The organism is Rothia sp. HMSC066H02 (genome assembly GCF_001814995.1).
GTDB lineage: Bacteria > Actinomycetota > Actinomycetes > Actinomycetales > Micrococcaceae > Rothia > Rothia mucilaginosa.
On record NZ_KV818688.1, the window covers coordinates 350,198 to 402,023 of the forward strand.

General features: G+C 60.2%; 38 protein-coding genes and 1 tRNA gene. 7 read left to right on the top strand and 32 right to left on the bottom strand.

Annotated elements, in window-relative coordinates:
• From HMPREF2999_RS08655 to HMPREF2999_RS08680, 6 genes are all read right to left on the bottom strand, one after another.
• Positions 1 to 1,492 (bottom strand): transcriptional initiation protein Tat (locus HMPREF2999_RS08655; RefSeq protein WP_070697765.1); only part of this gene is annotated, 1,492 nt, incomplete at its 3' end.
• A 598-nt stretch (positions 1,493 to 2,090) separates the two neighbouring features.
• A complete protein-coding gene (locus tag HMPREF2999_RS08660; protein ID WP_012903747.1) occupies positions 2,091 to 3,878 on the bottom strand; it encodes a DEAD/DEAH box helicase in 1,788 nt (595 codons plus the stop codon).
• Between the two features lie 330 nt (positions 3,879 to 4,208).
• A complete protein-coding gene (locus HMPREF2999_RS08665; protein WP_005506434.1) occupies positions 4,209 to 4,508 on the bottom strand; it encodes a DUF3039 domain-containing protein in 300 nt (99 codons plus the stop codon).
• A gap of 295 nt (positions 4,509 to 4,803) precedes the next feature.
• A complete protein-coding gene (locus HMPREF2999_RS08670; protein WP_070675095.1) occupies positions 4,804 to 6,480 on the bottom strand; it encodes a transporter in 1,677 nt (558 codons plus the stop codon).
• The gene (locus HMPREF2999_RS08675; protein WP_070675092.1) at positions 6,456 to 7,418 is read right to left on the bottom strand and encodes an ABC transporter ATP-binding protein; all 963 of its coding nucleotides are present in this window, start codon (positions 7,416 to 7,418) and stop codon (positions 6,456 to 6,458) included. Before HMPREF2999_RS08675 ends, HMPREF2999_RS08670 begins: the two co-directional genes overlap by 25 nt.
• A gap of 311 nt (positions 7,419 to 7,729) precedes the next feature.
• On the bottom strand, positions 7,730 to 8,761 hold the full coding sequence (locus HMPREF2999_RS08680; RefSeq protein ID WP_070675089.1) for a co-chaperone YbbN: 1,032 nt from the start codon (positions 8,759 to 8,761) through the stop codon (positions 7,730 to 7,732).
• 295 nt (positions 8,762 to 9,056) lie between these two features.
• Between HMPREF2999_RS08680 and HMPREF2999_RS08685 the strand changes: the two genes are divergently transcribed.
• On the top strand, positions 9,057 to 10,343 hold the full coding sequence (locus tag HMPREF2999_RS08685; RefSeq protein ID WP_070675085.1) for an AI-2E family transporter: 1,287 nt from the start codon (positions 9,057 to 9,059) through the stop codon (positions 10,341 to 10,343).
• A gap of 123 nt (positions 10,344 to 10,466) precedes the next feature.
• Here the strand turns inward: HMPREF2999_RS08685 and HMPREF2999_RS08690 are convergent, their stop codons facing one another.
• Together HMPREF2999_RS08690 and HMPREF2999_RS09330 are read right to left on the bottom strand one after the other, a co-directional pair.
• Positions 10,467 to 11,285 carry an alpha/beta hydrolase gene (locus HMPREF2999_RS08690; RefSeq protein WP_070675082.1) on the bottom strand — a complete coding sequence of 273 codons (819 nt, stop codon included), beginning with the start codon at positions 11,283 to 11,285 and terminating at the stop codon, positions 10,467 to 10,469.
• A gap of 101 nt (positions 11,286 to 11,386) precedes the next feature.
• Positions 11,387 to 11,713 carry an ATP/GTP-binding protein gene (locus tag HMPREF2999_RS09330; RefSeq protein ID WP_080562540.1) on the bottom strand — a complete coding sequence of 109 codons (327 nt, stop codon included), beginning with the start codon at positions 11,711 to 11,713 and terminating at the stop codon, positions 11,387 to 11,389.
• Positions 11,714 to 11,960: 247 nt separating this feature from the next.
• On the opposite strand from HMPREF2999_RS09330, the gene nucS reads away from it, so the two are divergent.
• Positions 11,961 to 12,674 (top strand): endonuclease NucS, encoded by a 714-nt coding sequence (gene nucS / locus HMPREF2999_RS08695; RefSeq protein ID WP_005506450.1) that lies wholly within the window; start codon positions 11,961 to 11,963, stop codon positions 12,672 to 12,674.
• 247 nt (positions 12,675 to 12,921) lie between these two features.
• Here nucS and HMPREF2999_RS08700 read toward each other — a convergent pair whose 3' ends face one another.
• From HMPREF2999_RS08700 to HMPREF2999_RS08760, 13 genes are all read right to left on the bottom strand, one after another.
• On the bottom strand, positions 12,922 to 13,179 hold the full coding sequence (locus HMPREF2999_RS08700; protein ID WP_070616529.1) for a F0F1 ATP synthase subunit epsilon: 258 nt from the start codon (positions 13,177 to 13,179) through the stop codon (positions 12,922 to 12,924).
• Between the two features lie 2 nt (positions 13,180 to 13,181).
• Entirely contained in the window at positions 13,182 to 14,645 is a 1,464-nt protein-coding gene (gene atpD, locus HMPREF2999_RS08705; RefSeq protein ID WP_005507810.1) for a F0F1 ATP synthase subunit beta, read from the bottom strand.
• A 56-nt stretch (positions 14,646 to 14,701) separates the two neighbouring features.
• Positions 14,702 to 15,643 carry a F0F1 ATP synthase subunit gamma gene (locus HMPREF2999_RS08710; RefSeq protein WP_070506648.1) on the bottom strand — a complete coding sequence of 314 codons (942 nt, stop codon included), beginning with the start codon at positions 15,641 to 15,643 and terminating at the stop codon, positions 14,702 to 14,704.
• Positions 15,644 to 15,718: 75 nt separating this feature from the next.
• The gene (gene atpA / locus HMPREF2999_RS08715; RefSeq protein ID WP_070629493.1) at positions 15,719 to 17,344 is read right to left on the bottom strand and encodes a F0F1 ATP synthase subunit alpha; all 1,626 of its coding nucleotides are present in this window, start codon (positions 17,342 to 17,344) and stop codon (positions 15,719 to 15,721) included.
• 187 nt (positions 17,345 to 17,531) lie between these two features.
• Positions 17,532 to 18,344: a F0F1 ATP synthase subunit delta gene (locus tag HMPREF2999_RS08720; RefSeq protein ID WP_070675079.1), complete on the bottom strand. Its 813-nt coding sequence runs from the start codon at positions 18,342 to 18,344 to the stop codon at positions 17,532 to 17,534.
• A complete protein-coding gene (locus HMPREF2999_RS08725; RefSeq protein WP_005506460.1) occupies positions 18,344 to 18,901 on the bottom strand; it encodes a F0F1 ATP synthase subunit B in 558 nt (185 codons plus the stop codon). Before HMPREF2999_RS08725 ends, HMPREF2999_RS08720 begins: the two co-directional genes overlap by 1 nt.
• Positions 18,902 to 18,952: 51 nt before the next feature.
• Positions 18,953 to 19,156 carry an ATP synthase F0 subunit C gene (gene atpE / locus HMPREF2999_RS08730; RefSeq protein ID WP_005506461.1) on the bottom strand — a complete coding sequence of 68 codons (204 nt, stop codon included), beginning with the start codon at positions 19,154 to 19,156 and terminating at the stop codon, positions 18,953 to 18,955.
• A 143-nt stretch (positions 19,157 to 19,299) separates the two neighbouring features.
• Positions 19,300 to 20,091, bottom strand: coding sequence for a F0F1 ATP synthase subunit A (gene atpB, locus HMPREF2999_RS08735; protein WP_005507804.1), 792 nt, complete (start codon positions 20,089 to 20,091; stop codon positions 19,300 to 19,302).
• 112 nt (positions 20,092 to 20,203) lie between these two features.
• Positions 20,204 to 20,464 carry a hypothetical protein gene (locus HMPREF2999_RS08740; protein WP_005506464.1) on the bottom strand — a complete coding sequence of 87 codons (261 nt, stop codon included), beginning with the start codon at positions 20,462 to 20,464 and terminating at the stop codon, positions 20,204 to 20,206.
• Positions 20,465 to 20,492: 28 nt separating this feature from the next.
• Positions 20,493 to 21,065 carry a hypothetical protein gene (locus HMPREF2999_RS08745; protein WP_070675076.1) on the bottom strand — a complete coding sequence of 191 codons (573 nt, stop codon included), beginning with the start codon at positions 21,063 to 21,065 and terminating at the stop codon, positions 20,493 to 20,495.
• Positions 21,065 to 22,351 (bottom strand): MraY family glycosyltransferase, encoded by a 1,287-nt coding sequence (locus HMPREF2999_RS08750; RefSeq protein ID WP_070675073.1) that lies wholly within the window; start codon positions 22,349 to 22,351, stop codon positions 21,065 to 21,067. The genes HMPREF2999_RS08745 and HMPREF2999_RS08750 overlap by 1 nt, the downstream gene beginning before the upstream one ends.
• A gap of 252 nt (positions 22,352 to 22,603) precedes the next feature.
• Positions 22,604 to 24,562 (bottom strand): polysaccharide biosynthesis protein, encoded by a 1,959-nt coding sequence (locus tag HMPREF2999_RS08755; RefSeq protein WP_070675070.1) that lies wholly within the window; start codon positions 24,560 to 24,562, stop codon positions 22,604 to 22,606.
• Positions 24,562 to 26,529 (bottom strand): glycosyltransferase family 2 protein, encoded by a 1,968-nt coding sequence (locus HMPREF2999_RS08760; RefSeq protein ID WP_070675067.1) that lies wholly within the window; start codon positions 26,527 to 26,529, stop codon positions 24,562 to 24,564. Before HMPREF2999_RS08760 ends, HMPREF2999_RS08755 begins: the two co-directional genes overlap by 1 nt.
• A gap of 429 nt (positions 26,530 to 26,958) precedes the next feature.
• Between HMPREF2999_RS08760 and HMPREF2999_RS08765 the strand changes: the two genes are divergently transcribed.
• Positions 26,959 to 27,960 (top strand): NAD-dependent epimerase/dehydratase family protein, encoded by a 1,002-nt coding sequence (locus tag HMPREF2999_RS08765; RefSeq protein WP_012903767.1) that lies wholly within the window; start codon positions 26,959 to 26,961, stop codon positions 27,958 to 27,960.
• Between the two features lie 147 nt (positions 27,961 to 28,107).
• Here HMPREF2999_RS08765 and HMPREF2999_RS08770 read toward each other — a convergent pair whose 3' ends face one another.
• From HMPREF2999_RS08770 to argS, 9 genes are all read right to left on the bottom strand, one after another.
• The gene (locus HMPREF2999_RS08770; RefSeq protein ID WP_070675065.1) at positions 28,108 to 29,325 is read right to left on the bottom strand and encodes an L-threonylcarbamoyladenylate synthase; all 1,218 of its coding nucleotides are present in this window, start codon (positions 29,323 to 29,325) and stop codon (positions 28,108 to 28,110) included.
• Between the two features lie 169 nt (positions 29,326 to 29,494).
• A complete protein-coding gene (gene prmC, locus HMPREF2999_RS08775; RefSeq protein WP_070675061.1) occupies positions 29,495 to 30,403 on the bottom strand; it encodes a peptide chain release factor N(5)-glutamine methyltransferase in 909 nt (302 codons plus the stop codon).
• 134 nt (positions 30,404 to 30,537) lie between these two features.
• Positions 30,538 to 31,620, bottom strand: coding sequence for a peptide chain release factor 1 (prfA, locus tag HMPREF2999_RS08780; protein ID WP_005507792.1), 1,083 nt, complete (start codon positions 31,618 to 31,620; stop codon positions 30,538 to 30,540).
• Positions 31,621 to 31,759: 139 nt separating this feature from the next.
• Positions 31,760 to 33,946, bottom strand: coding sequence for a transcription termination factor Rho (rho, locus tag HMPREF2999_RS08785; protein WP_070675058.1), 2,187 nt, complete (start codon positions 33,944 to 33,946; stop codon positions 31,760 to 31,762).
• A gap of 512 nt (positions 33,947 to 34,458) precedes the next feature.
• On the bottom strand, positions 34,459 to 35,427 hold the full coding sequence (thrB, locus tag HMPREF2999_RS08790; RefSeq protein ID WP_070675055.1) for a homoserine kinase: 969 nt from the start codon (positions 35,425 to 35,427) through the stop codon (positions 34,459 to 34,461).
• Between the two features lie 122 nt (positions 35,428 to 35,549).
• Positions 35,550 to 36,650 carry a threonine synthase gene (gene thrC / locus HMPREF2999_RS08795; protein WP_070604619.1) on the bottom strand — a complete coding sequence of 367 codons (1,101 nt, stop codon included), beginning with the start codon at positions 36,648 to 36,650 and terminating at the stop codon, positions 35,550 to 35,552.
• Between the two features lie 173 nt (positions 36,651 to 36,823).
• The gene (locus HMPREF2999_RS08800) at positions 36,824 to 38,113 is read right to left on the bottom strand and encodes a homoserine dehydrogenase (protein WP_070675053.1); all 1,290 of its coding nucleotides are present in this window, start codon (positions 38,111 to 38,113) and stop codon (positions 36,824 to 36,826) included.
• A gap of 316 nt (positions 38,114 to 38,429) precedes the next feature.
• Positions 38,430 to 39,950 carry a diaminopimelate decarboxylase family protein gene (locus tag HMPREF2999_RS08805; protein ID WP_070675050.1) on the bottom strand — a complete coding sequence of 507 codons (1,521 nt, stop codon included), beginning with the start codon at positions 39,948 to 39,950 and terminating at the stop codon, positions 38,430 to 38,432.
• An 83-nt stretch (positions 39,951 to 40,033) separates the two neighbouring features.
• Complete coding sequence (argS, locus tag HMPREF2999_RS08810) at positions 40,034 to 41,698, bottom strand: arginine--tRNA ligase (RefSeq protein WP_070675046.1); 1,665 nt, start codon at positions 41,696 to 41,698, stop codon at positions 40,034 to 40,036.
• A 74-nt stretch (positions 41,699 to 41,772) separates the two neighbouring features.
• Here argS and HMPREF2999_RS08815 point away from each other — a divergent pair.
• The 3 genes from HMPREF2999_RS08815 to HMPREF2999_RS08825 all read left to right on the top strand — a co-directional run bounded on the left by HMPREF2999_RS08815 (position 41,773) and on the right by HMPREF2999_RS08825 (position 44,277).
• A tRNA-Arg gene (locus HMPREF2999_RS08815) sits at positions 41,773 to 41,846 on the top strand.
• Between the two features lie 251 nt (positions 41,847 to 42,097).
• Complete coding sequence (locus HMPREF2999_RS08820) at positions 42,098 to 43,045, top strand: NADP-dependent oxidoreductase (RefSeq protein WP_070675044.1); 948 nt, start codon at positions 42,098 to 42,100, stop codon at positions 43,043 to 43,045.
• Between the two features lie 14 nt (positions 43,046 to 43,059).
• The gene (locus tag HMPREF2999_RS08825; RefSeq protein ID WP_070675034.1) at positions 43,060 to 44,277 is read left to right on the top strand and encodes an alpha/beta hydrolase; all 1,218 of its coding nucleotides are present in this window, start codon (positions 43,060 to 43,062) and stop codon (positions 44,275 to 44,277) included.
• 45 nt (positions 44,278 to 44,322) lie between these two features.
• Here the strand turns inward: HMPREF2999_RS08825 and HMPREF2999_RS08830 are convergent, their stop codons facing one another.
• Positions 44,323 to 44,784 (bottom strand): helix-turn-helix domain-containing protein, encoded by a 462-nt coding sequence (locus HMPREF2999_RS08830; RefSeq protein ID WP_005506503.1) that lies wholly within the window; start codon positions 44,782 to 44,784, stop codon positions 44,323 to 44,325.
• Between the two features lie 285 nt (positions 44,785 to 45,069).
• Between HMPREF2999_RS08830 and hrpA the strand changes: the two genes are divergently transcribed.
• The gene (gene hrpA, locus HMPREF2999_RS08835; RefSeq protein WP_070675031.1) at positions 45,070 to 49,578 is read left to right on the top strand and encodes an ATP-dependent RNA helicase HrpA; all 4,509 of its coding nucleotides are present in this window, start codon (positions 45,070 to 45,072) and stop codon (positions 49,576 to 49,578) included.
• Between the two features lie 375 nt (positions 49,579 to 49,953).
• Here the strand turns inward: hrpA and HMPREF2999_RS08840 are convergent, their stop codons facing one another.
• A complete protein-coding gene (locus tag HMPREF2999_RS08840) occupies positions 49,954 to 51,321 on the bottom strand; it encodes a hypothetical protein (RefSeq protein WP_070697767.1) in 1,368 nt (455 codons plus the stop codon).
• Positions 51,322 to 51,826 lie beyond the last annotated feature (505 nt).

The window sequence follows — 51,826 nt, forward strand, 5'->3', positions numbered from 1 at the left end:
GAACGCCGGATTCCTTCGCAGCGTTGTTAGCGGAGGAGATAGAGCCTCCAGCAACAGAGGGAGCAACGTAGGAGCCACCTGCACCACCTGCACCAGCCTGGAGCAGTGCACCAACATTCTGGCGAACACCGCCCTTAGCAGCAGTGTTACCGTTCCACTTTTCACCGGTCAGAATCGAGGAGAGTGCACGAGCAGCACCGGAGCCACCGCCACCGTAACCTGCGCCACCACCTGCGGAGACAACGCCCTGGTAACCGTTAAAGCTCTTCTTTGCAGAATCAACCTCAAGGCCGCCCTTCTCATCGCCCTTAACCACGCCTGCATCGATAGCCTTCTGGTTAGTAACGGGGATAGACTCCTTCGGCAGATCGGGGTGGTTATCCAGCTGGTAGGAATATGCGGAGACGCCGTCAGCACCCTTACCATCGAAGCCGTTACCACCGGTGTCACCAGCGGTGGAGGAGCTGAAGATTTCCTGGTTATTGGTGGACACGAAGCCCATCACACCGAAGACGTTAGCCAGAGCGTACAGGCGAGGCTTCTCACCACCAGTGCCACCGGTGCCGTTGCCACCACCCTTACCGCCAGCAACTTCCATTGCGGAGGTGGGGGTACGCTTACCGGATGCGTCCTTCAGGTGGGTGTACCAGGAGACGGAGGTCTCTGCAGTGTCACCGACAGCAGCGGATGCGCTTGCACCTGCAGGCAGAACGGTGGTGTTCGAGGTGTCGCTCAGACTGGTAGTACTGGTGTCCTTCGCCTTGGAGTTGAAGTAGGGGTTAGGCTCAGTACCGATAACGTTACCTGCAGAATCCTTCTTCTCACGGGTTTCATTCAGAACATTGTTGGTAGCCGGCTGAGTACGAATACCCGCACCGCCACCGCCGCCAGCGAGGGCAACCACGGTGCCATCGATGACCAGAGCGGAGGAGCCACCACCGGAACCACCGTGGACGTAACGCTTCATATCGGAGCCGCCGGGCCACTTAGCATCAACGCGAGACTGTGCGTCCGAGGGGACGGTGTAAACATTCACGTCACCACCATTACCATAGCCCTGGCCACCGGTTGCCGGACGGGTGCCCCAAATCTTGTAACGCTTCTCTTCCGGAGTATCAGGAGCGTTCTCCGCACCATCCACGCGCTCCAGGTAAGCTACACCACCGGCAGCTGCAACCAGCTCGATAACCTGGCCTTCCTTGACGGGGATTTCACCCACAACGAGAGCGCCGGAACCACCAGCAATAGACGAGGAACCGCCACCTGCACCACCGGCAACCTCGAAGCGAATCTTGTCAACCTTAGCGGGAACGGTGAACTTCTGAGTGTTCTTAGCACCGGAAGGCTGGCCGGAGATGTTGAACTTGGGAGCGGATGCGTACGCACACTCAGTAGAAGATGCGAAAGCGGGAACCGCAGCGGATGCTGCGACAACCGGAGCAGCCCACGCTGCGCCGGCAACAACCTTGCGGCGAGAAATGTTAGTAGACATGTATGTCCTTCGAGAGTGATATCTTGGGCACTCACTCCCACCAAGAACGCGGCCGATAAATCCACGCAGGGCAGACGCACACACAAAAGTGAAGATAGCGTGCAGAAGAGAGTGAATGCATGATGTTTCTATACAAGCGTCAGCCCCTGCACACCCAGAAGATCAAAAACACAAAGGTCAGCTTCAAAAGCACAGGGAAACCCAACACTTGGAGAAAGCATCCCCCCCCCCGTATTAAAATTTCAAGCGAAAAACGCACACAATCTTCCATAAACCCACTTTGACATGCAGTATTCAACCAGTACTTGAACTTTTATTCACACACATTTCTCCCCTAAATCCCTCTGACACATCTCCTTTAAACAACCTTCAGACGATGTTTTTCTCAAATTAGGGGGCAAAAACCAACATTAAGTTTCTCAAGAACCACCTATTCCCACTATCTAACCGACTTATTTTCTCCGCGTATGTGCTTTTAAGCACCTCAAAAAACCTTCAGGTAAAAATCACTCAAAGAGCCACAACTGCCCCACAAACACAAGAAGCCCCGCGAGCGCATACACACTCGCGGGGCTTTTCTCTACGTTCTATCCATGCTCTAGCGTCGACCCACAAACCAATCCGACAGCTTATCGATACGCGCCTGAATCTGCTCAGCAGAAGCCTGCGCGACCGCCGGGCCACCACAAATCTTACGCAGCTCATTGTGAATCACGCCGTGCGGCTGACCCGAACGAATCGACCACGCCGCCACATTCTTCGCCAACTTATTGCGTAGCTCCTTCAACTGGCGGTGATCCACCACCGAAGGCGCCGCAGTCGCCGGGCGGCGCGCCGCATGCTCACGCTGATGCGCTCGCAACAGCGTACCGACCTGTTCGGCATCCAGCAGGCCCGGAATACCCAGGAAGTCCTGCTCCTCCTCACTGCCCACGGCAAGGTTGCCGGAGGCGAACTCGGCGCCGTCGAACAGCACACCGTGGAAGGACGCCTCGGAGCCGAGCGCCTCGAACTTGCCGCGTGCCAGCTGCTCGGAGGCGCGCTCCTCGCGGTTTGCTTCTTCGAGCAGGTGGTCGTCCAGGCCCTCAACCATGGGGTCGATTTCCTGGGGTGCGCCGCGGTCGAGGGCGTGGTCGCGCTCGACCTCCATGTCATTGGCGAGCATCATCAGCTGCGGCACCGACGGCAGGAACACGGATGCGGTTTCGCCGCGCTTGCGGGCACGCACGAAACGTCCGATAGCCTGGGCGAAGAACAGCGGGGTGCTGGTGCTGGTGGCGTACACGCCCACGGCGAGGCGGGGCACGTCCACACCTTCGGACACCATGCGCACGGCGACCATCCAGCGCTGCATGCCCTCACGGAACTCATCAATTTTCGCGGAGGCTTCGCGGTCGTCTGAGAGGATCACGGCGGGGTATTCGCCGGTAATCTTCTGCAGCTGCTCGGCGTAGGCTTTGGCGTCCGCGTGGTCGGTGGCAATGACGAGCGCACCGGCGTCGGGCACGGTGCGGCGCACCTCGGTCAGACGCTTGTCGGCGGCGGCGAGCACGGTCGGAATCCATTCGCCGTTGGGGTCCAGCGCGGTGCGCCATGCCTGGGAGGTGATGTCCTTGGTGAATCCCTCACCCAGGTTTGCCGCCATTTCCTCACCGGCGGAGGTACGCCAACGCATCTGACCCGAGTACGCCATGAAGATGACCGGGCGCACCACGTGGTCCTTCAGCGCGGGACCGTAGCCGTACGAGTAGTCAGCCTTGGAGCGGCGAATACCGTCATTGTCGACCTCGTAGGTGACGAACGGAATCGGGGAGGTGTCCGAACGGAACGGGGTACCCGTGAGCGCCACGCGGCGGGTCGCGTCGTCGAACGCTTCACGCAGGCCGTCACCCCAGGAAAGCGAATCACCAGCGTGGTGAATCTCGTCAAAAATCACGAGGGTTTTCGTTTCCTCGGTGTTGCGGGCGTGCAGCTGCGGCTTATTCGCCACCTGCGCGTAGGTCAGCGCCACACCCTTGTAGTGGCGGCTGATGGTCACATCCGCGTTCTTGAAGTTCGGGTCAATGGGAATACCGACCTTCGCAGCGGCGTCTGCCCACTGCTTTTTCAGGTGGTCGGTCGGCGCCACAACAATGAGCTGGCGGACCGTGCCACGGTTGAATAGTTCCTTGGCGAGGGTCAGCGCAAACGTGGTTTTACCCGCGCCGGGGGTTGCCACAGCCATGAAGTCACGAGGGTTGGTTTCGAAGTACTTCTGCATGGCTTCTGCCTGCCAGGCGCGCAGGCTGACGGAAGTACCCCAGGGGGCGCGGTCGGGGTATGCCGGGGAGAGCTTCGGCTTCACCATACTGTCGAATAGGGTGGGTTCCTCTGCGGGTGCGCTCATTCTCTCCTTCTTCCTCGTCTACCTCTACTGATTCCTCCCGCCGACTCAGCGCAGGGGCGCTCCTCCCCCGTATGGAGGTGGTGGGCACTCTGCTGCTTCAGGTGCGCTGGTGTTCCTAGTGCTCTGGCGGTCCGGGCACAGCGAGGTTAAATTCTAGCACCACATCCGCGGGTTGGGCCGGGCTGTGGTGCAAGAATTTGGTGCTCGTCAGCAAAGTCTCATGAGCGGTGTTGGACCGTTGAGTCTTGCTGTTGCGGCGTGTTATTTATTCGTATTTATTCAGGCGTATCGCCCAGGTTGTGTTGTCTGAGGCGTGTCGCCTGGCGCGTATTATTCGCCGGAGCCGTTGTCGCCGTCGTTGCCGGGTGCAAGGCCTTCGTAGATTTCCTTGCACTGGGGGCAGACGGGGAACTTCTGCGGGTCGCGGCCGGGTACCCACATTTTGCCGCAGAGGGCGCGTACGGGTTCACCGGTCAGCGCCGATTCGAGAATCTTTTCCTTGCGTACGTAGTGGGAGAAGCGCTCGTGGTCGCCGGGCTCAGAAAGCTGGGTTTCTTCGCGTTCGAGCAGGGCGGTGCCGCCTGCGGTTCCGGGGCCAAAGGGGTCTTCGATGCCTTCGATCGAGCTCATGTTTCTCCTTGATGATGAGGTGGGATACATAGGGTGAGGGGTGCCGCTGCACGGTTGGGTGATTGGCGCCTTCTCTATTTTAGTAGCAGTTGGGAGGTGCTGAGCCCCCGGGCGGTCAATATGGAGGCAGGCCACAGCTCCACCATAGACTCTTAGGTATTGCGGTGAGCTTCTTTCCGCTAGAAGTTCGGGGCTAGAAATTCGTGCGGCACAGAAAAGGGGTTCCGCGTCAGGCTTAGTACCTAACACGGAACCCTTCTCGTTTATTCCTTATACGCTGGCGCTTCGACTCTCGTTAGTTCGCTTGGAAGCGTGCCACGCGTTCCAGCATCTTGGAGCTGACCTTGTCGTAGCGGTGGCCGCCCCACGCCACGCCGCCCACTAGTAGTGCGGCACCAATCAGCAGCTGAATCAAGCCGCCGTATACGAGGGTCAGCACATCCTGCGTGCGGAAAATGTACACGACAACGGAGATACCGCCGGGCAGCGCGCTGAGCATCACCAAAACTATAGAGAGCATCAGCAGCAGTTGCTTAGCAAAGCCGTCAGTGTTCTTCGGGTTCTTGAACGGGTTAGCCCCGGGAGGCGCCACGGGCGGACTGATGAAGGTATCCAGTACGCATCCAATACCTGCAGCCGCAGCGAACACGCCCAGCTGGTGCATCAGCACGATGGGGAAAAGCTCCAGGTGTCCATTTGCCGCTGAGGCGACGAACACCATCACCACTACGATCGGAACCATCAGGATGCTGTAACCCCAAAGCCTGCCGATGCGGTCGTCAATACCGCGTAGCGGGGAGAGCACATGCAGGCTGAATGCGGTGTTGTCGTAGGAGACGAGGTAGCACATGTAGTAGCCGGTGAAAACGGTGCAGAAGTACATCCAGAATCCGAAGAGTTGCATGACGCCGCTATTGATAATCTGGTTGGCTTCAGCCGCGTTGATGCCATTAAAATCAACATGAGTTTTAACGGACCCTACAGAGCTCAGGAACAGCGGCATACCCACCGTTAGTATCAGGTAAAGCATGGCGGTGCTTGCGGTCAGCAGCTGCAGACGGTTGTCTTTCAGGAATGAGTGCAGGGTTCGTGCCGCTACGGCGCCACGCGGGGTTGCGGGGAACCGTGCAAACAGGCCCAAATCACCCGCGGCGACTTCGGCAGCGCTGGCGTGGTGGGCGCTACCGCCCACATTCGCCATGGAGCGTACCAGGTTCTTACCCCACAGCAACCAACCGCCAGCCAGGTAGACGAGGGTCAGAGCCAGGCAGCCAAGGGCAACACCCATATTGCCGGTCGCCATAAAGTAGGGCACAGCAAACGCGGAACCGAAGGGCGTCACGCCCAGCCACGGCAGGTAGGGCAGCACCTCTTCCCAGTGCTTGGTCAGGTAGGTTATCGTTCCACCGAAGATAAAGCCGGCGCTCATCATCAGTAGCATGGCAACGATCATCAGGGTGTTGGCGATGCGCGGGTTATCGTTCAGCGCCATGCCCAGGCGGTTGGCGAGGCGCGCCCACACCATGAGGTTCGCAAGGCCGAGCACGCAGCAGATGAGGTACACGACCAGCGCGAGCGGTTGCGATATAAACGCGATCGCACCCAGTAGCACGGCAATGATGCTGGCAATGCCGGGGATACCCACGAACCCGCCGAGGAACTGGCCCTTCTGCAGGGTGGAGGGCTTGATGGGGAAGAGCACGAATCGGCTCTCGTCCAGGGTGCCGTCCAGTCCGCTAAAGAAAATGGGGACAATAGCCCAGGCGAGCGCAATAACCGCGCCTACCAGGAGGGTTCCGAGCTGACCGTATTCGGGTACCTCCGAGTTAGCGATAAAGTATGCGGAGCCGAGGCCGAAGAGCATACCGCCCGCGTAGAGCGCCGCAAAAATCAGGCCGATGAGCGCCCAGATGCTTCGGCGGAAGGAAGCGAGCACATACTGCCACTTTAGTGAGACGAGGTGCCCAACCATGACAATCCTTCCGAGGAGGTGCGGCCGCCGACCAGCTGCACGAATCGTTCTTCAAGGCTCATGCCGGCGCGTACTTCATCGACCGTTCCGGCGGCGAGAATACGGCCGGAGTCCATGACGGCTACGTGGTCGCACAGGCGCTGGACAAGGTCCATCACGTGCGAGGAGATAATGACAGTTCCGCCGGAGGCAACGAAGCCGCGCAGAATGTCCTGAATATTAGCGGCGGAAACCGGGTCGACCGCTTCGAAGGGCTCGTCCAGAATCAGCACGGAGGGTGCGTGGACGAGCGCGGCGGCGAGCGCAATCTTCTTGGTCATACCGGCGGAGTAGTCGGCGACGGCACGGCCCGCAGCGTCGGTCAGGTCCATGGCCGCGAGCAGGTCCTTGACGCGGGAGGCGACGGTTTCCTTATCGATTCCGTGCAGGTAGCCGGAGTAGGTGATGAGCTGTTCACCGGTGAGCTTGTCGAAGAGGTGCACGCCGTCGGGCAGCACACCCAGGTGCGCTTTGGCTTTGAGCGGGTCGGCCCACATGTCGATGCCGCGCACGTATGCGGTGCCTTCATTGGGCTTGAGCATGCCGGTGACCATGGAGATGGTGGTGGTTTTACCGGCACCGTTGCGGCCGACCAGTCCGTAGAAGGATCCGGAGGGGATATCCAGGTTGATGCGGTCGACGGCGACCTTCTGACCGAATGCCTTGGTGAGGCCGCGAATTTCGATGGCGGGTCGAGCGCCTGCCGCCGGTGCGGTCTGCGGGGTGACGGGTAGCTGAGGTGCTACCGACGCGGGAACTACAGCTTCAGGAGCTTCTGGGGCTACAGATTCGGAGGCTACAGCCTGGGGTGCTGCCTCTACTGCGGTCTCTAGTGCCGGGTTCTGCGGTGAACCTGGTTCTTGCGGGTTCGGGTCCTGGGGAAAGTGACTAGTGTTCATATTTTCACCCTATCACTCCCCATTGAGGTCTAACAGGTTTGGCGATAAAACCTGCAATATTACGTACTCACAACGCATAATATGGACATTCCTGGGTGCTATAGATGCCATCCAACCGCGCTATCAGACAGGTTGAGTCGTCTGCTCTCCCCCGCCTCAAAACCACTTCAAACCCGCGAACGCAGAACGGGCTACCGTCTACCCCACAGCCGAGTGTAGGGGTGACGATAGCCCGTCCGTATTCAAAGTTCCAGATTCAACGTTTCAGTCGGTTAGATCGGCTCATGACGTTTCCCGGGTGACAGCTGTTTTTAGAACAGCGCCATGGTCAGTGCCGCACGCGCCTTGACGGTGCGCGGGTCAGATGCACCCACCACGTCAAAGAGCTGCACGAGGCGCTCGCGCACACGCGCCTTATCGTCGGGACCTACCGCGCTGAACAGGCGCAGCAGACGGTTGTACGCGTCCTCCACGTGACCGCCCACCAGGTCCAGGTCGGCTACGTTGAACGCGGCGTCAATGTTCATGGGGTCTGCCGCGGCCGCCGCACGTTCGGTTGCCATGTCCAGGTCCTTCACGCGGGCGAGCAGTTCAACCTGTTCCAGGCCGAGCTTCGCTTCCTTATCGCCGGGGTTCTCGCTAATTGCCTTGCGGTATGCGGCGCGGGCACCCTCCAGGTCGCCGCGGTCGAGGGCGGCGACAGCTTCTGCGTGCAGGGGCGGCAGGGGCTTTTCATCTTCGGGAACGACCGGGTCGAAGCCGCCGGGCAGCTGGTACTGTGCCGCGAGCTGCAGAACCTGGGAGAGCACATCGCCGAGGTCTTCTGCGCTGACCGGGCCGGTGTAAATCGGTGCCGGGCGGCCCGCCAGAACGGCAACGCCCGCGGGCACGCCGCTCACGCCGAATGCCTGGGCAGCTTCGGGGAGCTTGGTGACGTCCACGGCGGCGCAAATCATGGTGCCTGCGGCGGAGTCAACGAGCTTCTGCACGCCTTCGAGCATCTGCAGGGAGGAGGGCGAGTGCGGCGCGTAGAGCGCAAAAATCACGGCACCCTGGCTGGAGAGCTGAACGAACTTCTGGAACTCTTCGGGGGTGTTGACCTCGTAGCGCCAGGTGGGAGCGGAGGGGGTCTGCTCGCCACCCTGTTCGCCAGCAGACTGTGCCGCTGCGTTCTGTGCCCCGGCGTTGGGGTTCAGTTCCATGGCGTTGCGTACGGAGGCGGGAATCTCCTGCGCTACCCCGTTCTGCACAGCCCCGTTCTGTGCTGCACCACCCTGTGCGACATTACCCTGTGCCGCGTTCTGGGATGCGCCGCGGTCTGCCGGATCAAAAATAATGCTCATCCTGGGCTCCTTTACGTTCTGTATCTATTGTTGCGTGCGGGCTAGATCCTTCACGCGTTCCTTCCTCTATTATCCCCACAACGCACCGTTGCCAGCGCCCGTTCTCTATCGCCTACGCTCTGAGCTCATGCCGGGGATAGCGTTTGGGCTATTGCCTGAAACCGCCCCGCAAATATCTCTCCCACATGCGCTCCCCTGCCCTTGGGATTCACCGTGGACGCCGTAACAAAGTAAACCAGCCGGTAGAATGACACAGTAGAGAAAAAATACCCGGAATGATCCGGAAAGGAAGAGCATGAGCGAGAAGAAAGCCTCAGCAGCTCACGAAGAGACAACATCGTCCGACGAGCCACGCAAGAAGGAATCCCTCACCGACCAGATAACGGAGACCTTCAGCGAGATAACCGAAAGCATTAGCCAGGTGCGTTCCAACCGCCGCCGCGCTTCCATGCCTCCTACGGATACTATTCCGGTGGTCCCCGCCGCTTCTGAGGATGCGCCTCCCGCACCGAAGGTGGTCGGCAACGGCAAGACCTCCATGATGCACAACCCGGTTGCGTTCGGTTTCCTCATGACCGTTGGCGTCGGTTTGGCACTCTTCGCCTACTACATTTTCAATAATGTGGGTGCCCTGGTGGGTTGGGTGACCGGCGCTATTTTCATTGCTCTGGGTCTGGACCCGATTGTGCGCCGCCTGGAGTCCTGGGGCATTAAGCGCGGTATCGGTGTGATCGCTGTGCTTGCTGGTTTTGCTGGCGCTGTAACCGGTCTGGTCATGACCATTGGCCCGATTATTAGCGAGCAGGCTTCTAAGTTTGTTCAGTACGCGCCGGGTATTTATCAGAACACGATCGATTCTGATTGGTACCACGAGCTTGATCAGCGCTTTGATATCAGCACCTGGGTGAACGAGAACGTCCCGAAGTTCCTGGAGTCGACTTTCTCCTCTTCGCAGGTCAATAGCTTCATGTCGAGCCTGGTTTCTGCTGGCTCTACCCTGGCGCAGAGCGTGACCGGCGTGATTATTGTGTTGTTCCTGTCCCTGTACTTCCTCACTTCGATGGACACCATCAAGGCGTGGGGTGTTCGTCTGGCGCCGGCTTCTAAGCGTGTGCGCGTCAAGTACATTACCGACAAGATTACTGAGTCGGTGGGTAACTACGTGATGGGTCAGGCTCTGGTTGCTGTTCTGAATGCTTTTGTGGCGTTCTTTATTATGCTGTTTCTGGGCTTTAGCTTCCCGCAGTTGATGGCTTTGGTGGTCATGATTCTGGCGTTCATTCCGCTGGTTGGTGGCGTGATTGCGCTGATTTTGACCTCGCTGATTCTGCTGACTCAGGGCTGGAGTCTGGCGCTGTGGTTTGCGGTGGCGTACTTCCTGTATCTGCAGGTGGAGGCGTACCTGATTTCTCCGCGTATTATGGCTCGTGCGGTGTCGGTTCCTGCCGGTGTTGCGATTATTTCGGTGGCTGCCGGTGGCGCTCTCTGGGGCGTGCTGGGTGCGCTGATTGCTATTCCGGTGGCGGCTTCGATGCTGATTCTGGTGCGTGAGGTGTTCATTCCTCGCCAGGATCAGCTGTAGTCAGCTCTAGATTCTCTACACGCTCGCTGCTCTCCCCTAGGGCAGGCATCGAGCTTAGATACGAAGGCGGCGGCTTTGGATGTTCTATCCAAAGCCGCCGCCTTTACGTTTTATACCGAGCCTTTAGAGCTCAGTGATTTCTTCTGCCACCGGGCCGTTGTACTCGGTGGGCAGTTCGGTGGGTGCACCGGTTACGATGCTGACCACGGTGTTGAGGACCTGCTGCACGGACTTCTCGCCCACCCACAGGTGCTTGCACCCCTCAAAGGGGATCACCCGAGTGCGCGGTACAGCCGCAAAACGCTCACGCGCTGCCGGAGGCTGCAGGTAGTCGTCGTGCTCGGGCACCAGCGCGTACAGCGGGTTCGAGATTTTGTTCCACTCGTCCAGCTCAGCCGGGTGCACGCGGTGCAGCGGCGGGGAGAGCAGAATAGCGCCGGTGAACTCGTTCGCGTATTCGGGCGCGTACTTGAGCACCAGCTCGGTGCCGAAGGACCAGCCGACCAGCCAGGGGTTCGGCAGGGCGCGCTCGCGTACAAACTTCAGGATTGCGTCGAAGTCCTTCTTCTCGGCAAAGCCGCCGTCAAAGACGCCTTCGCTGGTGCCGCGAATCGAGGAGGTGCCGCGAGTGTTGAAACGCAGCACCGCAATGTTCGACAGCGCAGGCAGGCGGAAGGACGCCTTCTTGTACACGTGCGAGTCCATGTAGCCGCCGTGGGTGGGCAGCGGGTGGAAGGTCACCAGGGTTGCCTTAACTTCGCCTTCGGGCAGGGCAAGTTCACCGACGAGGCGCTTGCCGTCCGCGGTGGTGACGGTGAAGTTCTCGCGGCGTGCCGGCAGAACGGTGCGTGCCTTAATGGGGGTGGGTTCAGCGGCGGTGCTGAAGACGTAGCGGGCGGGATCGAATTCCTGCTCGCGGGTGATATCGGCGGTGTTGCTCATTGCGTTCCTTCAAGAATTGGATTCGAGAATGTGGTTTTGGTCAAGAATGTAGTCTGGTCGAAATTTAGTCTTAGGCTGCACCTTATGTGCAGCGTTTCAGCCTATTTGCGGCGGGTGCGCCAGCAATGCTGATGCCAGTGCCTGCGCTCGTCAATGGCGCGGCTACGGCCCATCGTGTGGCTTTCTTGCCACACCACCAGATGCGCTGTTCTGGGCGGAATCGGGCGGTAGCATTCGGGGCAGGTGTAGGTTTTTTGGGCGTTGACGGCGGGAATGTATTGCACCAGCCAGTCGCCGTATCGGTCACGTTCCAGTCGGGGCGCAGGGTCGAGGATCCTGCTGATATCACGCCCTGCGGGTGCTTGACGGTGCCACTTATCGCTGGTGGTGCCGGATGCTCGCCTGCCGGGATGATTCTTACGTGCCATGAGCCCTATTCTACCGCGCCGCTCAGCTATCTCTACCTACCCGTCTCACACCTGTTCGCTCTGCGCTCTTCCTCATACTGGCATGGTACTCATGCTGAGGCGGTACTCCCCCGCTCTGTGCCGCGCCTCCCTACTGTGCCGTACTTCCCTACTGTGCCCCCGTACCGCGACCTGTACCAAGCTCAGGTTCCCTAGCTCATACCCTCACCTGCTAGAGCCAAACACTCGTACCTGCTAGAGTGGACGGATGCGTATTGTCATTGCTGAATGCTCCGTAGATTATGAGGGCCGCCTCCGCGCCCACCTGCCCCGCGCTACCCGCCTACTGATGGTCAAGAATGACGGCTCCGTCCTCATTCACTCCGACGGCGGTTCCTACAAGCCTCTGAACTGGATGAGCCCTCCCTGCTCCCTGCTGGTGGCTGAGCGTGAGGACGTTCCGCAAAGCATCCGTGAGGACCTGGAATCCGATGTTCAGCAGCTGTGGACCGTTCAGGCAGCTAAGAGCGATGACCGCCTCATGATTCGCATCTACAAGATTGAGCACGAGCACGCCACCGACCTGGGTGTCGACCCCGGCCTCATCAAGGACGGTGTAGAGGCTGACCTGCAGCGTCTGCTCGCCGAGCAGATCCACACTCTCGGTGAGGGCTATTCGCTGGTACGCCGCGAGTACCCGACCGCTATCGGTCCGGTCGACATCATGGCGAAGGATGCACACGGCGTATCCGTGGCGGTCGAGCTCAAGCGTGTGGGCGATATCGACGGCGTGGAACAGCTGACCCGTTACCTGGAGTTGCTCAACCGTGACCCGCTGTTGGCACCGGTGCGCGGCGTGTTTGCGGCGCAGACGATTAAGCCGCAGGCTCGTACCCTGGCTGAGGACCGCGGCATCCGCTGCGTGAGCCTGGATTACGACGCGATGCGCGGCGTGGACGACTCAGCTGACCGTCTGTTCTAGCTGACCGCCTGTTCTAAATGGCTCTAGCTAAGCGGCTACACATAGCTTGAGGGGCGCCTCCCGATACACGGGAGACGCCCCTTTTCTATGCGCACAATCTTTCCGTGCACGCTATTGCTCTGCGCGCACTCTCTTTCTGGGCACACGAGCTACCCCAGATACACCAATCGCCGGCGCCCCTCCCCTTTCAGGGTGGAACACCGGCGAGGTGTACACAGCGGTCAATTCCCCTTGTGGGAAACCGGCTTTAGATCTGTGCGTGCTTTGCGGCGATGGTCACGTGATCGTTCGAGACGGTCAAGAAACCTGCGTTGAGGATGGTCTTAATGGGTTCACCCTCAACAGGTTCAATGAGCAGCTCGCCGTCCTGTGCCAGCAGCGTGCAGGTGGGGATCATGCCCGGCAGGATGCCGAGGTCACCGCTGACGGAGCGTGCACGAACGTACTTCGCTTCGCCAGTCCACACGACGCGTTCGCGGGAAACAACTTCAACTTTCAGAGCCATGATTACTTAGCTCCAGTCTGTGCCTTGATTTCCTCGTAGCGGCGCATAACGTCGTCCATACCACCAATGTTGTAGAACGCCTGCTCGGGGATGTGGTCGACATCGCCGTTGCAGATCATCTGGAAGGACTCGATGGTGTCCTTCAGCGGAACGGTCGAACCCTCGACACCGGTGAACTGCTTTGCAGTGTAGGTGTTCTGGGAGAGGAACTGCTCGATACGACGTGCACGTGCCACGACGATCTTCTGCTCCTCGGAGAGCTCGTCCACACCCAGAATCGCGATGATGTCCTGCAGTTCCTTGTTTTCCTGCAGAATAGCCTTCACGCGAATTGCGGTGTCGTAGTGCTCCTGGCCGATGTACTGTGCGTCCAGGATTCGGGAGGTGGAGGACAGCGGGTCAATTGCCGGGTACAGACCGCGCGATGCGATTTCACGAGAGAGCTCGGTGGTCGCATCCAGGTGCGCGAAGGTGGTTGCCGGCGCCGGGTCGGTGTAGTCATCCGCAGGCACGTAAATTGCCTGCATGGAGGTGATGGAGTGACCGCGGGTGGAGGTAATACGCTCCTGCAGCAGACCCATTTCGTCCGCCAGGTTCGGCTGGTAACCCACTGCGGAGGGCATGCGGCCCAGCAGGGTGGAAACCTCAGAACCTGCCTGAGTGAAACGGAAGATGTTGTCGATGAACAGCAGCACGTCCTGGTTCTGAACATCGCGGAAGTACTCCGCCATGGTCAGACCGGTCAGTGCCACGCGCAGACGGGTTCCCGGGGGCTCATCCATCTGGCCGAACACAAGAGCGGTGTCCTTCAGAACGCCTGCTTCTTCCATTTCGACCCACAGGTCGTTACCCTCACGGGTACGCTCGCCAACACCGGTGAACACGGAGGTACCACCGAAGTTACGAGCCACACGGGTAATCATTTCCTGGATCAGCACGGTCTTACCCACGCCTGCACCACCGAACAGACCGATCTTACCGCCCTTGATGTAGGGGGTCAGAAGGTCGATGGACTTAATACCGGTCTCCAGCATTTCGGTGGAGCCTTCCAGCTCTGCGAAGCCGGGAGCGGCACGGTGAATCGGCCAGTAGGTGTCAGCCTTAATCTCGGAGTTCGGCACGTCGAGTGCGTCACCAAGAACGTTGAAAATGTGGCCCTTCACGCCGTCACCAACGGGGACGGAGATCGGTGCGCCGGTGTCGACTACAGCCTGACCGCGGACCAGGCCGTCAGTCTGCTGCAGGGAGATAGCGCGAACGATCGAGTCGCCCAGGTGCTGTGCGGTCTCGAAGGTGATGGTGCGGGTGCGACCGTCGAGGGTCAGCTCGGTGGTCAGAGCGTTGTAAATCTCGGGGACCTGACCGGCGGGGAACTCGACATCGACCACGGGGCCGATGACGCGGGCAATACGACCCGTTGCGCCCTGAGTCGGTGCGGAGACCGATTCGTTGTAGGTGGCAGTCATATTTCTCACTTACTTAGAAAGTTTGGACAGTTGATGGCTTCGTTGGCGTACCAATACTAGGAGCCGAGGGCGTCTGCGCCGCCCACGATTTCGGAGAGCTCCTGAGTAATTTCCGCCTGACGTGCGTTGTTCATCAAACGGGTGTACTTGGTAATCAGCGTCTCAGCGTTGTCACCTGCGGTCTTCATTGCGCGCTGGCGGGATGCCAGCTCACTTGCTGCTGCCTGCAGGAGGCAGGAGAAGATACGCGATGCAATGTAGCGCGGCAACAGCGCGTTGAGCACTTCCTCAGCGGAGGGCTCGAACTCGAAGGATGCCGCCTGCTCGTACTCAGCCTTGGTCAGTTCCTGGTCGGGAACGATTTCCTCGCCCATAGCCTTTGCGTCACCCACGTGGATGGGCAGCAGGCGCAGAATCTTGGGTTCCTGAACAACCATCGACTTGAACTCGGTGTATACGATGTGCAGTTCGTCCACGCCGCCCTCTTCGAAGGGCAGGTCGTAGGCTTCGAGCAGCGCGTCACGAATCTCGACGGCGGTTTCGACGCGAGGTGCATCGGTGTGGCCCTCCCACGCACGGGCGTAGGGGCGCTCACGGAACTCGAAGTAAGCCTTTGCCTTACGACCAACCAGGTACAGCTGTACCTCCTGGCCGTTAGAGCGCAGCCTCTCAATCAGAGATTCGGTACGACGCAGGATAGCGGAGGAGTACGAACCTGCCAGACCGCGGTCACTGGTAACAACCAGGATTGCGGAGCGGCGGTGTTCGTAGGCTTCGGACTCGTTCGGCTTGTGAATCAGCGGGTGCTTAATACCGTGCTGAGTCGCAACCGCAGTCACCACGCGGGTCAGAGCGTTCGCGTAAGGTCCGGCTGCCTGAGCAGCGTTACGAGCCTTGTTAATGCGGGAGGTCGCGATCATCTCCATCGCCTTGAAGATCTTCTTCATAGACGACGTCGAAGCAATCTTCTGTCGGTAAACCCTAATCTGGGCTCCCATAGAGCTTCCTTTCTCCTTGCTTTCTGCCCCGCCCCAGCCTCATAGCTGAGGCGGGGAGAAGGCGAGGACTAATCGCTAACCGATGGTTTCCTGAGTGATGTCGCTATCGCGAGCTGCCTTGTGCTCCTCGTGACCTGCGTCGACGAGGTGGCTGCTGCCCTCAGACTTGAAACCCTGCTTGAAGTCAGCAACTGCGGACTTCAGAGCTGCAACGGTGTCATCCTCAAGCTTGCCGGAGGAAGCGATATCGGTCAGTACCGAGGTCTTGTGACGCAGGTACTCGATGAATCCTGCCTCGAAGCGCAGCACGTCGGAAATCTCGATGTCGTCGAGGTGACCGGAGGTACCAGCCCAAATGGAGACAACCTGCTCTTCAACTGCGTACGGGGTGTACTGCGGCTGACGCAGCAGCTCGGTCAGGCGAGAACCGCGGGTCAGCTGTGCCTTGGTAGCGTCGTCCAGGTCGGATGCGAACATTGCGAACGCTTCCATTGCACGGTACTGTGCCAGCTCCAGCTTCAGGGTACCGGAGACCTTCTTCATAGCCTTGGTCTGTGCGGCACCACCAACACGGGAGACGGAGATACCGACGTCGACTGCCGGACGCTGGTTAGCGTTGAACAGGTCGGACTGCAGGAAGATCTGGCCGTCAGTAATGGAGATGACGTTGGTCGGAATGAAGGCGGAAACGTCGTTTGCCTTGGTCTCAATGATCGGGAAGCCGGTCATCGAGCCTGCGCCCAGGTCGTCAGAGAGCTTAGCGCAACGCTCCAGCAGGCGGGAGTGCAGGTAGAAGACGTCACCGGGGTATGCTTCACGTCCCGGCGGGCGGCGCAGCAGCAGGGACACAGCGCGGTATGCTTCTGCCTGCTTCGACAGGTCGTCGAAGATGATGAGGACGTGCTTGCCACCGTACATCCAGTGCTGGCCGATAGCCGAACCGGTGTAGGGTGCCAGGTACTTGAAGCCTGCTGCGTCAGATGCGGGAGATGCCACGATGGTGGTGTACTCCAGCGCGCCGCGAGTCTCAAGGGTGTGGCGGACAGCTGCAATGGTGGATGCCTTCTGGCCAACAGCCACGTAGATGCATCGAACCTGCTTCTCGGGGTCACCGGAAGCCCAGTTGTCCTTCTGGTTCAGAATGGTGTCGATCGCGATAGCGGTCTTACCGGTCTGGCGGTCACCAATGATCAGCTGACGCTGACCGCGACCGATCGGAATCATCGAGTCGATTGCCTTCAGACCGGTCTGCAGCGGCTCGTGAACCGACTTACGCTGGGTCACGCCGGGAGCCTGCAGCTCCAGTGCACGGCGACCTTCGGACTCAATGGGGCCCAGGTCATCGATCGGGTTACCGAGGGGGTCAACAACGCGACCGAGGTACGCGTCGCCAACGGGCACCGAGAGGACCTCACCGGTGCGGTGTACGACCTGGCCCTCTTCAATACCGGTGAAGTCACCCAGGACAATCACACCAATATTGCGGGTATCCAGGTTCTGTGCGAGGCCGAGGGTGCCGTCTTCGAAACGAAGCAGCTCATTCGCCATAACCGAGGGAAGACCCTCGACACGAGCGATACCGTCGGAGGCCGATACAACTCGACCCACCTCAACACGTTCTGCATTGCCGGGTTCGTAAGACGCTGCAAACTCGTTCAGCGCATTACGGACATCTTCGGCATTGATGGTCAGTTCGGCCATCTTGTGTCCCTGCTCTCTCATTGTGGTTGCGTTCCGTCAACGGAACCAACCGAAACTTGCAATTCGGGTTGAACGGGCGGGCAATGCCGCCGCTTCTGCGAAGGAGGCATCAGCCACGCACCCGCTACCCGAGGTATCTTCTAAATCACCGTTGCGACGAACGGTTCAGCGTCGCTAGCTTGAGCCGCTAGCCGATGGAACGAGTCAGGTCGGACATGCGGGTCTCGACGGTACCGTCGATCACCTCGTCGCCCACCTGAACACGCAGACCGCCCAGAACGGCGGGGTCCACCGAAACGTCGAGCTTCAGCTCACGGCCGTACACGGCGTTGAGCGCGCGACCGAGACGTTCAAGCTGTGCCTGCGACAGCGCAATCGCGCTAGTTACTCGCGCAATGTAACGGTTCTGTCGCGTGACGATGATTTCTGCGAACTCATCGGCTACCCGTGCAGCGTGACGGCCGCGGGGGTTGGAGCCAACTCGTTCGAGCAGAAGCACACCTTCGGCGGTGGTGGCGGGGCCACCGAGCGCCACGGCGAGCTTCTTCTTTGCTTCTTTGCTTGCCTGATGGTCGGACAGCGCTTCCTGCGCCTGAGCGTTGGAATCAACGGTACGCACAAAGGTGAGTAGTTCGTTGAGCACCTCGTCCAGGGCATCCACGCCACCGCGAGACTGAGCCGATGCGGTCACGGCGAGCACTGCTGCACGCTCCAGGGCGTTCGCCAGATCTGCATCATCAGACCAGCGCTGAGCCACCGCATTGGTGAACACAGCCATAGCCTGTGAAGAGATTTTGCCGCCGAAGACGGTGTTAGCGATACCCTGACGTGCTGCTGCATCACGCGAAGAATCGGTGACAGCACGGCGCAGGGTGCCGTTGTGGTCGAGAACATCAACCACAGCGAAAAGCTCGCTCGCCAGGTTCAGAGGCTGCAGGGAAGCGTGAGCTTCCAGCACCTCTTCCACCTTGCTCAGTGATTCAGTAGATACTCCTGCCATTACCGAGCCGCACCTGCGTTCTGCTTCTCGGTTTCAAGGTCAGCAAGAAAACGATCTACCACACGGGCCGATCGCTCATCATCGTTGAGGGCTTCGCCCACAATCTTGCCGGCAAGGGTCGTAGCAAGAGTGCCAACCTCGGAACGGAGGGACACTGCTGCTGCCGCACGCTCTGCCTCGATAGCCTTTGCTGCATTATCGCTAATGCGCTGAGCCTCAGCGGTTGCACGCTCGCGAGCATCGGCAATGATTGCCTCGCCCTCTGCGCGTGCCTCTTCACGAATCTTCTGAGCCTCCAGTCGAGCGCTTTCGAGCTGCTGGGTGTACTCATCGCGAGCCGCTGCAGCCTCTGCCTGTGCCTTCTCGGCCTTGGCAAGGCCACCTTCGATTGCTTCCTTACGGTCCTGGTAGATCTTCTCGAACGCCGGGACAACGTACTTAGCAACGATGTAGTAGAGGATCAGGAATCCGATGAGGGTAATGACAATTTCCCCGACGTCGGGAATCAGGGGGTTCGAAGTTGCCTCCGCTCCCCCGTCGCTTGCCAGATAAATCATGGAGGGAATCCTGTTCTATGGGATGGGTCGTTTAGGATGTGGCAGAGCCGGTTACTTGATGAAGACGAGAACCAGGCCCAGAATTGCCAGTGCCTCGACCAGTGCGAAGCCCAGGAACAGCATGGGCTGCAGGGTCTTCTGGGACTCGGGCTGACGAGCAACGCTGGTCATGTATGCCGCGAAGATCAGACCCACGCCGATGCCGCCGCCGATAGCTGCCAGACCGTAGCCAACCGCAGTGATGGAACCAACCATTATTTTTCCTTTCAACAGTGTTCGACCGGGAACATACCCGGACCGAACAGAGTTTGATTTGAGTTAATAGCCCGCACAGTGAACGTGTGGGTTGCTTTATTCACGCCCAATGACGAACGCGAAAACCTAAAAAACTAGAGAGTTTAGTGTCCCTCGGAAACCGAGCCCTGCAGGTACACAGCCAGCAGCAGAGCGAACACATAAGCCTGGATGCACTGAATCATGAATTCCAGGAAGTACAGGAACATGCCCAGAGCACCGGGAGCAATAGCAGCCAGGTAGCCGATGCCGCCCAGAGTCTCAACCATGTAGGTCACCATGCTGGACGCAACCATCAGCGCCAGGTGACCACCGAACATGGTCGCGAAGAGACGCAGTGCGTGAGTTGCGGGACGAATCAGCAGGTTCGAGAAGAACTCGATCGGGATCAGGATGGGGTAAATCCACACCGGCAGACCCGAAGGCATGGTGATGTCCTTGAAGAAGCCGCCCAGGCCCTTGCGCTTGATGCCAACGCCAACCCAGGTCAGGTATGCCACGCCAGCCAGTGCGTAGGCGCTACCGGGGTGGGAGAAGGAGGGCAGCTGAACAAACGGAATCGACCCGAAGAGGTTGTTCACCAGAACAAAGAAGAAGGAGGCGAACAGAATCGGCACGAAAGGCTTGTAGTGCTGAACGCCCAGGGTTTCCTTGCCGAGGGAGTTACGAGCAAACATGTAGCCGGATTCAGCAATGAACTGAGTCTTGCCGGGAACCATGGCACGCTTACGTGCTGCGGTGAGGAAGAAGACCGCAATAATCACCACGGACAGCAGAATCAGTACGTTCTGCTTACCGAAAGCGAAATCACCAATGGTGAAGAAGGGGGGCAGATGCATGTCTTCAGGGGTCGGCGGCACATAGGCTTCCGCGAGGATCAACCCGTTCTCGATCAAAGCAAGTCCTTTCTTGCTACTAGTGGCTATCAAGAGCCCATGTCTGCCTATAAACGACTGACATGCTAACTACATGGATGAATGTGTGACCTAGCGGTCCGCGTTCAATGACCTAACGGTCTTTATTCTGCCTGGTCATGTGGGTAAAGACGAGGGTCAAACCTCCGACAGCGCCAATCAAGACGCCAACCCACACCAGCCAGGTGGTGGAGAAGACCAGGTCACCGAGGTAACCGATGCCTCCCCACACCGCTACACCGATGATCAGATAGAGAATCGACATGACGGCGCCGGAGAGACCTCCGTCAGATACCAATTCTCCGGTGGTGCGGAGCTTTTTATCTCCGTCCCACCACTTCTTCTCTTCGGCCAAACGTTTTTCCTTTCAAACACCAATCGTGTTACCGACCATGGTCTTCCGAGTCGGTGTCGAAGTACAAAATTCTTAGTCGTGCGATGCTGACTGTTTCAATAACAATCCACAGAATCACGCCGGTACATGCGCCTGCGAGAGTCCAACCGTGCCTCAGATTCTCGGGGAATGGCACAAACATCAATACCAGACCGAGCAGAGCGATCTTCACGAGGTAGCTCACCACCAGCGATTTGGGTACACCCCAGTCGAAAATGGGAGCAACCAACATAACTAATACGCCCAGAGTGAAGCATATATAGATTATCAGAAAGCCCAATGTTATTCCTAGCGCGCCCACGGGGCCCGCAAACAGGTACGCACTCATCATACCGCCCAACCAAGCCAGCAGAGAGTAAGCCGATACTCTGTAGAACAAAAATTTCCAGGAAAGCTCTTGACTCTCGAAAGAAGAGGCCTTCAAACCTGCTTGAGCACGCTCTCGGCGGCGTTTCTGCTGCTTCTTGCGCTCTGCCGGCGGATACCACAGAACGTCCACCACGCGCCTCCAGAGAGGCTCTGCAGGAGCCTCAGCCGAAGGTTTAGAGTGTTCAGAAACCATTAGTGTTTCTCCCCACGATTCTGATTAGACTGCGTCGAAGAAGAGGAAGCAGAAGAAGGCTGACCCGCACGATCCTTCACCGAATCCGGCATGATCGGCTCCGGATGCAGCGAGGTCGGCTCCACATTCTCAGGAGTCGCAGGAATACCAGTTGCCGAGGTCAAAGAGCCGGTAGCAGGCTCCGAAGTTGCCGACTTCGCCTTCGACACCGAACCCTTCGAATCCGCTGCAAAACGCTTCGACAGGTCAATCGTAGAGGTAGGAGCCTCACCGCCAAAGAGCTGCGGCATACGCAGATACACCACCAGCACGGCAAGCGCCACAAGAACGACGCCCACGGTCGCCACCACAGATCCCGCAGCATACAGATCAGATGCAAACGCCAACAGCACCCACACCAGAATGGTCGTACCCGTCACCACGGCGGTCGAACCAAGGTGGCTGAAACCAACATCCGTCAGACGCTGATACGTGTGAGTACGGTGCGGCTTGTACCACTGCTCCCCCGCCATAAAACGACGGAACAGAGTCGTACCCGCGTCCGCCAGATAAGTCATCAGCGGAGCAAAAGCCAGCAGGAACGGAACATCCGCAAACCACGCACCCACAGCCAACGTGCCCAGCGCCGCGCCCAAAACATAAGAACCCGCATCGCCCAAAAACACGTTCTTACCCGGGCGCACATTCCACGGCAGGAACGCCGCAAAAGCACCGGCAACCGCCACACCAGCCAAAGCCAGCCACGGCAGGTTCACCATCCAACCGGTCAGCGCATACGCCAAACCAGCCACCAGACCGTGAGCACCAGAAATGCCGTTAATACCGTCCATAAAATTCGCCACGTTAATGTAGCCGGCAATAAAAATTGCGCCAAGAATCAGTACCAGAACGTTCGTGCCCTGCACCGTCGCGAAGCTCACGCTCACCAGTACGCCAATCACCAGCTGCAGTCCCGCACGACGCACAATGCTCACGCCGCGAATATCCTCCAGCCAACCCAAAGCGAGAGCACACAGAATCGCCGCGGCAATCGTCACCGCCAGCTGCAAAGACTCAGCAGAACGGTACGTCCAGCCGAACAGGGTAGCCGCCACAAACGCTACAAAGGTCGCGGCCGCAGTCGCCAAGCCCATACCGCGGTAAGTCGGAGCAGTATGCGAAGAACGCTCATTAGGAACATCCACCATGTTGTAGCGATGCAAAATCGGGCGCACCGCAAACGGCAAAAGGGCACCCAAAACAAAAGCAAGAGCAAAAATGCTCAACAGCTCAGAAAAGGAGGTCATACCAGCTCCAAGGCATTGGCGCCGCTCCCCTGGACGCAAGCTCCAGAATCGCAGCTAAAGGACGATGTGTGCGTAGTGTGTGTTTACTTCGTATTCTATAGAACTCTTCAGTAGCCCGGGACTAAACGTTACAGGATCTCTCCATACGTTCTGCATATTCTGCGTCCTGAAATGTTCTACACCCGAGAAAGAGAAAACACCGGATACCGCACCCGCCACGCAAGTGCAGCATCCGGTGTTATTCCGTAAAGATTAGAACGTCTGCGCATCCGCCAAAGTACGCGGATCAGGGGCACGCTCCAGGCCATGACGCTCATAGCCGCTGTGCTCCCGATAGTTCTGAATCCACAGCTTATAATCGAGCTCATCAGGGTCAAGTGCCGGGGCACTCGACCGGGAAATATACCGGTTCTCCTCGCTCGGCACCAGCTTCTCGGTACCGCCGAAGAGAGTCTCATCCAGCTTCTCACCCTTGCGAAGACCAATCTCCTTGATCTCTACGTCATACCGCTCATACGCCTGGCGCATCGCCTTCGCAACGTCCAGAATCTTGACCGGCTGGCCCATATCCAGCACCATAACCTCGCCCGGGCGACCAATCGCACCGGCAAGCATCACCAGCAGGCAGGCATCGGTAATCAGCATGAAGTAACGGGTCGCGCGCTTATCCGTCAGGGTAATCGGACCACCCGAAAGAATCTGCTTCGTAAAGAGCGGCTTAATCGAACCGCGCGAACCAAACACGTTACCGAAACGAACCGACACGTAGGTGTTACCGGTCTTCTCGCCAAAGTACGCGGTCAGACGCTCCGCCACGCGCTTGGACTGGCCCAGCGCAGTCTTCGGATCCGCCGCCTTATCAGTCGAAACGTTCACGAAGGTCTTCACGCCCACCGCCTCCGCGGCACGCAACACGTTCAGAGTGCCCAAGGAGTTCGTCTTCCACGCCTCCTGCGGGTACGCTTCCAGCGCCGACACATGCTTCAAAGCCGCAGCATGGAACACCACCTCGGGGCGACGGTCACGGAAAATCTCCAGCAGATTATCGCCCTCACGAATATCAGCCAGAATAATGCGGTCATCATCCAGGCTCGACTCGTGAGTAATCGAAACCTTCGTCTCCATCAGCAGAGTCTCATCATGATCAAGCATCATGAGGGTCTCCGGCTCAAACTCGCTAATCTGACGGCACAGCTCAGAACCAATCGAACCGCCCGCACCCGTAACCAGCACGCGCTTACCGTGCAGGTACGAACGCAGAATATCGCGGTCAATATCGTAGTTAATCTCACCACGAATCACGCGCATCAGGTCGTTATCGCTCGCGGTAATCAGACGCTCACCCATCAGTCGAGCATTCGCACTACTAATACGCTGAACCTCAACCTTAAGCTTACGCATGCGGTTACAAAAGGACTCGAAGTAATCCTCCGACATATCCGAAATCGTCACCAGAATCTTACGAGTACCCGACTCACGAATCACCTGCTCCAGCTCACGGTAAGTAGTAATCACCGAAATACCGTGGAACTTCGTACCAGCCTTCAGCTGGTCATCATCGAAGACCGCAACCGGGCGAAGCTTCGCATCCTCATCGTGCAGCATCGAATCCATGACCATGCCGCCGATAAAGCCAGCACCGTACACAATCACCGGCTCACCGGTCAGCTCACGCACAGCACCGCGCTCAGTGTACACACGCTTCGCCATGCGAGCGCCCGCCATCATAATCAGGCTAAACGCCGCCGCAATCGCAGGCACACTATGCGGAATATGCGGCAGACCCAACAGCTCATCCACAAAGGAGAAAGCAGTCAACGCCGCACCCGCGCTCAAAGCAGCCGCGCCGGCACGCCACGACTCGTCAAACGAACCGTACGAATACACGCCGTTATAAATCTTCACGCCCGCCAGACCAATGACCAGGTGCAGAACCACAGCCAACGTAGCGGTCATCGTCAACGACGCCGGGTGAATAATATCGAACACCGAGCCGTTACTGAGCAGCACACTATAGCGGAGCATGTACGCGAACAAAACCGACAGAACCCAGGCGCTCGAATCAATCAGCGCCTGCGCAATCAGCCACCATGGCTTACGCTCATACAGGCGGTTCACCAGCATCGTGCCAGAGTCACCCTCCGTCACCATCGTGCCGCGCTGGGCCGCCTTCCGCATCACCACATGAGCGTGAGGTTTCAACTGAGCCACTACATGCCTCCTTCAGATGCGGTACCAGAAGAACGAGAAGAAGCACGAGCCGTCAAAGACGACAACGCACGAAACGCCGAACGGCGCGCCTGCTCAGGAACAAAACGGTACACACTACGCACCGCCATATTCTGAGCCCACTGAAGCTTAGAAATACCGTGACCGGTGTACAGTCGACGCTGAATCGCCACATCCTGCAACCAGGCGTCCACTCCCCCGCGCTTCGTGTACGCGCCCGCGCCCACGCGGTAACGCACCAGAGCCTCGGGGATATTACCCAGACGGTAGCCGGCATCGCGCAGACGCATCCACAGCCACCAATCCTCCGCGCCGGGCACGAACTCGTAACCGCCCAGCTGCTGCACGGCGCTCTTCACGAACGCCACCGACGGGTGATAAATCGGGTTGCGCGAATCCATCGCACTGAGCAGACGCTCAGAATCAACAATCGCCTCGCGGGTCGACTCCACCGCAGTATTGCTTTCGTTCACCTCAAGCATGGCAGAGCCCAGCACCGTGTAGCCGCCCTGCACCAGGGCAGGAATCAGACGCGCAAAACGATTCGGCTCAGACAGATCATCAGAATCAGCACGAGCCACCAGCTCATAGGTGCACGCCTGCAGACCGGCGTTCAGCGCCTCCGCCAAACCAACATTCTGAGCCAGCTCCACCACCTGAATCGGCGGGCAATCCAGGTTCTCGGCACGCTGAACCCAACGATCCACCACGGCATCTAGCTCGGGGGTCAGCGGACCGTCCTTCACCAAAACCAGCTCGGAAGGACGCACCGTCTGGTTCAGTAGATTCGACTCCAACGCCTGATCCAGATAGGCGGGGTTCTCCTTAGCGTACACGCTCATCAGCACCGAGAAATCGGGTACAGAGCTCACGCAACCGCGCGCCTTCTCAGAGTCAGCGGGGCTTTCATCGGATGCAGGCACGCCGTAGCGGCCCGGGAAAGTCAGCGGGTAAATACCCTCAAGCACCTGAGCATTCGGGCGAGGCGCGCGCAAGCCATCACGCACACCATTGAGGAAATATCCCAGATAGGTGCGGCGGTCATCAGTACGCAGAACAGTAGAAATCCACAGACGCGCCGACGAGCCACCATAGAGCAACTTCTCCAGCGGGTTCAGGGTACGCGAACGGGTAAAGACCCACAGCTTATTGCGCACATCGTTATAGAAACGCGGACCCGGGTCAGCGTTCGTCGTGCCAAAAGTCTTCGTGTGGTGCTTAGCCACCGAAGAAGGCACCGCAATACCGTCACGGTGATGAATCAGACGAGTCGAAAACTCGAAGTCATCATTCCAAATGAAGAACTCAGCAATCGGCAAACCACCGTTACGGCGAATAGCCTGCGCATCCATCAGAATCGACACGAACGAGGCACTACGAATCGGACGGGCACCCACCGCCTGCGCACGAGCATGACGCTGCTCCCCCGCCGCAAACATCGTGCGCGGAGTGTTCATCGGGTGGTCCTCGCCGTTCGTCCACACCACACGAGAGGCCACCACCGCGGGGCGCTGCGAAGGCACCGGCGAATAGTTCATCCAGGCGGCAACCGCCTCCGACAGGGTGTTCCCGGTCGGCTCGGTGTCATCATCCATAACCCACACCAAATCCGGGTTATGGCGTTCCAGGGCGCGATCAATACCCACCGCGAAACCGCCAGCACCGCCCATATTGCTCTCCAGACGGATACAATCCACCGGCAGCTCATAGTCCAGGGCACGCAAATACTCGGCAGTACCGTCCGTGGAGGCGTTATCAACAATCACCACCGCCGCAGGCACACGCTCACCAGAAGCGATACCGGCGAGGGTCTTCGGCAGCAGGTCCTCACGGTTATAAGTCACCACCACGGCAACCGTGCGGGGATACTCGTTCAAAGAATCGTGAGAAGAAGACTGATCGGAAGAAGGCTGGGCAAAAGCGGTCACGTCGCTGTACTTTTCTGCCATAAATTCTCCCTCCGCGGCGCGATGCGCCTGAATCAGCCGGTACGCGATATACCCATATCGTACTGGGCGCTTCTGGTGTTTCTCGCGCCCGCGGCATTCAACCGTGTGGATATATCGCTCAAAGAAAATATTCTACCTGCGGTCTCCACTAGAGAGTGAACCATCACCCCAAAAGACGCACTTTATGACAGATAAACAACCGAATTCAGTTGATTTATCCGTATAGCGGACGCACCCGCACACCCAGTTTTGGGTGTCTATCAAGCTACCAGCTTCACAGCCTGTGTTTGCGCTGTGCACCCCGTGCGAAAAAACGACCAGAGACCGAATAAAACCCCACAAATTCCCCATAAACTGTTCAAATATGGGAAAGTTGAAATGACCCCATTTTTCCCCGCAACGTACGCGGGCTCGTGAGAGGTAAAAGAGATGTCCGAATCCAAGTGGAAAGTCATTGGCGCCAGCGGCTTCGTTGGTTCCTCCATCGTCGCGCGTCTGAACGCAGAAGGTATCAGCGTTGATCCCATCGAGGCACCTCGACTCGCAACCCGAGCCCTCGACGTAGACAGCATCATCGACGAAGCAGACCAGCTTGAAGGCATCATCGACTCCCTCGCAGAAGCCTTCGCAGGCGCGCAGGTCGTCGTCAACGCAGCGGGTCTCGCAGCACCCAACATGCAGGATCTGCCCCCGCTCGTCGGCGCAAACGCCCTGCTTCCCGCCGTAATTGCCATCGCCGCACAGCGAACCGGCGTACGCCGCGTCATCCATCTCTCCTCCGCAGCGGTACAGGGCCCGCGCCTCGTGCTGGACGCGTCCGAAGAGACCAACCCGTTCAGCGCCTACTCCTTCTCCAAAGCACTCGGCGAAGAAGCGTTGCTCGACCTGCAGGACTACTTCCTCGAAGAGCACCCCGACTGCGCACCCGAACTGTGCATCCTTCGCGCAACCAGCGTGCAGGGCCGCGGCCGACGCACCACCGAACTCTTCGCCAAGATGGCATCCTCCCCCTTCGCATCCGTTGCCGGTGCTGGCACCGGCAAGTCCCCGGTTTCCAGCGTGCACGCCCTCGCAGAATTCGTGGTCATGCTCGGCACCTTCCCCGGCGAGCTACCCACCATCGTGCTGCAGCCCTGGGAAGGCGCAACCGTCGCCTCCGCATCCGTGGATGCTGGTCGCCGCCACCCGCACCGCCTGCCCGAGTGGCTCTGCCGCGCGGCCGTCAAGGCGGGCTACACCGTCTCCGAGCTGATGAATGACAAGTTCGCAGGCTCCGTGCGCAAGGTCGAGGTCATGTGGTTCGGCCAGGGCATCGACGACTCCTGGGCACGCGACAACAACCTTCTGCCCACCCCGCGCGTGCGTGAAGTACTGCGCAACGCCCACACCGCGCTGGGCAAGAAGAAGGACCGCCGCTTCGAGAAGAACTAGGTAGCGCGCGTGCTCTCCTAAAGGTGCACGACCTGAGGCACACAGCCTAGTTGCGCGCCTCTAGAGGGCTCATCACGAAAGGGAACCCCCGATATATCTGAACGATATATCGGGCGTTCCCTTATACGTTTAATGCTCACAAAAGCTTTAGAGGTGATCCTCCGGGGCGTCCTTCTGCTCGGTCTTAGCGTCAGATTCAGTCTTGGTAGCCTCAGCCTTAGCGTCTTCAGCCTTAGATTCTGCCGACTTAGCCTCGCTCTGAGCGGGTGCACTCTTAGCGGCAGTCTCAATCTTCAACTCGCCAAAGACCAGCGCGCGAGCAGTATCAGCAGGAACCGGGTGAGTCTGCGGCTCATCCGCACGAACCGGCTTCGGAGTGTTGTCACGGTAGCCGCGCGAACGCTCCTGATCCACGCCAGTGCTGAAAGCAGAAGACAGAGCCGAAGTAGCGCCCAGCAGGGACGCAGCGACAGAACCGGCAACCGGTGCCGAAGCGCGACGAGCAGGCTCACCGCTCACAGTGTGGGTGCTGTCCCACTGCTCGTACGCCTCATCCAGGTCAGCCTGCTCATCCAGAGCACGCTCAGAAGGAGCCGACTCAGACGACGCGGAAGAAGCAGCCTCGGCCTCCTCAACCTTACGAGCCGCCTGCTCGTCAGCCTCCGCACGAGTCAGAATGGTCGGAACGACCTCGCGTAGCTCCTCCACCGAAATCGCGCCCTCACGAACCACCACGTAGGGGAAGGAGGTGCAATCCAGAATCGTCGACGGTGCCGGGTCACGCTCAGTCACCACAACCACGCCGTCCTCATTCGGCTCAGACTCAAGCGGCTTAGGACGAGCGCCACCGTCAATCACCACGGCAACGTCCTCACCCAGGGAATCCATGGCGGTCTGTGCGTCCAGTGCGGCTTCCTGACCGGTCTTGTTCGCGCTCGAAACCGCCAGCGGACCGTGCTCAGTCAGCAGCTTCAGGGCGAACTCATCATCGGGAACACGCACGGCAACAGTACCGCGGGTCTCACCCAAATCCCAGCTCAGCGACGGGTACGCGTGAAGAATAATAGTCAGCGCGCCGGGCCAGAAGCGACCACCCAGGTCGTAAATATCGTCCGGAACGTCGTCGACCACGCCAGCGAGCGCAGCAAGATCAAAGATCAGCACGGGCGGCGGCATGGTGCGGTCGCGGCCCTTATCTGCCAGCAGCTTGGCAACGCCCTGATGCGAGAAAGCATCGGCGGCAATACCGTAGACGGTATCGGTGGGCATCACAATCGTGTCGTGCGCCTTCAGCGCCTCGCGGGCAGCCTCGATAGCCTCGCGGGTCTCAGTTTCAGTCGTTACGGGGTACAGCTTTGCAGTCACGGGTCTTATTCTCTCATGTTTTTCTGGATGCGGCGAGACACCGGCACCCACAACGCGCCATGTGGAAGCACTCTTCCGGGGGTTCACCATATCTCACCGGCTCTAAGCTAGCTGAGGAGGCGGACGCGTTGCCTTCACGCAGCCCTGCACGGGCTAGGTGGTGCATCTACTAGTCTAAAGGCTCTAGTGGGCGCGGTTTATAACCGACGCTATGACGCGGACGATTATTCAGGTCACGCACCGGGTAGCAGCCCTCGAAGCCAACACGCGCCAACAGCTCGGCGACGGCGTCTTCCTGGGTGTCGTCGTGCTCCATGATGAACAGGCCGCCGGGGGCAAGAAGCTCGAAGGCGCGGGCGGCGATTGCGGAGGGCATCTGCATGCCGTCCTCTCCCCCTCCGTACAGTGCCATGTCCGGGTCGTGCAGAGCGGCTTCCGGGTCGGCGGGTACGTTCGCCGGCGGAATGTACGGAGGGTTAGAGAGCACCGCGTCGAAGGTTCCGGCAAGTTCGGGCAGGGCGGTGAGGGCGTCCCCCTGAACCAGGTGCACGCCGAGCGGCTCCAGGTTCTTGCGGGTGTAGGGGATGGCGTCTTCGGAGAGCTCTACCGCGAACACCTGGGCGTTCGGCAGTTCGCTCTTGATCGCCGCGGCGATAGCCCCGGAGCCGGTGCACAGGTCGACGATGCGCAGCTGACCGGTTGCCGAATCGGTGCGGGGTGCTAGCACCTTGAGGGCTTCTTCGACGAGTAGCTCGGTCTCAGGGCGGGGTACGAACACGCCCGGCCCGACTGCCAGTTCTAGGCGGTAGAAGGGAGCGGAGCCGGTGATGTGCTGCAGCGGTTCGCGGCAGGCGCGGCGGGCGACCAGCGCCTCGTACTCTGCAACCTGTTCGGGGGTGAGCCGCTCCCCCATCAGCGCGGCGTGCTGTAGGCGTGAGCGTGAGCCGTCGTAGAGCAGGTGCGCGGCGAGGAGCTCGGCGTCCACGCGGGGGCTGGGCACCTGCGCCAGTGCCGCGGTGGCGCGCGTAAGCACCTGCGCGAGTTCTTCCCCACGCGGGTCGTGCACATTCACCTTCATGAGCTCTCCTCCTCATCTCTCAACGACTCAAAGCCTATCGCGGCATACAGGTGAGGGGCTCCACCGCCGTAGCGGCGAGCCCCCTCACCAACATCTCATACCGTTTCAAAGAATCGGCACGAGCAAATACAGAACTACTTCTGTTCCTGGCCCACCTGAGCGAGGCGGTGCGCCTCGTCCATCTCAATAGCGGACTGAACCACAGGCTCCAAATCACCATTCAGCACAGCATCCAGGTTGTACGCCTTGTAGCCGGTACGGTGATCCGCAATGCGGTTCTCCGGGAAGTTGTACGTACGGATACGCTCCGAACGGTCCATGGTACGCACCTGCGAAGCACGGTGTGCCGCGTTCTCAGCGTCAATCTGCTCCTGCTGGTGAGCCAGCAGTCGCGCACGCAACACGCGCATCGCGGCTTCACGGTTCTGCAGCTGAGACTTCTCGTTCTGCATCGCCACGACAATACCGGTCGGCAGGTGGGTAATACGCACCGCCGAGTCAGTGGTGTTCACCGACTGACCACCAGGGCCCGAAGAACGGTACACGTCAATCTTCAGGTCGTTCTGGTTAATCTCGATTTCCTCGGGCTCATCCACCTCGGGGAACACCAACACACCGGCGGCGGAAGTGTGAATACGGCCCTGAGACTCAGTCGCCGGAACACGCTGCACACGGTGCACGCCACCCTCATACTTCAGGTGCGCCCACACGCCCTCAGCCGGCTCATTCGAGGAGCCCTTAATAGCAATCTGAGCGTCCTTGTAACCGCCAACATCGGTGCTGGTCGAAGAAATAATCTCAGTCTTCCAGCCCTTGTGCTCGGCGTAACGCATGTACATGCGCAGCAGGTCACCAGCGAACAGAGCCGCCTCGTCACCACCGGCACCAGCCTTCACCTCAAGAATGACGTTACGGCCATCATCCGGGTCACGCGGAATCAGCAGGCGGCGCAGCTTCTCCTGAGCAACCTCCAGCTCCTCCTCCAGACCGGGAATCTCCGCCGCGAAATCCGGATCCTCATCAGCCATCTCGCGAGCAGCCTCAAGGTCATCCTTCAGCGAAGTGTACTTGTTGTACGCAGTCACAATACCGGTCAGCTCCGCGTAGCGGCGGCCCACACGGCGTGCCTTACCCTGATTCGCCTGCACGGCGGGGTCAGCCAGCTGATTCTGCAGGTCAGCGTGCTCATCCAGCAGAACCTGAATAGATTCAAACATTCTGTTCTCTCTTCCATCTCCCGCACTTTACGCCGCACGGGCAGGCACTAGACATCTCACACCCCTGGCAGGGATGCACAAAACGAACGGCTCACGCGCCCCACCCACATGAGGAGGTGGGGCGCGTGAGATACGAGCCTTAGTCGACCAGACGCAGACCGTTCTTCTGAACCGTCAGAAGGAACTCCACGTTGCTTTCAGTCTTACGCAGCTGGTTGGTCAGAACGCCCAGAGCCTGCTCAGGCTCCATACCCGCCAGGGCACGGCGCAGACCCCACATAATCTTGATCTCATCCGGGGAGAGCAGGTTCTCCTCGCGGCGAGTACCAGAAGCGTTAATATCAACCGCGGGGAAGATACGCTTATCCGCCAGCTGACGGGACAGGCGCAGCTCCATGTTACCGGTGCCCTTGAACTCTTCGAAGATCACTTCGTCCATCTTCGAGCCGGTCTCAACCAGGGCGGTAGCCAGGATGGTCAGCGAGCCACCCTCTTCAATGTTGCGGGCAGCACCGAAGAACTTCTTCGGCGGGTACAGTGCGGCGGAATCCACACCACCGGACAGGATACGACCAGATGCGGGAGCAGCCAGGTTGTATGCGCGGCCCAGGCGGGTCATGGAGTCCAGCAGCACGACCACATCGTAGCCGAGCTCCACCATACGCTTCGCACGCTCAATAGCCAGCTCAGCCACAGTGGTGTGATCCTCAGCCGGGCGGTCGAAGGTCGAGGCAATAACCTCACCCTTGACGGTGCGCTGCATATCGGTCACTTCTTCAGGACGCTCATCCACCAGGACCATCATCAGGTACACGTCCGGGTTGTTCACGGTAATCGCGTTCGCAATGGACTGCAGCATGAGGGTCTTACCCGCCTTCGGCGGGGACACAATCAGACCACGCTGACCCTTACCAATCGGAGACACCAGGTCCACCACGCGGGTGCCCAGCTTCTTCGGGGTGGTCTCCAGGCGCAGACGCTCCTTGGGGTACAGCGGAGTCAGCTTCGAGAAGACGCGGCGGTTAGCTGCTTCCTCAACGGTCTGACCGTTAATCGCCTCAACCTGAACCAGCGCGTTGAAACGCTGGCGGCTGTTCGACTCACCATCACGCGGCACGCGAATCGCGCCGAGCACGTGGTCACCCTTACGCAGGTTGTACTTCTTTACCTGAGCCAGGGAGACGTACACGTCGTTGGTGCCGGGCAGGTAGCCGGTGGTACGCACAAAAGCGTAGTTGTCGAGAATGTCCAGAACACCCGAAATCGGTGCCAACACATCGTCTTCGCTCAGGCGAGGCTCGTTCTCCTCGCGGCGGCGAGCCTGCTTCTCAGCACGCTCAGCCTGACGGTCACGCTTGGAACGGCGCTCAGTACGCTCGGTGCGCTCGGCACGCTCTGCGCGTTCTGCGCGTTCTGCACGCTCAGCAGCCTTACGCTCGGCACGTTCACTACGCTCAGTGTTGCGCTCTGCACGCTCAGCCTGACGATCACGCTTAGTGCGACGCTCGGTACGCTCACCATCCTGATCGCGGCGACGCTCACGGGTACGAGTACGCTTCGAGCTCTTCTCACCGTCAGGGGTGCCAAAAGTCATGTCCAGGGCAGCGTTCAGGCTGTCCAGGCTCGCGGTGCCGTCAGCAGTAGTAGCCTTCAGCTCAGCAGAGTTACCGGGCAGGTCAACCTGCTCCGCACGCTCGCCAATACGCTCAGCAGCCAGCTCAGCGCGCACATCCAGCGGAGGAAGCTCAGCGGGCTTCTCGTCCTTACGGGTGCGGGTGCGGCGGGTACGCTTCTCCGGCTTCTCGTTATTCTCAGTCTTCTCGGACTTCTCAGCCGATGCGTCCTCACCCTCAGCGGCACGGCGAGCGCGCGCACGCTTCTGAGCGGGAGTCTCGTAACGGGAAGAGCGGGTACGCTTCTCAGCCTTTTCAGCCTTCTCAACGCCCTCAGCGGGGGCTTCAGCAGCCTCAGCGTTTTCGGTCTTCTCAGCCTTCGCCTCGGCGTCCTTCTGGGCGCGAGTACGGCGGGTACGGCGAGGCTTAGACTCTTCAGTCGTCTCAGCAGCGGGAGTCTGGGCAGCCTCAGCAGCCTCAGCGAACGCTTCAGACTTAGGTGCCTCAGACTTGGGCGCAGCAGGAGCGGCTACGGCGCCACCACGCTGATGCTCCTCAAGAGCCTGAACCAGCTCGGCCTTCTTCAACTTCAGATAGCCGCGGATACCAAGCTGCTGGGCGAGGACACGCAGCTGCGCGACCTTCAAGTTCGCAAGTTCCGGTGCGGCAGCCGCCGTACCGTACTCATCGGTGACAACAATATTCTTTGCCAACTACAATTCCTTTGGTTATAAGCCCTGAAAATCTTCAGAATAAAGATCGGGCGGGCGCTATAGCGCGGTCAAAGGCTTAGACACTGCCGAAAGAAAACAGCAGTCTGCACCTTCGACTCCCTCGAACCGCACTGGAGGCGGTTCGCGTCTCTTACCGTACCCGCTGATTCAGACACAGCGAGCACACACGGAAGATAAGGCGCTCTATCACAAATGTGGGCAAGCCCAAACCATCATCTATAGAACCATCTACACGAGATGAAGAGGACGGATTGGTCACTTTTGAAAGGGCACCCGTCGCGAAACCGAACCCTCAGAAAAGTCTTCCCCTATGCGTCAGAAATAAAGAAAGACATGAATCCCAAAGGCACTCCCCCGAACCTTACCGGCTCCCGCTCAGATACAAAAGCATCTGAGGCATCAAGGGAAACGGAAGTACGTTACGAAGGATAGTATCGACGGTCTACATTGAACGACGGGCGAACCTCAACATAGGACGAACTAATAACGTCCTACTGAGTAACTATAACACCTTCAGTATCAATTTCAAGAGGAAGAACCCGCCAGTTCAGGCGACGATCCACAATAGCGCTACAGGGGTGAGTCGCCTCAAACTCGGCAATCGCCTCCTGAACCTGCTGCACCTGCTCATCGCCGTGCGCAAAGGTCAAAACAGTAGGGCCAGCGCCAGAAATCACCGCAGCAAAACCCTGACTGCGCAGGTACGCAACCAGCACAGCGGACGGCTCCATCGCGGTCACGCGGTACCCCTGATGCAGGTAATCCACGGTCGCATCCATCAGGTACTCGGGAGCATCAGAGAGAGTGCGCACCAGCAACGCCGCACGAGCGGAGTTCGCCACCGCCTCAACGTGGGGCATCTCCTCAGGAATCAGCGAACGAGCAAGCTTCGTCGACACCTCATAATCGGGCACAGCCACCACAGGGTGAACATCAGGATGCACCGGAATAATCAAGGTCTTCCAGTTGCCCATCTCACCCCAGGACACCGACAGGTTGCCATAAATCGCCGGAGCCACGTTATCCGGGTGGCCCTCCATATCGGAGGCGACCTGCAGCATCTGCTCACGGCTCAGACGGTGCTCCTCCGGCAGCAGACCGCTCGCCGCAGCGACACCCGCCACAATAGCCGACGCCGAAGAACCCATACCGCGAGAATGCGGAATCTTATTATCAGCAATCAGCTTCACCGGCGGCAGTTCATCCAAACCAGCCGCCGCAAAACCAGCCTTCATCGCCTGCAAAACCAGGTGGCTCTCGTCGCGAGGAACATCCGCGCTACCCTCACCGCTGAGCTCAAACTCCAGGCCGGATTCAATACGCTCAACAACCAGCTCATCATAGAAGCCAAGACCCAAACCCATGCTGTCATAGCCGGGGCCCAGGTTAGCGCTCGTAGCGGGAACGCGAACCTTAACGGACGCGCCCACCGGAATATCAGAAATATGCAGGGAAGACATGAGAAGAACCTCGCGATCGGTGACGTAATGAGTGAATAGGTGAAAGATACAAAAAGGGCTGTCATGCAGGTGCACCCCGCCCCGAAAAATCGGGACGGAGTGCACAACGTAGTATGAATAGGCTAGTGCAAATCGAGAATATCTGCCACAGCAACCACGTCGAAGGGAGCCTTGGTCGGCTCAACCTTCACGCCGTTCACAGCCTGCAGAGCCCACTGCGGGTCCTTCAGACCGTGACCGGTCACGGTGATGACGATGGTCTTACCCTCGGGAGCTTCACCGGCACGGTGCTTCTTCAGCAGACCCGCAACACCGGCAGCTGAAGCCGGCTCCACGAAGACACCCTCGCGGGCAGACAGCCAGCGGTGCGCCTCCAGAATCTCCTCATCAGTCACAGCCTCAATCACGCCGCCAGACTCATCACGAGCAGCTTCAGCCTTCTCCCACGACGCGGGGTTACCGATACGGATCGCGGTCGCAATGGTCTCAGGAGCCTCAATCGGGTGACCAGCAACGATCGGTGCAGCACCAGCAGCCTGGAAGCCCCACATGATCGGGCGCTTGGTCGCAACCGGCTCCAGAACCTCACCGTCACGGTTGGTGTAAGGCTCCGAGTACTCCTTGTAGCCCTTCCAGTACGCGGTGATGTTACCCGCGTTGCCAACCGGCAGCAGGTGGTAATCGGGAGCGTCACCCAGGGTGTCAACAACCTCGAACGAACCGGTCTTCTGGCCCTCAATACGGTAAGGGTTGACCGAGTTCACCAGGAACACCGGGTAATTCTCGCTGAGCTTGCGAGCAATCTCCAGGCAGTTATCGAAGTTGCCGTCAATCTGAATGATGTCAGCACCGTGAGCGATAGCCTGAGACAGCTTACCCATAGAAATCTTGCCGTCCGGAACCAGCACTGCACAGCGCATACCAGCCTGCAGAGCGTACGCAGCAGCCGAAGCGGAAGTGTTACCGGTCGAAGCACACACAACAGCCTTCGCGCCGTCACGCTTAGCGGCGGTCATCGCGCTGGTCATACCGCGGTCCTTGAACGAACCGGTCGGGTTCATACCCTCAAACTTCAGGTAAACGGTGTTGCCGGTCTCAGCAGACAGTGCCGGCGCGTGAATCAGCGGGGTGCCGCCCTCGCCCAGGGTCACAGCCTTCACATCGTCTGCGAAAGGCAGACGGTCACGGTACTCATTGATAACGCCCTGCCACACGTGTGCCATTGGCTTCTCCTTCAATCTTGGCGCCCCGCCCGCCGGACCTCCCATAGGTCCGGCGCGGTAGCGGGTACGCGGGTTAGTTAGTGAGCGATGCACCCGCAAGCGAACATCGCACGTTTAGTGAGCGGCGCGTGCCGCACATCAGTTAGCGCTAAGCGCCTAGTGCTTCTCGGAGCCTAGTGCTTCTCGGACTCCACGCGGATGACCGAGTTCACCTCACGCACAGTGTCCAGCGCGTCAATCACAGCAATCGCACGGCGTAAATCAGCGTCCTTCGCAGAGTGGGTGACCATACGAATCTGAGCCACACCCTCCTTCGGGGCGGACTGGCGCAGAGAATCAACAGAAATACCGTGCTCAGTCAGGATGCGGGTAATGTTCGCCAGAACGCCCAGGCGATCCTCCACCAAAACACCCACCGAGTAGCGAGACACCACGTTATCCAGACCGGTTGCGTGCAGCTGCGCGTGGGAAGTCTCCGGAACACCGGGGCCACCCAGCACCAGACGACGAGCCAGGGACACGAAGTCACCCAGAACAGCCGAAGCAGTCGGAGCGCCACCCGCGCCGGGACCGTAGAACATCAGCTCGCCAGCGTTCTCCGCCTCAACGAACACAGCGTTGAACGCACCGTGCACGCCCGCCAGCGGGTGCTGACGCGGAATCAGGGTCGGGTTCACACGAATGTTAGCGCCGTTCTCACCCTCACGCTCGCAAATAGCCAGCAGCTTGATGACGTAACCATCAGCATCCGCAGCCGCAACATCATCAGCGGTGATGGAGGTAATGCCTTCAGTGTGCACATCATCGATGGTGAAGTCAGAGTGGAACGCCAGCGAAGCAACAATCGCAGCCTTCGACGCGGCGTCGTGGCCCTCAACGTCAGCGGTGGGGTCGGCCTCGGCGTAGCCCAGCTTCTGGGCGTCGGCCAGTGCGTCCGCGAAGGATGCGCCGGTGGTGTCCATCTGGTCAAGAATGTAGTTGGTGGTGCCGTTCATGATGCCCAGAACGCGGGTCACGCGGTCACCGGCCAGGGAGTCGCGCAGGGGGCGCAGAATCGGAATCGCACCGGCCACGGCGGCCTCGTAAGAGAGCTGAGCACCGGACTCATCAGCGGCGGCCTGCAGCTCCACACCGTGCTTGGCCAGCAGGGCTTTGTTGCCCGAAACGACGGACTTGCCGGCGTTCAGCGCGCGCAGGATGCGGGTGCGGGCCGGCTCGATGCCGCCGGTCAGCTCGATCACCACGTCGGCGGCGTCAATCAAAGCTTCGGCGTCGGTGGTGTACAGCGAGGGGTCGGCATTCCAGTGGCGAGTTGCCCGAGTATCACGCACGGCAATGCCGATCAGCTCGACGGGCGCACCAATGCGCTTTTCAAGGACGGCGTTATCCTCTATCAGGATGCGTGCCGCCTGGGAACCGACGTTACCGGCACCCAGCAGGGCAACTTTGATTTTGTCAGCCACGATAGTCTCTTTCTACGGTCGTTCCGGGGCGTTCCCCGGGGTCTCTTCGGGCTACGGTGCGGCGCGCTACGCGGAGCACGCACTCAACAACCACTTTATCAAGAGGCGGGATGAAGCCATCGGCCTCAAGCTGCGACTTTTATTCTCTGAGATGAGGCATCCCTCACAATCATGAGGTGATCCTTATCGTCGGCGGAGTCTTGAACGCGCAATACCGTGAAGCCCCGCCTGCAACCGCCACCTCGCAGTGTGCAGTGCAGAGACGGGAGCTTCACGGTTTTTCATGATGTCAGAATGGGTTCTTAGATATCCGTTCTTAGATATCCGAACCCATATCCAGCGCCAACATATCCTCCTCGCGCTGACGACGAATCATCACGCGAGAAGGCTTACCCTCAGCAGTGGCAATCACCGGCGGGCGAGTCAAGAAGTTATAGTTCGAACCCAGCACATAGCAGTACGCGCCGGTCGCCGGAACCGCCAGAATATCGCCAGCCTGCAGGTCAGCGGGCAGGTAGCAGTAACGAACCACCACATCGCCAGACTCGCAGTGCTTACCCACCACGCGAGAGAGCACCTGCTCCCCCGCCGGGGCACGATTCGCCAGGGTCACCGAATAATCCGATTCGTACAGCACCGGGCGGGCGTTATCGCTCATACCGCCATCCACCGAAACGTAGCGGCGCACGCGAATCTCGCCGTTCTCATCCTCAATGCTCACGTTCTTGATGGTGCCGACCGTGTACAGGGTCGCACCCGAAGGACCGGAAATGGAACGGCCCGGCTCAAACGACATGTGCGGAATCGCCATGCCTAGGCGCTCGCAGGTTGCCGCGACGGAAGCGGCAATCGACTCGGTCACCTCGGTAATGGAGCGGGGGTGATCCGCCTCGGTGTAGCCGATGCCGTAGCCACCGCCCAAATCCAGCTCCGGCAGGGTCATGCCCAGGTCACGGTTGAGGCGGTTCATGAACTCCAGGGCGGTAGTAGCTGCCTGCTCGAAGCCCTCCGCCTCAAAAATCTGCGAACCAATATGGCAGTGAATACCGCGGAAATCCAGGGAATCGGTCGCGTTCAGAATCGCGGCAGCCAGAGCCGCGTAAGAATCGGTAGCCTCAACGCCCCAGTGCTCCAGCTCCTCCTCATCCAAACCGGCGAGCGCGGCGGTGCCGGGCTGCAGGGACATGCCGAACTTCTGATCCTCGTGCGCGGTCGCAATGGATTCGTGGGTCGAGGCATGCACGCCGGGGGTGATGCGAATCAGCACCGGAACCGGGGCGTAGGGTTCCTCGCCCTCAGCCACACGCTCGGCGGCAAGCTCGGCGTACACGCGCTCAATGAGCTTGAGCTCGTCCACCGAGTCAGCCACCACGCGGCCCAGGCCGTTGCGGATCGCGCGGGCAATCTCAGCCTCCGACTTGTTGTTACCGTGCAGGGCGATGTTCGCACCGGGCACCTGTGCACGCAGAGCCAACGCCAGCTCACCACCGGAGGCGGTATCCAGGCACAGCCCCTCCTCGGTCGCCCAGCGCGCCACAGCGGTGGACAGGAACGACTTACCGGCGTAGTAGACGCTCACCTTCGCACCGTGCGTGGCGAAAGCCTGCTCAAAAGCGGTGCGGTAGGCGCGGGCGCGGGTACGGAAGGTCGTCTCGGAGAAGACGTACTGCGGGGTTTCATGCTCCGCCACCAGGTCGCTGACGGTCACGCCGTCAATGCAGAGCTCGCCCTGCTCATCGCGGGTGAAGGAGTCAGTCCAGATGGTGCGGGACAGGGTCTCGGGGTGCTCGGGGTAGGTGAGCCATTCGGGGGCGTAGAGGGCGCGGGCTTCGCTCATCGTGTCTCTTTCTTAGCTATCTTTGCCGGCATACGCTCAACCCCCTCCCCGGCAGTACCGGGTCGGGGGTTGAAACGAGAGTATTACATGCGCTCGGGTGCGCTCACACCCAGCAGGTTCAGGCCGTTAGCCAGCACCTGCTGTGCTGCATTGTTCAGCAGCAGGCGGGTACGGTGCAGGTCGGTGACCTCTTCGTCCGCCTTGGGGGCGACGCGGGAGACACCGTACCAGCTGTGGTACGCCGAAGCGAGCTGCTCCAGGTAGCGGTTCACGCGGTGCGGCTCGTAGAACTTCGCGGCATCACGCACAGCAGCGGGGAACTGGCCGAGTACAGCCAGCAGCTCGCCGTCAGCAGCCGAGTCGAGCAGGGAGGTGTCCACGCCGTCCTCAACCTTCACGCCAGCCTCCGCGGCGTTACGTGCCACAGCGGCGGTACGTGCGTGAGCGTACTGCACGTAGTAGACCGGGTTCTCGTTGCTCTTGGAAGTCAGCAGGCCCAGGTCAATGTCGATGGGGGTGTCCACCGAGTAGCGGGTCAGCTCGTAGCGAGCCGCGTCAACGCCCACAGCCTCGACCAGGTCCTCGAGGGTGACCACGGTGCCGGCACGCTTGGACATGCGGACGGGCTTGCCGTCCTTGACCAGGTTCACCAGCTGACCGATCATGACCTCAATCTGGTCGGCGCGGTAGCCAAGAATCTGGGCGATAGCCTTCAGACGGCCCACGTAGCCGTTGTGGTCAGCACCAAGCATGTAAATCGCCACGTCGGCGGGGTTCTCGGCACGAGTCATCTTGTCCTGGTAGTAGGCGATATCGCCCGCCACGTAGGCGTGGTTGCCATCAGACTTGATGACCACACGGTCCTTATCGTCGCCGTAGTCGGTGGTGCGCATCCACCATGCGCCGTCAGCCTCGAAGAGCTGACCGTTCTCACGCATAGTGTCGAGCAGGGCGTCCACTTTGCCGCCTTCGAACACGGAGTTCTCGTGGAAGAACACGTCAAAGTGAGTACCGAATGCCGCCAGGGACTCCTTGATCTGATCAAACATCAGGTGAGTACCGATTTCGCGGAAAATCTCTTCGGGGTTCTCAGTCTCAAGCGCGTCAGGGCGCTGAGCCAGAATCTGGTCCTTAATGTCAACAATGTACGCGCCAGCGTAGCCGTCCTCGGGGGTCTCCTCACCGCGGGCAGCGGCAATCAGGGAGCGCACGAAACGGTCAATCTGGGTGCCGTGGTCGTTGAAGTAGTATTCACGCACGACGTTAGCACCCTCAGCCTCAAGGACGCGGGCGAGCGCATCACCGACGGCCGCCCAGCGGGTACCGCCCAGGTGGATGGGGCCGGTGGGGTTCGCGGACACGAACTCAAGGTTGATGGTCTTACCGGCGAACTTGTCGCTGCGACCGTATGCTTCGCCAGCCTCAACGATGGTGGCGGCAAGCTCACCAGCAGCTGCGGCGTCCAGGGTGATGTTCAGGAAGCCGGGGCCAGCAATATCTACGGATGCAACACCGGCGATGGCGCCAATCTTCTCTGCCAGAAGAGCTGCTGCCTCACGCGGGTTCTTGCCCACCTTCTTGGCGAGCTGCAGAGCGACGTTGGTTGCCCAGTCGCCGTGTTCACGGGACTTGGGGCGCTCCACTCGGACGGCGGGCAGTTCAGCGCCCTCCACGAGGGTCAGCTGGCCGGAGGAAATGGTTTCTTCAAGGGCAAGCGCAATGGCTTCGGAGAGTTCTTCAGGAGTCATAACAAACTATTCTAGCAAGCCTTGGCAGGTGCCTGACCCTTTATCTAGTGCTTATCTGATACCATAGGTGGGTTGCCTCTGTAGCTCAGCGGATTAGAGCACCAGTTTCCGGTACTGGGGGTCGAAGGTTCGAATCCTTTCAGGGGCACGATGTTCTTATTCGAGAGGGAACACGGGAGCCGATATCCGAGGCGTATTGTTCGGGTATCGGCTCCTTTTTATTTAACGGCTAAGCCTGGTTGTTGAACATCTTATGCCGGGCAGCACCCTCTTCAACCTCAGAGGGTGGACACTACCCGCCTGCCTATTGTGGCAACGCTAACAGCCTTGAGAGAATGGGAAAACGCGCACACCCGTCACATCAGCACGGCTTCAAGCCACAACAGCGGAGGTAACCCGATGACCACCATGCGCCAGATTCAGCTCACCGAATGGGGCGACGAAAGCGTTCTGCACGAAGCAAACGTGCCTATCCCCTCGCCGGTGCGCGGTCACGTGCTCATCAAGACGGTTGCCGCCGGTGTCAACCCAATTGATGTGACCACTCGCAAGGGTCTGGGTCCCGCCGCTCAGCTGGCAGATCCGTCGTACAAGCCCTTCGTTCCCGGCTGGGATGTTGCCGGCACCGTGGTTGCTACCGCCGGCGACTACACGGGTTTTAAGGTGGGCGACGGCGTATTTGGTCTTGTTTCTTTTCCCTCCCCCGCCGGTGCGTACGCCGAGTATGTTCTCGCCCCGGCGCATCAGCTGGTGAAGGTGCCCGCCGATGTTCCCTGCGCGCAATTGGGTGGCGCTCCCCTGGCGGCGCTGACCGCATACCAGGCGCTTTTCGAAGTGGCACGACTGAAGGAAGGTGAGCGCGTGCTCATTCACGCCGGTGCCGGAGGCGTCGGCCACCTCGCCGTTCAGTTGGCGGCGCAGGCTGGCGCTCAGGTTTTTGCGACCGCCTCCGCGGCTAACCACGAGTTTGTGCGCTCACTGGGTGCCCAGCCTATTGATTACCGCACCGAGGATTTCCGTGCCGTACTGGGCCAGACCATGGACGTGGTGCTCAATTCCACCGGTCAGCAGACCTTCCTCGATTCGCTGGAGGTGCTGGTTCCCGGCGGCCGTATTATCACCCTGACCAGCCCCGATCCGCTGGATGTTGCGCGTGAGCGCGGCTTCGAGGCGCAGTGGCTGACGGTTCACCCGGACCGCATGCAGATGCAGGAGATTGCCCGCCTCATGTCCCTGGGCCTGTTGAAGGTACACGTGGATCAGGTGCTTGATTTTTCGCAGGCTGCGCAGGCTCATGCCCTGGTTGCGACGGGTCGCACCCGCGGCAAGATCGTACTGGTTCCCTAACGAGGTGCTGATTCATGCAGACTTCTGAGAATGCGCCGAAGGTTGAGGGCGCATTGAACGCTGAGGACTCGCCGAACACTGAGGGCGTGCCGAATGTAGAGGGCACGCCGACCGTTGAGAGTACCGAGTACCGCTCCGGTTTTTACCGCGAGGCGGGCTTTCACGATGCCCACTCGCTACCCGATTACGGCGCGCAGTCGCCGGTAACTCGCGAGGCGTTCGCCTACGATTTCTTCCCCGCGACAGGGGATATCTCTTCCCCCGCCCCGCTACTGGTGTGGGTTCACGGTGGCGCCTGGCGCTTCGGCACCAACCAGGCCCTACGCGATACCGTCCTACACACCCCGGGCGGGGAGCAGCCCAATACCCAGGCGCTCATGCGCGCCGCTTTTCAGCAGGCAGGCTGGGCGGTCGCGTCCATCAACTACCGGTATTCGCATCAGGCGCTCTTCCCGGGTGCCCTGCACGATGTGAAGGAGGCGGTGCGTTTCTTCCGCGCCAACGCGCACGAATTCGGTATTGATCCGCAGCGCATTGCGGTAGCGGGCGGAAGCGCCGGCGGGCACCTGAGCATGCTGGTTGCGCATACGGGAGATTCCGCCGCCGGTGGTGACGGTAGCGGTGGGGATTCTGCGAGCGCACCCGAGCACGACGAATACTATGAGGGCAGGGCGGCGAGCGCCTACCCGTCCCATAGTTCGCAGGTGGCAGCGGCGGCTTCGTTTTACGGGGTCAGCGATTTGAGGACCATCTTCACCGATCGGCCCCTGGCTGGCTACGCTCTCGACCACCCCGAGGATGACGGCGCCGAATGGCGACTACTGGGAAGCACCCACCCCGTACCCGCAGACGTGTCTACTATCGACGCTTCCAAGGGCGAGCGGGCGGTTCCGGGTGTCTGCATCGAGCGCGCCCAAAAGAACTGGGAGCGTGCGCATCCTATTGATGCGGTACGCCCCCAGAAACGAGTGAATAAGGTCGAAAGTGCCTCTGCACCGGGTGCGAGCGGCGGCGCCACTGCCCTGATGCTTGTGCACGGTATTAGTGATTCGTGTGTGCCGTACCAGCAATCGGTGCGGGTGTATCAGGCGCTGCGCACGCGGCAGGTGCCTACCGATTTGGTGCTGGTTCCGGATGCCGAACACGGGGATTCGCGCTGTTTTAGCCCCGACATTGTTCAGCAGATGCTGCTATTTCTCAACCGCGCTGTTCAGTTCAACCGCAGCGTGTAGCTCAACCGCGCTGTGTAGCTTGAGCGGTTCGACAGGTTAGCGAGGTTAGCGAACGCGGCGGTTCACGTATTCGTGCTCAAGGCGGTAGCGTTCGAGGTCATCAAAAGCAACGCGACGGTGCGTGTTAATGCGCTCGAACGGAATATCTCCGCGCTCCAGCAGGCGAACAACGGTCGGGCGGGATACGCCCAGGTAGTCTGCCGCCTCCTGCGTGGTCATGAGGCGGTCCTGGCGTACCACGCAGACATCCTTACGGTCGGCGAATGCGCGCGCTACGGAGGTGAGGGGCCCGTACATTTCGGGAGAAATCTGTACGCGCTCGCCGTCGCCGGTGACCAGGTAGAGGGTTTCTTCGGCGCTGAGGCGGTCGAAGTGGGTGCGCAGACTCGCGTGAACGAGGGCTTGGAAGAGCTCTTCGCAGCGGTGGTGAATTTCTTCGTGCTGTCCGTCTTCGCAGCAATCCAACACTGCAACACGTGTTGCCGGGTACGTCTTTGGTGATGGCATAGTCACTCCTTCGCTACTGTGTTATTCACCACTGTAGCAGTTGAACGAAACTATCGAAAGAAAGTTAAGAAGCGCAGTTAATTCGCATCTACGGTGCATAAAATTCAAATGAATAATTATTAACTCTTTAGATAGCATTTGATGTCATTTATTGTACATTAACTGCATGCCTGGAGTCAGTATTCCACCACCACCCACCCCGGGGTTCCCGCGAACAAACCCAAATATGACAAACAAAGCACACCCCAAGCCCACCGCGGGCAAGGCGAGTACACTGGATAGGATATGTCTGAGCAGAAATCCACGAAGAAACACGCAGATACTTCTAAGGCCCCCCGCACCGCCCCCACCATGGCGAGCATGGCCGCCGCAATCCACGCGGCAAAGGTACGATCCTCCGAAAAAACCGGCGAAAAAACCGCAGATAAAACTACTGAGAACAACGCGGTAAAAAACGGCGCCCCGAAGAAGGGTGCGCAGAAGAACAGCGCCCCGAAGAATAACGCAGACCGCAAGAACTCCTCCCGCGGCGCCTCCGAACGCAACTCCAACGCCTCCCGCTCCAACCGACGCGCAGGCGCCAACAACCGCGCCCGCAAGCAGGGCAACCAGCAGGGCGACAACAAGAGCAACCAGCAGAACCGCCCGGCACCGCGCCGCTACGAACCCTTCATTCCCGAGGTCATCACCTACCCCGAAGAGCTGCCCGTCAGCGAACGCCGCGAAGACATCATGAACGCGATCCGCGACAACCAGGTCGTCATCATCGCGGGTGAAACCGGCTCCGGTAAAACCACCCAGATCCCCAAAATGTGCCTCGACCTGGGCCTGGGAGAGAAGGGCCTCATCGGCCACACCCAGCCGCGCCGACTCGCCGCACGCTCCGTCGCCGAACGCATCGCCGAAGAACTCGGACAGAAAATCGGCGAAACCGTCGGCTACCAGGTGCGATTCACCTCCGAAGTCGGCGAACACAGCGCCATCAAGCTCATGACCGACGGCATTCTGCTCGCCGAAATCCAGAACGACAAGCTGCTGCGCCGCTACTCCACCCTCATCATTGACGAGGCGCACGAACGCAGCCTGAACATTGACTTCATCCTCGGCTACCTCAAGCGCATCCTGCCGCAGCGCCCGGATCTGAAGGTCATCATCACCTCCGCGACCATCGACCCGGAGCGTTTCGCACGCCACTTCTCCCCCAGCTACGTGCCGGGCAAGGGCATCGTCGACGAAAACCTCAGCGCCGAAGAACGCGAAATCGCCGAAGCAATCCTGCCCGACGACGCGCCGCCCATCATTGAGGTGTCCGGCCGAACCTACCCCGTGGAAATCCGCTACCGCCCGCTCGACGAGGAAGACTACCTCAGCGACGACGAAATCGAAGACGACCACGACCCCACCGACGGCATCCTCGACGCCATCAAGGAACTCTCCAAAGAAGCGCCCGGCGACATCCTCATCTTCTTCTCCGGCGAACGCGAAATCCGCGACGCCAAGGACGCCATCGAGGCGATGGTTCTCAAGTCGCCGCGCCTGAACTACGAAGTGCTGCCCCTGTACGCGCGCCTCTCGCTCGCAGAGCAGCACCGCGTGTTCTCCCCCGGATCTCGCCCGCGCATCGTGCTCGCCACGAACGTTGCCGAAACCTCGCTGACCGTGCCCGGCATCAAGTACGTCATCGACACCGGCACCGCACGCATCTCCCGCTACTCGGCACGCACCAAGGTGCAGCGTCTGCCCATCGAACGCATCTCGCAGGCAAGCGCCAACCAGCGCTCCGGTCGATGCGGCCGCGTCAGTGACGGCATCGCAATCCGCCTCTACTCCGAGGAAGACTTCAACTCGCGCCCCGAGTTCACCGACCCCGAAATTCTGCGCACCAACCTCGCAGCCGTCATCCTGCAGATGATCGCAATCGGCGTGGTCCGCGAACCCGGCGACATCTCCCGCTTCCCGTTCGTGCAGCCGCCCGCATCCCGCGCCATCAACGACGGCGTGAACCTGCTGCGCGAACTAGGCGCGCTCACCGAACGCCCCCGCAGCCCCCGCAAGGGCCGCGGCAATAGCGCAACCCTCACCGCCATCGGCCGAGCCATGGCGGCATTCCCCGTGGACCCGCGCCTGGCCCGCATGATCATTGAAGGCGGCCGCCGCAACTGCGCCAAGGAAATGATGGTGCTCGCCGCCGCCCTGACCATCCAGGACCCGCGCGAACGCCCCGCCGACGTGCGCGCCGAAGCCGACGCAATGCACGCCCGCTTCGTCGACGACACCTCCGACTTCTCCTCCTTCCTGCTGCTCTGGGACTACATCAACGAGCAGCAGGCGGCGCTGTCCTCCTCGCAGCTGCGCAAAATGTGCCACCGCGAATACATCAACTACCTGCGCATCCGCGAATGGCAGGACCTCTTCGCCCAGCTGCGCGAGATGGGACGCACCGCCAATATTCACGCCAGCGGCGGCAGGGACATCAACGCCTCCGCCCACGAAATCGACATCCACAAGAGCCTGCTCTCCGGCCTGCTCTCGCACGTAGGCGTCAAGGAAGAACGCGAAAAGGACTCCAAGGGACGCAACCGCGGCCCCCGCGAATACCTCGGCGCACGCGGCACCAAGTTCGCAATCTTCCCCGGCTCCGGCCTGTTCAAAAAGAGCCCCGACTGGGTGCTCTCCGCCGAACTCGTCGAAACCTCCCGCCTGTGGGCGCGCACCAACGCCTCCATCGACCCGCAGTGGATCGAAGAAATCGGCAAGCACCTCATCAGCGTGCAATACTCCGAACCGCACTGGTCCCTCAGCTCCGGCGCGGCAGTCGCCTACGCCAAGGGCACCCTCTTCGGCCTGACCATCTACGCCGACCGCCCCGTGCAGTACGCCCGCGTAGACGCCGCCGCAGCCCGCGAACTGTTCATCCAGTCCGCCCTCGTCGAAGGCCAATGGCACACCCAGCACAAGTTCTACCTGCGCAACCAGCGCGCCCTCGCCGAAGTCGAAGAACTCGAAGCACGCCTGCGCCGCCGCGACCTGCGCGTAGACGACTCCGTACTCTTCGCCTTCTACGACGCACGCATCCCCGCCCACGTCACCGACGTGCGCGCCTTCGACAAGTGGTGGAAGCAGGCACGTCTCGAAGACGACAACTACCTGGACTTCAACCCCGAAAAGCTCATCAACGAGGAAGCCGCCGACTACGACGACTCCCAGTTCCCCCGCCAGTGGGTGCAGCGCACCGACAGCGGCGAACTGACCCTCGACCTGCGCTACGAATACGCCCCCACCGCCGGCATCGGAGGCGCCCGCACCGACGCCGCCAAGCGCGACGGCGTAGCAGTCCAGGTACCGATTCTCTTTCTCAACCAGCTGAACCCCGAACCGTTCCGCTGGCAGATCCCCGGCCTGCGCCACGAACTCGTGACCGCGCTCATCAAGTCGCTGCCCAAGGCGATTCGACGCAACTTCGTGCCCGCACCCGACGTGGCACGCGCCGCCTGCGCCGCCCTCGAAGAGGACTACTCCCCCGCAACCGACGAGCTCATCCCCTCCCTGGCACTCGTACTACGCCGCCTGCGCGGCGTCGTTGTCGAGCCCGAGGCCTTCAACTGGGACGCCGTGCCCGAACACCTGAAAATGGGATTCCAGGTGCGCAACGCACGCAACAAAATCCTGGGCGAAGGCAAGGACCTGCGCGCCCTGCAACAGCAGCTCCACAAGGAGATTCGCGGCGCCCTCGCCGACTCCCTCGGCGCATCCGACGACACCATGGCAAAAATGGTGGCACTCGCGCAGGGTAGCTCGGATGGCTCGGGTAACTCGGGCAGCTCCGCGGCTTCTGCCAAGAAGGGCGCGAAGAACGCTCAGAGCGGCACCACCCAGGTAGCCGATGCGCACGGTTCGCAGGTACGCGAAATCAGCGGCCTCACCGAATTCCCCGCCGATCTCTTCCCCAACGGAGAAATCCCCCGCAAGGTACAGCGCATCATCGCCACCCAGGTAGTCAACGGCTACCCCGCCCTCGTCGACGAAGAAACCAGCGTAGGCCTGCGCATCTTCCCCACCGAAGCCGAACAGCTCCACGCACAGCGCCGCGGCATCATCCGCCTGCTCCAGCTGCAGGTGCCCTCGCCCGTACGCTACGTGAGCGAACACCTCTCCCACAAGGAGAAAATCGTCTTCACGCAGAACCCGCACGGCTCCATCGATGAACTCATCCGCGACTGCACCGTCGCGGCACTCGACCACCTCGTGCCGCACACCCCCATCTTCACGCACGCCGAATACAGCGAACTCTACGAGCATGTGCGTGCCGAACTCATCGAGACGGTCTTCGACGTCACCAAGCTCGTCGCCGAAATCCTCTCCGAAGCCACCGTGCTGAAGAAGGCAATCAAAAAGGCAACCTCGCTGACAACCATGCACGCCGTCTCCGACGTGAAGGCACAGATGGAGAACCTCGTCTACCCCGGATTCGTCGCGAAGACCGGCTACGACCAGCTGGTTCACATCCCACGCTACCTCAAGGCCGCCCAGGTGCGCCTGACGAAGCTCGGACCGAACCTGCACCGCGACAACCAGCTCATGCTCACCGTGCAGGACCTGGAAGACTCCTACGATAACGCGGTCAAGTCGCTACCGGCAGGCACCATCGTGCCGGATGCACTCCGCCGCGTGAACTGGATGATTGAGGAGCTGCGCGTCAGCTTCTTCGCCCAGGAGCTCGGCACCGCCTACACGGTGTCTGAGAAGCGCATTGCGAAGGCTCAGCGTGAGGCGCTGGACGCTATCAAGCGTTAGATTTTGAGCTTGCGGACGGCGGTGTTCGTCCTCGCTCTTACTCAGGTGTAGGTGCGCCGCATGTTTCCTCCGCGCCTACGCAGGGGCACCCGTCACCCGGACGCTCCGTCCTCTCCTTGCTTCGCTGCGGAGAGCGTCCGGGACGACACCCTGAGGGCGCTTCCGGAAAACACGGCTGCACCTGCAGCACAAGCAAAGAGCCCCCACACGAGGTAATCGTGTGGGGGCTCTTTGCCGTTCACAGCGCAAGCTAAGCCGGGAACCTAGCGCGGAAAGGCGGTGTCGTCCGTAGCGACATCAGGGTGCCCGAGCTCTGCGAGGGCGGGTGCCCCTGTAGGAGCGAGGACGAACACCGCCTCTCAGCGTGAGAAACGGTTAGGCCGCCGCCTCGCAGAAGGTCACCGTCACCGAACCGTTGCCGCGCTCGCGCATCCACTGCGGCGCGTTCTCGGCCGAGGCGATGGCGCCGTCGCTCACCGACGGGGCGAGGTACGAGCCGCCCGCGCCACCGGCGCCGCCCTGCATCGTGTAGCCCAGGCCCTGGCGCACGCCGGTCGGGCTATTCAGCCACTTCTGAGTCAGCACAATCGAGGAGACAGACTGTGCCGCACCGGAACCGCCACCACCGTAGCCTGCACCGCCACCGCCGGACACCACGGACTGGTAGCCGTTGAAGTTCTGCGCGTACGCACCCTCGTCGTTGTAGATGTCCAGGTCCCAGCTGCGGTCCTCGTAGGTGCCCTTCTCGTGCACGCTGGCGGGGTTCTCATCCAGCTGGTAGGAGTATGCGCCCGCACCGTCGCCGCCGTTGCCCGCGAAGCCGCTCGTGCCCGCGTTACCGGCAACAAACTGGCTGAACAGCACCTGGTTGTTGGTGGTTTCAAAGCCGATGATGGGGCCGCTGACCGGCAGGGTGCCTGCCGCGCCACCGGCACCGCCCACGCCCGCTGCGCCGCCGAAACCGGAGTTGTAGGTCAGGACCTTGGAGCGTTCAGCCTTGTAGATTTCGTAGCCGGGGGTGCCGTTGGAGCCTGCCGCCGCGGAGGCGCTACCCGCCGCGTCGAACTGCGGAGATGCATCCGAGCCGAGGGGCGCCACGCCTGCGTCGATCTGGCCGTTGAGGTTGGAGTACCAGGGGTCTGCGTAGGACACGCCGGAGGTGGTCATGCCCGCGCCGCCACCGCCGCCAGCCACAGCGATTACGGTGCCGTCGATGAGCAGTGCGGAGGAGCCGCCGCCGGATGCAGCGTACGCCTGAGTCTTGGAGTTTGCCGGGTCCGCGTACTTGGCGTCGACCTGCGCGGTGATGGTGGCGGGGATGGTGTAGGCGGGTACGGCGCCGCCGTTGCCGTAGCCTTCACCACCGGCTGTGGGGGTGAGGGAGCCGTCACCGATACCGCCTGCCGCGGCGATAATCTGCACGGTGGAACCGGGGGTGACGGGGATGATGCCGGTGACCTTCGCGCCGGAGCCGGCGGGGGTCATGCGGTTGTTGGTGCCGCCCGCGCCGCCGACCAGTTCGAAGCGGAGCTTGTGGACGTTGTTGGGCACGGCGAAGCTCTGAACGGTCTTGGCGCCTTCCTCGGTGCCGGAGATGCTGTACGCCGGGCTAGCTGCCAGGATGCAGTCGTTCGTAGCGGCGACGGACGCTGCGTAGGAGGGGATGGTTGCGGAGGCGGCGACGACCGGTGCCGCCCAGGCTGCACCGGCGACGAGCTTGCGGCGGGGCAGGGATGTAGACATGGTATGCCCTTTATTCAGGTGGGGTGATGTGTTTGCGGTGCGACTTTATTTGAAACCAGGCGAGCCTCGATTTGCTTGCTGTGGAAAGAAAATCAGCGCCGAGGAAAAGCATACCTTGAACCTCAGCTTTAACATAAATCCCTAGCTCGAGCACGGTATGGGAGCTCTTGGGCATCTCGCGCCGCTCCCTTCCTTCGCTCCTGCAGGGGAACCCGCCACACCCGGACGCTCCGCTCTTCCTTGCTTCGCTGCGGAGAGCGCCCGGGCGGGCACCCTGATGTCGCTTTCAGAAAGTGCGGCGCTGGGGCACAATTTTAGCTCACCTGTCCGGCGGAGCCAGCAAAAGATTGAGAAGGCGACAGCCCCCTCCCCCTCCAGTTCGTTATGCCGGTATCGCGCACACAAGCCCTGTCCTTACGAATCTAAGGCTGAGTGACTTATATAGGGAACAGAGGGATGGTGTCCTCCGTCGTGACATCAGGGTGCCCGAAGCGAAGCGAGGGCG

What these genes read in the sequence shown, in the direction of transcription:
- HMPREF2999_RS08660 (WP_012903747.1), bottom strand. Translation starts at nt 3,878, where the DNA reads ATGAGCGCACCCGCAGAGGAACCCACCCTATTCGACAGTATGGTGAAG.
- HMPREF2999_RS08665 (WP_005506434.1), bottom strand. Translation starts at nt 4,508, where the DNA reads ATGAGCTCGATCGAAGGCATCGAAGACCCCTTTGGCCCCGGAACCGCA.
- HMPREF2999_RS08670 (WP_070675095.1), bottom strand. Translation starts at nt 6,480, where the DNA reads ATGGTTGGGCACCTCGTCTCACTAAAGTGGCAGTATGTGCTCGCTTCC.
- HMPREF2999_RS08675 (WP_070675092.1), bottom strand. Translation starts at nt 7,418, where the DNA reads ATGAACACTAGTCACTTTCCCCAGGACCCGAACCCGCAAGAACCAGGT.
- HMPREF2999_RS08680 (WP_070675089.1), bottom strand. Translation starts at nt 8,761, where the DNA reads ATGAGCATTATTTTTGATCCGGCAGACCGCGGCGCATCCCAGAACGCG.
- HMPREF2999_RS08685 (WP_070675085.1), top strand. Translation starts at nt 9,057, where the DNA reads ATGAGCGAGAAGAAAGCCTCAGCAGCTCACGAAGAGACAACATCGTCC.
- HMPREF2999_RS08690 (WP_070675082.1), bottom strand. Translation starts at nt 11,285, where the DNA reads ATGAGCAACACCGCCGATATCACCCGCGAGCAGGAATTCGATCCCGCC.
- HMPREF2999_RS09330 (WP_080562540.1), bottom strand. Translation starts at nt 11,713, where the DNA reads ATGGCACGTAAGAATCATCCCGGCAGGCGAGCATCCGGCACCACCAGC.
- nucS (WP_005506450.1), top strand. Translation starts at nt 11,961, where the DNA reads ATGCGTATTGTCATTGCTGAATGCTCCGTAGATTATGAGGGCCGCCTC.
- HMPREF2999_RS08700 (WP_070616529.1), bottom strand. Translation starts at nt 13,179, where the DNA reads ATGGCTCTGAAAGTTGAAGTTGTTTCCCGCGAACGCGTCGTGTGGACT.
- atpD (WP_005507810.1), bottom strand. Translation starts at nt 14,645, where the DNA reads ATGACTGCCACCTACAACGAATCGGTCTCCGCACCGACTCAGGGCGCA.
- HMPREF2999_RS08710 (WP_070506648.1), bottom strand. Translation starts at nt 15,643, where the DNA reads ATGGGAGCCCAGATTAGGGTTTACCGACAGAAGATTGCTTCGACGTCG.
- atpA (WP_070629493.1), bottom strand. Translation starts at nt 17,344, where the DNA reads ATGGCCGAACTGACCATCAATGCCGAAGATGTCCGTAATGCGCTGAAC.
- HMPREF2999_RS08720 (WP_070675079.1), bottom strand. Translation starts at nt 18,344, where the DNA reads ATGGCAGGAGTATCTACTGAATCACTGAGCAAGGTGGAAGAGGTGCTG.
- HMPREF2999_RS08725 (WP_005506460.1), bottom strand. Translation starts at nt 18,901, where the DNA reads ATGATTTATCTGGCAAGCGACGGGGGAGCGGAGGCAACTTCGAACCCC.
- atpE (WP_005506461.1), bottom strand. Translation starts at nt 19,156, where the DNA reads ATGGTTGGTTCCATCACTGCGGTTGGCTACGGTCTGGCAGCTATCGGC.
- HMPREF2999_RS08745 (WP_070675076.1), bottom strand. Translation starts at nt 21,065, where the DNA reads ATGGTTTCTGAACACTCTAAACCTTCGGCTGAGGCTCCTGCAGAGCCT.
- HMPREF2999_RS08750 (WP_070675073.1), bottom strand. Translation starts at nt 22,351, where the DNA reads ATGACCTCCTTTTCTGAGCTGTTGAGCATTTTTGCTCTTGCTTTTGTT.
- HMPREF2999_RS08760 (WP_070675067.1), bottom strand. Translation starts at nt 26,529, where the DNA reads ATGGCAGAAAAGTACAGCGACGTGACCGCTTTTGCCCAGCCTTCTTCC.
- HMPREF2999_RS08765 (WP_012903767.1), top strand. Translation starts at nt 26,959, where the DNA reads ATGTCCGAATCCAAGTGGAAAGTCATTGGCGCCAGCGGCTTCGTTGGT.
- prmC (WP_070675061.1), bottom strand. Translation starts at nt 30,403, where the DNA reads ATGAAGGTGAATGTGCACGACCCGCGTGGGGAAGAACTCGCGCAGGTG.
- prfA (WP_005507792.1), bottom strand. Translation starts at nt 31,620, where the DNA reads ATGTTTGAATCTATTCAGGTTCTGCTGGATGAGCACGCTGACCTGCAG.
- thrB (WP_070675055.1), bottom strand. Translation starts at nt 35,427, where the DNA reads ATGTCTTCCCTGCATATTTCTGATATTCCGGTGGGCGCGTCCGTTAAG.
- thrC (WP_070604619.1), bottom strand. Translation starts at nt 36,650, where the DNA reads ATGGCACACGTGTGGCAGGGCGTTATCAATGAGTACCGTGACCGTCTG.
- HMPREF2999_RS08805 (WP_070675050.1), bottom strand. Translation starts at nt 39,950, where the DNA reads ATGAGCGAAGCCCGCGCCCTCTACGCCCCCGAATGGCTCACCTACCCC.
- argS (WP_070675046.1), bottom strand. Translation starts at nt 41,698, where the DNA reads ATGACTCCTGAAGAACTCTCCGAAGCCATTGCGCTTGCCCTTGAAGAA.
- HMPREF2999_RS08820 (WP_070675044.1), top strand. Translation starts at nt 42,098, where the DNA reads ATGACCACCATGCGCCAGATTCAGCTCACCGAATGGGGCGACGAAAGC.
- HMPREF2999_RS08825 (WP_070675034.1), top strand. Translation starts at nt 43,060, where the DNA reads ATGCAGACTTCTGAGAATGCGCCGAAGGTTGAGGGCGCATTGAACGCT.
- HMPREF2999_RS08830 (WP_005506503.1), bottom strand. Translation starts at nt 44,784, where the DNA reads ATGCCATCACCAAAGACGTACCCGGCAACACGTGTTGCAGTGTTGGAT.
- hrpA (WP_070675031.1), top strand. Translation starts at nt 45,070, where the DNA reads ATGTCTGAGCAGAAATCCACGAAGAAACACGCAGATACTTCTAAGGCC.
- HMPREF2999_RS08840 (WP_070697767.1), bottom strand. Translation starts at nt 51,321, where the DNA reads ATGTCTACATCCCTGCCCCGCCGCAAGCTCGTCGCCGGTGCAGCCTGG.